Origin of the sequence: Nocardia callitridis, from assembly GCF_039543305.1 — a bacterium.
Classification (GTDB): Bacteria; Actinomycetota; Actinomycetes; order Mycobacteriales; family Mycobacteriaceae; genus Nocardia; species Nocardia callitridis.
Genome location: NZ_BAABJM010000003.1, coordinates 395,076 through 443,195 on the forward strand (window position 1 = coordinate 395,076; position 48,120 = coordinate 443,195).

The following is a 48,120-nucleotide window of genomic DNA, read 5'->3' on the forward strand; positions in this document are numbered from 1 at the left end:
CGCTGCCGTCGCAGCCGTCGTCTCGGCCCGCGCGTCGTCGGACGGCAGTGTCTGGTTGGTTGTCTCGCCACTCACCGCGCGGGTCCATCCCCATCGACGCCGCATGCCGAGAGCGACGTACGGGAGCTGGGGATGAGAAGACCTGACCGCGACACGTCCAACCTTGTACCACGCACGTGAAAGCCGGGTCCACTTCGCGCAAACTCCTGGTATCCCTGTCGACCGGTCGTTACGCGGCGCGGTCGTGGGCTCGGACTCGGCAGAGCTTTGCCGGCACGCGCCGAAGGATTCCGCCGCCACAGACCGGCGTCGTCGAGCCGTGGCCTTCGCTGCGGGTGGTGCCTGTCGGACTCGCGCTGCGGCATGGAACTTCAGGTAACCGTGCGGAACAGAAACATTGCCCGGTCTGATCGGCGCGGTTACCGTGGAGTAATGAGCACCGTTGCTTCCGGGGAGCTGGCGGCTCTCCCCGACGGGGTGGGTGGCAGCGCTACCGCGGAATTCGCATCATTGGCACGCGTTTTCGCGAGGACCTTCGGGCACCGCGGTACGGGCGGTGCGGGATTGACCATCCACCGGCACGGAATGCCGCTGGTCGACATCTGGACCGGCTCGACGGGCACCGAAGTGTGGCGGCGTGACACCGGTTCGATCGTCTTCTCCGCCACCAAGGGCATCACCGCTACGGTGATCCATCGCCTCGCCGATCGTGGACTGCTCGACTACTCCGCACCGGTCGCCGAGTACTGGCCGGAGTTCGCCGCAGCCGGCAAGGGCTCGATCACCGTGCGGCAGTTGATGACTCACCGTGCGGGACTGTCCGCACTCGGGCCACTGGTGCGCGCACCCGAAGAGCTGCTCGACGCTCGACTCATGCAAGAGCGGCTCGCCGCGGCGAAACCCGATCGCCTGCTGGGCCATCCGGCGTATCACGCGCTCACCTTCGGCTGGTTGATGGCGGGTTTGGCGCGCGCGGTCACCGGCCGTGACCTGCCCGAGTTGTTCCGCACCGAGGTGGCCGAGCCGCTGGGCATCGACGGCCTGCACCTCGGCGCCCCGCCACCGGAGTCTTCGACGGTGTTCGCGCCGTTGGTCGGCTCGGCGCTGCGGCAACTCGGAAACCCGATCAGCGCACAGCTGTTCGGGCGCGGGCACGCGGTGCCGGGCGCACTCGGCGCGGCGGTGCGTTGCCTGTTCGTTCCCGGCGTCGAGACGATTCTGGCCGGTGATCATCCGCCGATCCTCGCCGCGCAGATGGGTGCGGCGAGTGGCGTGTGCACGGCACCTGCGCTGGCCACGTTGTACAGCGCGCTCGCGGGCGACGGTAAGGTCGACGGCCGCGAGTATCTGCGACCACGCACCCTCGCCGCACTGCGCAAGGTAGAGACCTACCGTCTCGATCACGCGCTGTTCTACCTGCCCATGCTCTGGCACCTTGGTTACCACTCGTTACCGGTGCCCGGTGGTCGTGCCGGGTTCGGGCATATCGGACTCGGTGGGTCGTTCGGGTGGGCGGAGCCGCGCCTCGGACTCTCCGTCGGTTTCGTGCACAACCGATTGTCGGCGGGACAGCTCGGTTTCGACCAGACCCTCGCGTTCTGGTTGTTGCCGATGATCATGAACTGTCTACGCGGAGCGCGAGCCACCGACGTGGCGCGGCCTGCCGAGGCGGCCTGAACGGTCGCGGTCCCGAAAGGGCGGTACCGCGACCGTTCAGCCTGAATGTGTTGCGCCGCCGTCGATTCACACTCGAGTCGACCCGTCGACCATGACTCGCGTGCGACATCGGTGAGCGAGCCGCCCGTGCCCGAGCGCGGCGGCCGGTGGTCGACCCATGGACAGCCCCTGCGATTCGCGCCGTGACCACGTGACACGGGACCGTTCGAAGATGCGATTACGTCAGATATCGGTAGGCGGGTGACCCCGGCTCCAACTGCTCGCACTGGATCGGGGAAGTCGCCATTCGCGCCAACAGCGACCCCAGCGCGTCGGGCGCACCCAGTTCGATGCCGACCAGCGCCGCGCCGGTCTCCCGGTTGTTGCGCTTGACGTACTCGAACATGGTGACGTCGTCGTCGGGGCCGAGTACTTCGTCGAGGAAGCGGCGCAGCGCACCCGGCTCTTGCGGGAAGTCCACCAGGAAGTAGTGCTTCATCCCGCGATGCACCAGCGAGCGTTCGATGATCTCGCCGTAGCGCGACACGTCGTTGTTTCCGCCGGAGACCAGCAACACCACGGTCGAGCCCGGCGGCACCCCCACCTCGACCAGTGCGGCCGCCGCGAGCGCGCCCGCGGGTTCGGCGATGATGCCCTCGTTCTGATAGAGCTCGAGCATGGCCGTGCAGACCGCGCCCTCGTCCACCTGCATCATCCGGAAATCGCCTGTGCCGCCCTCGGATTCGGTGCTGATGAGCAGCGGCAACGAGCCGTGCGAGACGACCCGTCCACCGAACGAGGACACCGCGGCGAACGGCACATCGCCGATCCTGCGCACCGCGGCACCGTCGACGAAGGGGTCGACGCCGGGCAGCGTGACGGGCGCGCCCGCGACCAGCGCCGCAGTCATCGAGGCGGCGCCCGAGGGCTCGACGCCGAGGATCGCCGTGCGCGGCGAGCGCTCCCGCAGATAGGTACCGATACCGGCGAGACAACCGCCGCCGCCGACCGGCACCACCATGAGGTCGGGGGAGCCGCCGAGTTGTTCCAGGATTTCGGCGGCGATGGTGCCTTGACCGGCGACGGTGCGCGCATCGTCGAACGGAGGAACGATCGTCGCGCCGGTGCGCTCGACGTCGGCCGCGGCCGCCGCGGCCGCCGCATCGTAGGTCTCGCCGTCGGCGATCAACTCCACGAACTCGCCGCCGTGCGCCCTGATGCGGTCGCGCTTCTGCTTCGGGGTGGTGGCGGGTACGTAGATGCGGCCGTTGATGCCCATGCTGCGGCAGGCGAAGGCCACGCCCTGTGCGTGATTGCCCGCGCTCGCGGCCACGACGCCCGCCGCGCGTTCGGCCGCGGTGAGCTGGGTGACCAGGTTGTACGCGCCGCGCAGCTTGTAGGAACGCACCGCGGTGAGGTCCTCGCGCTTGAGGTAGACCTCCGCGCCGGTCAGGGTGGAGAGGCGTTCACTGCGCTGCAACGGGGTCGGCTCGATAATGTCGGAAATTCGCTTGGCGGCGGCATCGATCTCGGCCGCGTCGAGCGCGGGCCGGGAAGCGGATGGTGCGTCGAAGACATCAAGCGGATCGGACACCCCAGTTATCCAACCACCCGCCGCGCCGCGCGGACGCGGCGGGTGGTCGCCGGTGTGACGACTACCTCGGGGAGAGGACGAAGACAGGGATCTGCCGATCGGTTTTGGTTTGGTATTTGGCGTAGTCCGGCCACACCGCGACCGCACGCTCCCACCACTGCGCCTTCTCTTCGCCGAAGACCTCGCGCGCGGTGTAATCCGCGAGTTCGGTGCCGTCGCGCAGCTCGACGTGCGGTTCGGCCTTGATGTTGTGGTACCAGACCGGGTGTTTGGGTGCGCCACCCAGCGAGGCGACCACCGCGTACTCGCCGTTGTGCTCGACGCGCATGAGCGGAGTCTTGCGTAGCTTGCCGGTCTTGGCTCCCTTGGTGGTGAGCAGGATGATCGGCACGCCCTTGAGCGAGGCGTATTCGGTGCCGCCGGAGGCTTCGTATGCCTCGGCCTGTTCGCGGGACCAGTCGGAGGGACTGGGTTCGTACTCACCTGTCAGTGGCATACCTTCAGCAACGAACCGGAACCCGGCCGTTGTTCCCGGAAAGAAAGTTTCGGTGGACCAAACTTCCTCCTGCGACTACCCTGAATAGATGGCCGTCGTTCATCCCTCCGTCACCGACTCCTCGGGTGTGCGCGGGTCGTCGCGTGCGCACTCGATCGCGATCGCGGGCAGCGCGTGGCCGATGTTCAAGCTGGAGGCGCTGGTCGCGGGGATCGTCGTGTGCGCGGTACTCGGCTTGGTGACCGGGTCGGCCCAGGCGGCGGTACTCGTCGGCGCCACGGTGGCGATGGTGCGCTGGGTGCTCGGTAGGGCGCGGGCCCGAGTCGGCACTGCCCCGAGTGCGCGCGAGGTTCGGTCCGCCGCGCACTGAGCCAGCTGGCCCGTCGGTCCGCGAAAAGCGCTCGGCGCTGCGTGATTTCCCATTACCGTGTCGAATTGGCCTGCGGTAAGCGCGAATACTTCGGCGATTTGCCCATTCTTCGCCCCCGCGTTGGTGGGGTGGCACCGGTGGTCTGCTCGCAATTGAAGCAGCCGCCTTTCATTAACATTCCCGTGCGCGCGGCGATGATTCGAGTAGTCGAGTACTCGGGTTTCGACGGTGAATCCCACGGGAGGATGGGTCCATGAAACGCTTGGTGGTGTGCTGCGACGGCACATGGAAGGCCGAATCGAGCAGCGCCGTATCGAATATCATCAAGATCGCGCAAACCATCACGCCGCAGGCGACAGGGCCCGACGGTGCGGTGATCCACCAGTGGGTCAACTACGTGTCGGGGCCCGGCGCACGGGGGTTTCTCGCGGATCGGTTGATGGGCGGCGCGTTCGGCCTGGGGTTGGACGCGAACCTGTCCTCGGCGTATTGGCACCTGTCGCTGAATTGGGAACCCGGCGACGAAATCTATATCTTCGGATTCAGCCGCGGCGCATTCACCGCGCGCAGTCTGGCCGGACTCATCGCACGCATCGGCATCATGACCCCCGAGGCGATGATCGACGGAAAATACCCGGACGCCATGCGAATTCACCATCAGAAACCGCCCGCCGACGGGTCGACGCCGCCGGAATGGGTGGAGTTTCGTAGCCAGCACTGCCGGTACCCCGCGAAAATCGATTTCCTCGGTGTCTTCGACACAGTGGGCGCCCTCGGCGTTCCCGGACTGAGTTCGCTGCGCTACCGCTTCCACGACGTGAAACTCGGCTCCAATGTGTACTGCGCGCGTCAGGCGCTGGCCATCGATGAGCGTCGCCGCAACTTCGAACCCTGCCTGTGGCAGGTGCCGGTGGAACCGAACATCAAGTACCGCAGGGGATTCGACCGGGTCAAGCAGGTGTGGTTCGAGGGCGTGCACAGCGATATCGGTGGCGGTTACGCGGAATGCGGGCTCGCCGACATCACCCTGCACTGGATGGTCCGCGAGGCGGAATCGGTGGGCCTGTCCTTCGACAGGCAACGACTGGCGTGGTTGCGCGACAACTGCGCCGACGCGGGCGCCGACCACCTGCGCTGCCACGGGTCGCTCGGACCCGCCTATCGCGCCCTGAATCTGTTGCGCACGTTGCGCTCTCCGCGCAGCGAACGGTTCTATCTGGATTCCTGGCGGCGCCTGGAGGCCCCGAAGGACCGTGCGGTGCGGCTGGCTTCCTCGGTCCGCCACGGTAATCGGTATCGGCCCGACAACTTGGGCCGGTGGCGTACCGAACTCGGCGGCGGATTCCCCGAGGACATCATCGAGCCGGTCACCTCGACGAGCGTGCTCGACGAGGAACGCGGCGACGATCCCGTCGGGCTCGACGTGGTTGCCGACGTGGGCGTGCGCCGCGGCACAGCGACGGTCGAGCGGATCGGTGAACGCCGCGGCGACCGCGAGCGCAGGGCCGAGCGTCGATCGCCGACGCGCTCACCGCACCAGCAGCGCGACCGGCAGCCGGTCGAACAACGCCGCGAGCCGGATTCGACCACGCCACGACCGCCCGGTGAGTCGATCGGTCCACTCGCCATCGGGTAGCTCGATCGTCGTGTCACCCCACTCGGTTTCGGCGAGTCCGACACTGTGCCGGGTGACCGCGACGATCACCTCCGCTTGCTCACCCACCCGGCCGCGCGCATACGACACCAGCCGGTCGGCCTGTGTCCCCTCGGCGAACACCGGCAGATAGCTCCCGCCGACAAAGCACTCCGGTCGTTCCCTGCGCAGCCACAGCGCGTAGGCGACCACCCACATCTTCGCCGCACCGGTGGTGTCCAAAGCCGGTGTGCCGGTCAGCGATTGCAGTTGGCCCGCACGGGTGGCGAAATCGACAGGACGCCGATTGTCCGGGTCGACCAGCGAGTCCTCCCACAGCTCGCACCCCTGATAGATGTCGGGGATGCCGGGCCCGCACAGCTGAAGCAGCTTCTGCGCCAACGAATCCGACCAGGCGTGCGGGGCCAACTCGTGCACGAGATCACCCAGTTCGGAGCCGACGGGGCCGTCGATCACGGCGTCGAGCCAGGCGTGCACCGCCGACTCGAACTCGGCGCCCGGCTCCTCCCAGGACGACTTCGTGCCCGCCTCCCGAATCGCCTTCTCCGCGAACAGGTGCAGCCGGTCGCGCAGGCCGGGGACCGACGCGGCCGGACGCCCGTCGGCGGGCCACACCCCGAACATGTTCTGCAGCAAGAACAAGGTGGTCGCGCCGTCCGGTCCCGGCGTGCTCTCCTGCCAGGTCTCGACATGCTTGGCCCACGTGCTCGCCGCCTGCGAGAGCACGCCGATCCGCGCGCGCACGTCCTCGCCGCGTTTGGTGTCGTGGGTGGACAGGGTGGTCAGCGTCGCGGGCCAGCGTTGCGCGCGTTCGCTGTTGGCCAGATGGAACTCGTTGACCGAGTGGCCGAATCGTGCCGGATTGCCGCCGACCTCCTGCAACGACACCAGCCGTGCGGCGCGATAGAACATGGTGTCCTCGACCGCCTTCGCGGTCACCGCGCCGCAGACCTGGGCGAAGCGCACCGCGGCCGCGGCGTCCGCGGCCAGCGCGGTCACCAGGACCGCCAGCGGCGCGGTCAGCTCGCTGTTGCGCTTTTCCACCTCGGCGATCACGCCGGCGGTCATTCCGGCCAGCGGCGTGTAGTCGCCGCGGTAGACCGGCATGAAGGCGAGCACCTCGATGGTCGCGTTGGTCAACGCCAGCGTGTCGAAGCTCTCGGCGCGCGCGTCCTGCTTGATCGCGGCCACCAGCCGGCGCAACTCGGGTGCCAGGATGCTCTCCGCCACCGCGCGTTTGATCCGGTGCTCGGTCTCGCCGATCCAGGCGCGGTCGCTGCCGTGCCCGGCGATACGACGCGACAGATCCGTGAGCGTCTGCTCACCTTCGGGGTCGATCAGCACATTGCCGTAATCGGCCAGCGCCTCGTAACCGGTGGTCCCGTCGATCGGGAGGGTCGCGTCCAGCGGTTCCCGGTCGGCGAGAATCTTCTCCACCACCAACAGTCGCTTCGGTCCGATCAGTTGGCGCAGCCGAGTGAGATAGTCGGCGGGACAGGTCAATCCGTCGGGGTGATCGACCCGAACACCGTCGATCAGGTCGTGTTCACACCACGCCGCGAGTTCGCGGTGGGTGACCTCGAAGACCTCGGGGTCTTCCTGCCGGATCGCCGCGAGATCACTGATGGCGAAGAAACGACGGTAGGTGCACAACCCGGATTTCCAGCTCACCAGGCGGTAGTGCTGCTTGTCGTGGATGCGCAGCGCGTTATCACCCTCGGTGCCCGGTGCGATGGGGAACCGCAGCTCACGCAGGGCGAGCATGGGTTCGGCGCCGGTGCGGTCGACGGTGAGTGCCGCGGGGTCGTTCTCGTTGCGCAAGACCGGAAGCGCCAGGCGCCCGCCCGCGCCGTTGGACTTGCTCCAGTCGATATCGAAGTAGCGGCTGAACGCCGAGTCCTTCCCATGGCGCAGCACATCCCACCACCACGGATTCTGCTGCGGGTCGGCCACTGCCACGTGGTTGGGCACCAGATCGATGATCAAGCCCATGCCACGATTGCGCACCTGGTCCGACAACGCCTTGAGTCCGGTCGGTCCGCCGAGGCCGGGCGCGACGGTGCCGGGGTCGATCACGTCGTAGCCGTGCGTCGAGCCGCGTGCCGCGGTGAGGACGGGTGAGAGATACAGGTGCGAAATACCCAGCTGCTGGAGGTATTCCGCGATGGTGGTGGCGTCGGCGAAGGTCAACATGTCGGGTCGCAGCTGAAGCCGGTAGGTGCTGCGGATCGGGGTATCCCGGCGCCCGCGTCGCAGCGGGAGAGGATCGGTTCGGGGCTCGGTGGAATCGCGCGCGGTCATAGATCTTTCGGTCATACGGTGCTGCGGGGTGCGGAGGAAAGGACGAGCAGGCTGCGTGCTTCGACGGCGACCGTGGTCGCCGCCGGATACGTGGCCTCGCGCCGTCCGGTGGGCGCCGAGCTGTCCAGCGCCACCGACCATTCTGTGCCGTACTCGGTGCTCGGCACGGCGAAATCGATGGCTTCGTGGTGGGCGTTGAAACACAACAGGAACGAGTCGTCGGTGACCGGCTCGCCGCGGGGGCCCGGTTCGGCGATGGCGTCGCCGTTGAGATAGACCGTCAGCGATTTGCCGAAACCGCTGTCCCAGTCCGCTTCCGCCATCTCCGCGCCGCCGGGGGTGAACCAGGCGATATCGCGGGCGGCGTTGTCCTGTGCGCGGATCGGCCCGCCTTCGAGGAAGCGGCGGCGGCGAAAGATCGGGTGCGCGGTGCGCAGCGCGATGACGGTGCGGGTGAACGCGAGCAGGTCGGCGTTCTTGTGTGCCAGCGACCAATCCATCCAGGACACGGGGGAGTCCTGGCAGTAGACGTTGTTGTTGCCGCGCTGGGTGCGGCCGAACTCGTCGCCGTGCGCGAGCATCGGCACCCCCTGGCTCAGCAGCAGGGTGGCCAGTAGGTTGCGGCTCTGCCGGTCGCGCAGGGCAAGGATTTCGGCGTCGTCGGTGGGGCCTTCGACGCCGCAGTTCCACGACCGGTTCCAGTTCTCGCCGTCCTGGTTGTCCTCGCCGTTGTCCTGATTGTGTTTGTCGTTGTAGGACACCAGGTCACGCAGGGTGAAGCCGTCGTGCGCGGTGACGAAGTTGATGCTCGCGCTCGGCCTGCGACCGGTGGCCTCGTAGAGATCGGACGATCCGGTGAGCCGGGAAGCGAATTCGCCGAGCGTCGCGGGCTCGCCGCGCCAGTAGTCGCGCACGGTGTCGCGGAACTTGCCGTTCCACTCGGTCCACAGGCCGGGAAAGCTGCCGACCTGGTAGCCGCCCTCGCCGACATCCCACGGTTCGGCGATCAGCTTCACCTGACTGACCACCGGATCCTGTTGCACCAGATCGAAGAACGTCGAGAGGCGGTCGACGTCGTGCAGCTCGCGGGCCAGTGTCGCGGCGAGGTCGAAGCGGAATCCGTCGACGTGCATGTCCACCACCCAGTAGCGCAGCGAATCCATGATCAGTTGCAGGGTGTGTGGGTGGCGCACGTTCAGGCTGTTGCCGGTGCCGGTGTAATCCATGTAGTGCGTGGGGTCCTCGTCGACCAGCCGGTAGTAGGCGGCGTTGTCGATGCCGCGCAGGCCGAGGGTTGGTCCGAGGTGATTGCCCTCGGCGGTGTGGTTGTAGACGACATCGAGGATCACCTCGATGCCTTCGGCGTGCAGCGCGCGCACCATGGCCTTGAACTCGGTCACCGCGGCGCCCGCGCGGCCCGCGGCGGCGTATTCGTGATGCGGTGCGAGGTAGCCGACGCTGTTGTAGCCCCAGTAGTTGCGCAAACCCTGGTCGAGCAGGATGCGGTCGTGCAGGAACTGGTGCACCGGCATGAGTTCGATCGCGGTGATGCCGAGACTCTTCAGGTGCCCGATCACCGCGGGGTGCGCGATACCGGAGTAGGTGCCGCGCAGTTCCTCCGGCACGTCGGGATGGGTGGCGGTCATGCCTTTGACGTGCGCCTCGTAGATCACCGTCTCGTGGTAGGGGCGGTTCGGTGCGCGGTCGGCGGCCCAGTCGAAGAACGGGTTGATCACCACGCCGGTCATGGTGTGGCCGAGCGAGTCGAGGCCGTGGGTGTAGAGCGACGGGTCGTTGTCGAAGTCGCCCTCGAAGGCCTTGCCGTAGGGGTCGAGCAGTAGTTTGCTCGGGTCGCAGCGCTGGCCCCGGCCCGGATCGTAGGGGCCGTTTATCCGGAATCCGTAGCGCTGGCCCGGTTCGATCGAGGGCAGGTAGGCGTGCCAGACGTAGCCGTCGACCTCGTCGAGGGTGATCCTGGTTTCCGCGCCGTCCTCGGCGATCAGGCACAGCTGCACCGAATCGGCCACTTCGGAGAACACCGAGAAGTTCGTGCCGGCACCGTCGTAGGTGGCGCCGAGCGGATAGGCGGTCCCCGGCCAGACACCCAGCGGTGCCTGGCCGCCGGTGGTGTGGTCGGGCTTGGCCATGCAACGACAGTAGCGTCGGGCCGGTCAGGTGGTCGCGGGGCGGGGGACCGCCCACAGGTGGAGGTGGCGGCGGTGGTGTGGTCGACGCTGGTAACTTGAACGGCGTTCAAGTCCGTGCGCGGACGCCCCGATTCGATCGCCGAGGACCCGCGTTGGCACTCACCCAAGGCCAGATCACCGCCATCGACGCCGAGCACGTGTGGCACCCCTACGGCGGATTTCCCGCGACCACCGAATCGCTGGTCGTGGCAAGCGCTTCCGGCGTTCGCCTGACGCTGGCCGACGGGCGTGAACTCGTCGACGGCATGAGCTCGTGGTGGGCGGCCATCCACGGGTACCGGCATCCGGCGCTGGACGCCGCACTGGTCGAGCAGGCGCGACGGATGAGCCATGTGATGTTCGGCGGGCTCACCCACGAACCGGCGGCACGACTGTGTGAACTGCTCGTCGAGCTGACACCCTCCGGGTTGGACAAGGTGTTTCTCTGCGACTCCGGCTCGGTGTCGGTAGAGGTCGCCACCAAGATGTGCCTGCAGTATTGGCGCGCGCTCGGCCGACCCGAGAAGCGTCGGCTGCTCACCTGGCGCGGCGGATATCACGGCGACACCTTCACCCCGATGAGCGTGTGCGACCCCGACGGCGGTATGCACGCGCTGTGGACCGATGTGCTCGCCGAGCAACTGTTCGTGCCAGCGCCGCCGCGCGACTACCTGGCCGACTACGTGGCCGAACTGGAACACGCGATCGCGACGCACGCCGACGAACTCGCCGCGGTGATCGTGGAACCGGTGGTCCAGGGCGCGGGCGGGATGCGCTGGCACGATCCGCGCTACCTCGGCGATCTGCGCAGGCTGTGCGACGAACACGGTGTGCTGTTGATCTTCGACGAGATCGCCACCGGATTCGGCCGCACCGGAACGCTTTTCGCCGCCGAACCGGCCGGGGTAGGACCGGACGTGCTGTGCGTCGGCAAGGCGCTCACCGGCGGCTATCTCACCTTGGCCGCCGCACTGTGCACCGCGACGATCGCCGAGACGATCAGCGCGGGGCACGGTGGGTTGATGCACGGGCCCACGTTCATGGGCAACCCGCTGGCGTGCGCGGTCGGCGTGGCGTCGCTCGAATTGCTGCTGTCGCGGGATTGGCGCGGCGAGGTCGGCCGGATCGGCGCCGAGCTCACCGACGGGTTGGCCTCGGTCGGTGCGCTACCCGGCGTGGTGGAGGCGCGGGTGCTCGGCGCGATCGGCGTCGTCGAACTCGACCACCCGGTCGACATGTCGCTGGCCACCGCCGCGGCCACCGAGGCGGGTGCCTGGCTGCGCCCCTTCCGCAATCTGATCTACACGATGCCGCCGTTCATCAGTACCAGTGAAGACATCGCCGTGATCACCCGCGCGATGCGTGCCGCCGCGTCGGTGTGATCACACGATCCATGGCGGTGTGACGGCGTCGCCGGAGGTCGGGGTGCTCGCCTTCGCGTGCGGGCTGCCCGCGACGATGGCGGTGAATCCTTCGGTGCCGCCGTGAATCTGCCGCGTGCGCTCGGCGGGCAGGACCACGGTATCGCCTGCCGCGGCGACGAGATCGGTGCCGTCGAGTTCGATACGCAGGTGGCCGCCGAGGACGGTCCAGATCTGGTCGGCGTCGATCGCGTGGACGGGACCTGTGGCGTGCGCGGCTACTTCGACGTGCCAGACCGAGATCGGCGCGCCACCCTGGCTGGGGGAGGCCAGTGTGGTCATGACCCCGCCGGGGGTTTCGGTGCGGCGTGCTTCGGTGTGTCGGATGACGGTCATGTGGGAGCGCTCCTAAGATAGACAACAACGTTGTCTAAATAGTCAATGAGGTTGTCTACTATGTCAAGTGATTCCGGCGGCTACGAGCTGCCGCTGCGCATGTTGCTCGGGTTTCGCGTGGTCATCGACGAGGTGCACGCGGAACTGGCCGCGCACGGGCACCCCGAATTGCGGCCCCTGCACGGATTCGTCTTCCAGGTCATCGGTCGCGCGGGGGGCGGGGGGTGTGGCGCCGCCGATCTCGGCCGCGCGCTGGGGGTTTCGAAACAGGCCGCGGGTAAGCACATCGAAACGCTGGAGCGGTGGGGATATCTGCGGCGCGGTCACGACCCGGAGGACGGCCGTCGCAAGGTCTACACGCTGACCGAGCGTGCCGACGACGTGCTGACCCGCTCGGCACGGGCCTTCGACCGTATCCACGCGCGCTGGGCTGAGGTGCTCGGCCGCGATCGGCTGACGGCACTGGAGCACGACTTGCGCGCGGTGACTCCGGCGGAGGTGTTCCGCTTCGATATGCCGAATTGGTTCGGCGGTCAGTGATTCGGCGGATCAGTGACGTCGGCGGCGCGGTGATTTTTCGGCGCGTTGGCTCTGCGGTCGGCCGACAGGCGCTCGGTTCCGATCGTCACCACGACCTAGCGGGGGTGCATCGGCGAACTCGACACCGGGCAACCGTGGGAAGACCCAGGAAACCGACTTCCGGTGATTCGCGACGCGAGGAACTCAGCCCGGCCCTGGGCGGTCGCTGTCGGACAGTATCTCCCACACGCGGAACACGCAGTGGAAATCGTCGGACCAGCCGCGAACGATCAGCAGATAGGTATCGCCGTCGCGCAACAGGATGCGGCGGCCCCGGATTTTCGGGTACTCGGGGGTGAACGTCGGTAGGAGCGCGGCCAACTTGGTCATGGCCTGTTCGCGACTACCCACCACCTCTGCGAGAACACGGGGTGACCAGCGCTTGCTTTCGCTCGAACCGGTTGTTTCCTCTACGACTATCGCCCACCGCGGCATGCTGCCGACTTCCTCCCCGGAGATGCCCAGCCACCGCACGCACGATGACGCCCACCAAAGATGCCCACACGGTAGCAGCTGGGATCGACATTGTGTTTCGGACGCAGCGGCCGCTATATCTTGAACGGTGTTCAAGTATGCTGCTGGGCTGTGACTACCGATCCACTGATCTGGTTGGACGAGCGCGCCGCCGACCGCGAGCTGTCCGGATTGCGTCGTCGGCTCAGGCCGCGCGACCCGCACCCCCCGACCATCGACCTCGCCTCCAACGACTACCTCGGCCTGGTGCGCCACCCCGAGGTGGTCGAGGCCGCGGTGGCGGCCCTCCGCCGTTGGGGCGCTGGCGCGACCGGATCGCGGCTGGTCACCGGGACCACGGCCGAGCATGAACTGCTGGAGCGTGAACTCGCCGAATTCGTGGGCGCCGAAGCGGGATTGGTATTCGCCTCCGGTTACGCGGCCAACCTGGGTGTGGTCACGGCATTGGCCGGGCGCGGGTCGCTGGTGGTCTCCGACGCGGGCAGCCACGCCTCACTGGTCGACGCGTGCAGACTCTCGCGCGCACGGGTCGCGATTACCGCGCACCGCGACGTGGACGCCGTGGCGCGCGCGCTGGCCACGCGCACCGAGGAACGCGCGCTCGTGCTCACCGACTCGGTGTTCAGCGCCGACGGTGATCTGGCACCGCTGGCCGCGCTGCACCGGGTCGCCAGGCACCACGGTGCGGTACTCGTCGTCGACGAGGCGCACGGGCTCGGCGTGCGTGGCGCGGGCGGTCGCGGGCTCGTGCACGAAACCGGGCTCGCCGGCGCGCCGGACGTGGTGATCACGGCGACGCTGTCCAAGTCGCTCGCCACGCAGGGCGGTGCGGTGCTGGCGGGTGCGCGGGTGCGCGCGCACCTGATCGACGCGGCGCGCACCTTCATCTTCGATACCGGCCTCGCGCCCGCCGCCGTCGGTGCCGCGCGGGCGGCCCTGCGGGTACTGCGTCGCGAACCCGAACGTGCGGACCGGGTGCTCGCGCGCGCGGCCGACCTCGCGCGGATCGCCGACGTGCCGGTGCCGGAATCGGCGGTGGTCCCGGTGATTCTCGGCGATGCGCGAGTGTCCTACGAGGCCGCGCTGGAGTGCCGCGCGCGGGGCGTGGAGGTCGGTTGCTTCCGCCCGCCCTCGGTGCCCGAGGGGACCTCTCGGCTACGGCTCACCGCGCGTGCCGATCTGAGCGTCGACGATCTGGCCGTGATCGGCCAGGTACTCACCGAGGTACTGGCGCGAGCACGCGGTCGCGAGACGGTCTCGGCATGAGCGTCTTGCTGGTTACGGGCACCTCGACCGATGTGGGCAAGACGGTGGTCACCGCGGCGCTGGCCGCGCTGGCCGCGCGCGCGGGGGCATCGGTGGCGGTGTGCAAGCCGGGGCAGACCGGGGTGGCGCCGGGTGAGCCGGGCGACCTCGCGGAGGTCGAACGGCTCAGCGGTGTGCGGCGCACCGTCGAACTGGCGCGCTACCCCGACCCGCTCGCGCCCGACACCGCCGCCCGACGTGCCGGACTGCCGGAACTCACCCTCGCCGATACCGTCGCCGCGGTCGACCTGCTCGGCGACGCCGATCTCACCCTGGTCGAAGGGGCGGGCGGAGTGCTGGTTCGGCTCGGCGATTTCACCCTGCTCGACCTCGCGCGCGAGCTGCGTGCCGAGGTGCTCGTGGTGGCCTCGGCCGAACTCGGAACCCTCAATCACACCGAATTGACCACGCGCGCACTGCGATCAGAAGGCGTACGATGCGCGGGCCTGGTGATCGGCTCGTGGCCGTCGAGCCCGAGCCTTGCCGCCGAATGCAATCGGGTCGACCTGCCGCGCGTCACCGGTGTCGACCTCGTCGGGTCGATTCCCGAACGCAGCGGCGCCCTCGACCGCGCCGCGTTCACGGCGGCCGCGCCCGAGTGGTTCGTCCCGTCCTGGTCGCCGATCCGTGCATCGATCGGTTCGGCGACGTCGTCCGATGGGCGAAGTGCGCGAAACGAGACCCGCGGCGAGGTCGTGTCGGCCTAGGCTCGCCGCATGGCCGTGACTCGCGTCGATCGGCACATCCGGGCGCCGCGCGCGACGGTGTACCGGTTGCTGCTGGACCCGATCGCTGTCGCGCAGTGGATGGTGCCCACCGGAATGACCAGTGTGGTGCACGAATTCGAGGCTCGGGCGGGCGGTGGCTTCCGCATCTCGCTCACCTACGACGCGCCGACCGAGGCCGGGAAGACCACCGCGCGCACCGACACCTCGCACGGGCACTTCGCGCGGCTGGTGCCCGATCAGCTGGTGGTGCAGGTCGTCGAGTTCGAGACCGCCGACCCCGCTCTCGCCGGCCAGCAAACAATCACCTACACCCTCGAGGACGCCGATGGCGGCACGCTGCTGCGCGGGGTGCACGAGGATCTCCCCGACGGCGTGCCTCCCGAAGACAACGAACTCGGATGGCGCATCTCACTCGATCAGCTGGCAAACTTGGCCGAGGTCGGTCGGATCGAGTGACCAATACCCGGCCGGGGCGCCGGTTCGGTGTCTTCTCACGGCCTCTGGATGTGAGTCAGCCGCTGGGGTTTTCGGACCTATCGCCGATCTGGTTACTTTTCAGCGAATGACACTCGATGTCGCTGTTGCCTACAGTGGAGGCAATGGCGCCGATGGATTATCGGCACCCGTCCACAGTGTCGGATTGGGACGATGCGCGACGCAGGGCTCGGCTGCGCGAGACGCGGTTCGGTCAGGGCTGGCGGACGCTGCACCGCACCAGGAAGGCTGTGCTCCGGGTCGCCGTACTACTGCTGGCCGGACTTGTGCTGTTCGGCCAGTACTGGCGCCATGACATCCTGCCCGAGCAGGCCAGGCTCGCGCGGACCGAACCGGCCATCCTGCCGGTCGCCCCGCCCGTCGCACCGGCGGATTGGGACACCGTCGTCGTCGACATGGTCGGTCTCGGCGGGCTCGATGCCAGCGACACCGCGGCGGCGTTGCCTTCGCTGCGCCGGATGGGTGTGGTGTGGGCGATTCGCTACGACAATCAAGGTATCGACACCAAGGTGATCGCGGACCTCATCATTCGTGCCGCCGAGCTGTCGGGACTGCGAAACGTGGTGCTGGTCGGGCACAGTATGGGCGGGGTGATCGCGCTGGAGGTCGCCAAACACATTCACCTGCACAGTGATCGGCGACTGGTGGGCGTGGTACTCGACTGCACCCCGGTAGACCTGAACGCCGTGCGATCGGAGAGCCGAAGCCGCGGCGAGGAGATGCTGCGGTGGGCAGGATGGTTGCCCGGCGCGCGCGAGAGCCGCACACTGCGGGCACTCGTGGAAACCTACGCCAGGCGCGACCAGTTCGTCGACAAGAGCGAACCCCTGCCGGGCGTCCGCTTCGACGCGCTGCGCAAGACAGTGCAGCAGGTACTGCGGGAGAAGATCTTCTCCCGCGACGCCGCGAGCAACGGCCTGATCGAGGCGCAGTTCACCGCGATCGTGGCGGGTGGTGCGGTCGGTGACCTGCGCGCGCTCGCCGAGGGAGTCGACGGAAAGCCGCGCCCCGCCATCGTTTTCGTGCGACCACACGACGCCGCACGCGACCGTGTTGTCGACGACGTGTACTCGCATCGTGTGTTGATCGAGCAGTCCGGCGGGATCGAGGGCACCCTGTCGGTGGTGCTGTCGCGGCATACCGAGCACGCCAATCCGCTGCAACGTCCGCAGGCCTACAACACGATTATCGGCCAACAGGTGGTGCCGTTCATCCAGCAGTTCCAAAAGCAGGTGCGTGCCACCGGCACCGCGGCGGCACCGCAGGCCCCCTCGGTGCGTGCGCCGAGGTGAGCGGGTTGGCCTCACGCTGACACAAAGGGTGGTCGCGACGCCACGGGCTTGCTTCACTGTCGGGTGTCCACCGCTGTCGCGAACAGCTCCGCCACCACGGCGATTCGGCACCGGCCGCGTCGAGCCGAGGCGTGGTCCGCGCGTCGAATCCTGCCCGCACCACCGTGACGAAAGACGAGTCGTATGCCTACACCTCGCCAATTGAGCCTCAATGCCTTCATCTATCCGGCCGGGCACCACGAGGCGGCGTGGCGGCACCCCGAGAGCAGGCCCGAGCGCATCTACGACGTCACCTACTACCAGGAGATCGCGCGCACCGCCGAAGCCGCCAAATTCGACGGCGTGTTCTTCGCCGACGGTCCCGCGTTGCGCACGAATATTCGCCACAATGTCGCGCCGGGCTTGGAGCCGATCACCCTGCTGACCGCGATGGCCACGGCGACAACCCATCTCGGCTTGATCGCGACGGCCTCCACCACCTATTACGAGCCGTACAACCTGGCGCGACTGTTCTCCAGTCTCGACCACATCTCCGGCGGACGGGCCGGCTGGAACATCGTCACCACGGGAACCAGTCTCGCGGCCGCCAACTTCGGGCTCGAGGCGCATCCCGAGCACGCCCAGCGTTACGCGCGGGCGCGCGAATTCGTGGACGCGGTGCTGGCCCTGTGGAACAGCTGGGAGGACGACGCGATCCTGCTCGATCGCGCGGCGGGAATCTACGCCGATCCGGACAAGATCCATCCGATCGATTTCGTCGGCGAACATCTGCGGGTGCGCGGGCCCTTCAACGCGGCGCGCACCCCCCAGGGCCACCCGGTGCTGGTGCAGGCGGGCGCCTCCAACGAGGGTCGCGGTTTCGCGGGCAAGTACGCGGAGGCGATCTTCACCGCGCATCAGCAGCTGTCGGACGCGCAGGCGTTCTACGCCGACATCAAGTCGCGCGCACGGCAATTCGGCCGCGACCCGGAGCACGTGAAGATCCTGCCAGGAATCAGCCCGTTCATCGCCGACACCGAGGAGGGCGCGCTGCGCCTGCAACGGGAGTTCAACGAACTCACCGTGCCGGAATACGGTCTCATTCAGCTCGAGGACATCGCGGGCAAGAGCCTGCGACACCTGCCGCTGGACGAGGTGATCCCCACGGAGCTGTTCGCCGACGCGGGCGAGGTCACCGACAACGCCAAGAGCAGGCTCCAGGTGGTCGCCGGGATCGTGCAGCGCGAACGTCCGACCGTGCGGCAACTCCTGCACCGGCTCGCGGGCGCTCGGGGGCACCGGGTGTTCGCCGGTACGCCCGAACAGGTGGCCGACACGATCGAGGAGTGGTTCAGCAACGGTGCCGCCGACGGCTTCAACGTGATGCCGCCGTACTACCCCGGCGGGTTGGCGGTGTTCACCGAGACGGTGGTGCCGATCCTGCGTGCGCGCGGCCTGTTCCGCACCGAGTACACCGGGACCACCTTGCGCGACCACCTCGGATTGCCCCGTCCTGCAGGACGATTCGCACCGGGGTCCGCGCTCGTCGGGTAGGTCGGCGTCGCTGCCATGGAGTGTGCCCCCGATTACGGCGATGTAGCCCGTGATACCGAAGACGATCAGGCGCAGTAGGCCGGTGTGCGGTCCGAGGGTGCGCACCCGCGAGCGGGGCCTCCGACAGTCCACGCAGCACTCGGCCGAGCCGACGCTGATGGATGAACACCATGAGCAGCGCGGCGGCCACCAAGAAGGCGAGCACGACGTAGTACCACGCCGCGTCGCCCGGTCTCGGCATCGGCAGTCCGGTGCCGGTTGTGCCGAAGAACCAGCTCTTCTCGTAGAGCCGGTTGGTGGTCAGCGTTGGTGGATGCCTCGCGCAGGGTGTGCGCTGGTCGGGTAATCAGCGCTGGTGCACACCCAACCGGTGCTGGATGCCCGCGATGAACAGTCGCAGACCGAAATCGAAGCGCGCGGTGGCATCGATGGTGTCCGCGAGCGGTGAGGCGTCTTCGGTGAGGGCGCCGACCGAGTCCATCTGGATGCGGGACTGTTCGTCGACGGTCTGGCCGAGGATGTAGTGCAGCAAGGTGAATGCCGCGAGTTCGGCCTCGGGTCGCGGCATGCCCGCGCGCAGTGCCGCGGCCACCATGCGTTCGCGGCCCTTGCTGGTGGTGAGCCGCGAAGCGTAGGTCGCGGAGACCAATTCGGCGCCGTCGCGGTAGGCGAGCAGACTGTCGCGTAGGCGGTGGGCGAGTTCGTCGAGTTGATCGGCCCAGTCCTCGGTGGCGACCTGGTCTTCCATCGGGGCGAGGATGCGGTCGGCGACGGCACCGAGCAGTGCCTGTTTGTTGGGGAAGTGCCAGTACAGCGCGCCGGGCTGGACCCGGAGCGAGCCCGCGAGCTTGCGCATGGTCAGGTCGGCGAGACCGTATTCGTCGAGAATCGCGATGGCACCGTCGATCACGTCGGTTCGATGTAATTGCACCCTGATTCCCTTCCGGTCATGTGTTGACTCTACTGTCGCCGCTACCCTAGCTTGAACACCGTTCAAGTTGGGTGGCCACCTCGGCCGAACGAAGGGATTCGTGCAGTGACCCAGACCCCCGTCGACACCGACATCCTCGCCGTGGCCCGCGAACGCGTGCTCGACAGCGGCGAAGGACTCACCACAGAGCAGACCCTCGCGGTGCTTCGCCTCGGCGACGACCGGCTGGAGGAACTGCTCGCGCTGGCCCACGACGTCCGCATGCGGTGGTGCGGTCCCGAGGTCGAGGTAGAGGGCATCATCAGCCTGAAAACCGGTGGCTGCCCGGAGGATTGCCACTTCTGCTCGCAATCGGGTCTGTTCGAATCGCCGGTGCGCGCCGCGTGGCTGGACATTCCCAGTCTGGTGGAGGCCGCCAAGCAAACCGCGAAAACCGGTGCCACCGAATTCTGCATCGTCGCCGCCGTGCGCGGACCCGACGCGCGACTGATGGCGCAGGTCGCCGCCGGTGTCGAGGCGATCCGCAACGAGGTGGACATTCAGGTCGCCTGCTCGCTGGGCATGCTGAACCAGGAACAGGTCGACCAACTCGCGGCGATGGGGGTGCACCGTTACAACCACAACCTGGAAACCGCGCGCTCGCACTTCCCGAACGTCGTGACCACGCACAGCTGGGAGGAGCGCTTCGAGACGCTGCGGATGGTGCGTGCGGCGGGCATGGAGGTGTGCTGCGGCGGCATCCTCGGCATGGGTGAAACCCTGGAGCAGCGCGCCGAATTCGCCACCGACCTGGCCGCCCTGAGCCCCGACGAGGTGCCGCTGAACTTCCTCAACCCGCGTCCCGGCACCCCCTTCGGCGACCTCGAAGTGTTGCCCGCCGCCGACGCGCTGCGTGCGGTCGCCGCGTTCCGACTCGCGCTGCCGCGCACGATCCTGCGCTTCGCGGGCGGCAGGGAGATCACCCTCGGTGACCTCGGTGCCAAACAGGGCATCCTCGGCGGCATCAACGCGGTCATCGTCGGCAACTACCTGACCACCCTCGGTCGACCCGCGGAATCCGACCTCGATCTGCTGGGCGAGTTGAGCATGCCGATCAAAGCGCTCAACGAAACACTCTGAGCCGACGGGGCATGGGTGCCGTCAGTACTGTGACAGGAATGAACGAGCGCTACAACCCGTTCACCGGGAGCCTGGTCGAGGCCGATCTCGACGCCCCGGTGCCCGCCGCGGCCGCGTTGGGGCTGGAGCCGCCGCGCTATTGCGAGCAGTGCGGTCGCAGGATGATCGTGCAGGTCAGTCCGGATGGTTGGTGGGCGAAGTGCTCGCGGCACGGGGTCATCGACGCGAAGAGTCTGGAGCGTCGCTGATGGTAGGCCAGCAGGTTCGTCGCAACGCCGCGGTCGCCGAATTGCGCGCCGGCGTGTTGGTCGCGGTCGCCGTGGTGGTGGTCAGTGCTCTGCTCGGCGTGGTCTGGGGCCGGCTGGTGCCCGGCGAGCAATTGTTGGTGGTCGAGCCGGGACGCGGCAGTGTGCTCACCGGCGAAAGCGCGCACGAATTCGACGCGGTGGCGATATTCGCGTGCTTCGGCGCGGCGCTGGGAGTGTTGTCGGCGTTCGCGGCGTGGCGGTGGCGTTCGGCGCGCGGGCCGTTGCTCCAAGTGGGTTTGTTGCTCGGTTCCCTGCTCGGCGCGTTCGTGATGGCGCGTCTGGGTGAACAGGTCGCCGCGTGGCAGTACCCGAGGCCGCACAATCCGCCGGTCGGTCAGATCGTCACCTTGCCGGTGGAAATGGGTAGTTGGCTGGCGCTGATCGTGCAGCCGTTGTTCGCCTCGCTGGTGGTGATGTTCCTGGCCGCGTTGAACTCCTCGGACGATCTCGGCGTCGGCCCGCGCCCCGGTCCCGGATTCGAAGGCGCCGCAGCCGGATTCGAGGCGCCCGCCACGTACTCGGGTGCTCGGGCTGCGAATTCGGCCTCGGTGGCATACGGTGGGGGCGAACCGGCCGGGGAGGCCGGTTCCGGTTCGTCGTCGTCGGAGTCTCGTCCCGGCCGCTGACACTTCGCTCGAACCGCGGCAGGGGGACGGCGCGGTGCGTTTCGCGTGCGAACGCACTCCGAGCGATAGCTGGGCGAACAAGGTGTGGCCCGGCTGTTTCGGGGGTATTCGTAGACTGCGCGAGTAGCAGGAGGATGGCAGTGCCTTTCGTCGGTCGGGGTCCGGTGGTCGAGGAGATCGACGCACAGTTCTGGCGGGTGGTCGAGCCGCTCGAGTATCACGGTGAGACCGAGAGTTTCGAGATTCCCGCGGGGTTCCGCACCGATTTCGCCTCGGTGCCACGGCCTTTCGTGTGGTTGGTGCCGACGTATGGCGTCTACACCAAAGCCGCGATCCTGCACGACTATCTGCGCAGCTCGAAGGTGGTGAGCGAGGCCGACGGCGACGGGTTGTTCCGCCGCTGCCTGCGCGAATGCGGTGTCTCCATGCCGCAGCGTTGGATGATGTGGACCGCGGTGCGACTGTCGAGCCACCTGCGCGGCGCGAGCCCGGCCGCGCTGGCGGTGTTCACCCTCACCGCGGTGCTTTCAGTGATCTATCTGTTCGTCCCCGCGATCGTCATCTCGGTGTACCTGGCGCTGTTCTGGCTGGTGGAGTTCGCGTTCTGGTTACCTCAGCGCCTGCTGCGCCGCACGAACGCGGAGGTGCCCAAGCCCCAGGTGAAGTCGGCCTGACCGGGGTGCGGCGACCGACGCTCGTCGTTGTCAGCGGCCCGCCGGGCAGCGGGAAGACCACGCTGGCCCACGCTGTGGCGCACGTTATCGGCTGTCCCGCGTTGTGCCGCGACGAGATCAAAGAGGGCATGGTGCACGCCACGCCGGGATGTGCTCCCGGACCGTCGGACGCGCTGAACCTGGCGGCCACATCCACGTTCTTCGAGGCCGTGGGATTACTGCTGCGCGGCGGTGTCACCGTGGTCGCGGAGGCGGCTTTCCAGGATCGGTTATGGCGGAAGGGCTTGGCGCCGTTGCGTCAGGTGGCCGAGCCGCGCGTCGTGCACTGCGTGGTCGATGGCGACCTCGCCGCGCAGCGAATCCGCCAGCGGCGCAAGGACAATCCGTTGCGTCGAGCACATTCGGCACCGGACACCGAGCCGTGGCCGCCGACACGGTTCCAGCGCGTCGAGTGGGACGTGCCCTCGTTCGAGGTCGACACCACCGACGGTTACGCCCCGTCGCTCGAAGAGCTTGTTGCTTTCGTGCAAAAGCATTGATCTGCAATAGAATTCGGTATCTCTGTGCCGAACGGCACCGCGTTGACCTCGCGGCCGCCGTCGATATCTGTGCATCGTCCAGCACGGATATTCAGTGGACGTGTCGACTGCGCGCGGTTACGGTGCGTGACCGGAACAGTCGAGCCTGCGGAAGGAGTCCGGGGTGAACAAGCGCGAACCACTGCCGGATCCGCAGGAGAAGGCAAGTGAGCGAGCCGATTTGGTGGCCTGGCGGCGACGGGACGCCCTGCGGCGTGGCAATGCCGCACAGCCGCTGGCGAACAAGCGGCGGTATCGGCGGGGGAGTAAGCACAAGAATCGGACGTTGGACGCCTGAGCACCCGCATTTCGTGCTGAATAGGATTGTCGGACAACCTACTTCCCGCTTTGCTCAAGCGCGGGGGCGCAGGGCGGCGAATTCGTCGGTGACGCGTAAGCCGGACTCGGTGAAGCGGTAGACGGCGGCGGGGCGGCCGCCGGTGCGGCCGGGGGTGGCGGTGGCGCCGGTGGGGGTGATGACTTTGCGGCGGGTGAGGACGCGTTGCAGGTTGGTGGTGTCGACGTCGTAACCGAGTGCGGCACAGTAGATGTCGCGTAGTACCGAGAGGGTGAAGCGCTCCGGGGCGAGCGCGAAGGCGATATTGGTGTAGCTGAGTTTCGCGGCCAGGCGGGTGCGGGCGTGGTCGACGACGGTGCGGTGATCGAAGGACATGACCGGCAGGTCGGAGACGGGGTGCCACGCGGTGTCGTCGGGCAGCTGTGGGTCGGCGGTCAGCGGTACCAGGCCGAGATAGGCCGAGGCGATGCGGCGGGGACTCGGTACACGATCGGGTGCGCTGAATACCGCGAGTTGCTCGAGGTGGGCCAACTCCCGCACGTCGACTTTTTCGGCGAGCTGGCGGCGCGCGGAGGTGTCGAGGTCCTCGTCGTCGCGTAAACGGCCGCCGGGCAGCGACCACGTTCCCGCCTGTGGGTCGAGGGCGCGCTCCCAGAGCAGTACCGACAGTTCGGTATGCCGACCAGACCGATCACCCTCCCTTGATCCATGGGCAACGCCCTGACCTGCGCTAGCTCTGGCTGGAAACTGTCGAACCTGGAACACGGCGGTGAGGGATTCGTGGACGGTGCTACTATGGGACACGTTTTCGATTATAAGTCGAAAACCTGGTTTGATGCGAATCGGCGGCGTGACCGCCTCGCATGGAGAAGGGAGCCATCATGGCGACGACTGGTGCGAAACTCGCGCCTCCGCTGATGGGGCAGGTGACCGACGGGCCGCATGGGTTCACCGGAGTACAGGCGACACCGGAGTGGGCCGAACAGGTGCGCCGCTTGGCGCGTCAGCGCAACGCGACCATCCTCGCGCACAATTACCAGCTGCCGGAGATCCAGGACGTGGCCGACCACGTGGGCGACTCCCTGGCACTGTCGCGCATCGCGGCCGAGGCGCCCGAGGAAACGATCGTCTTCTGCGGCGTGCACTTCATGGCCGAGACCGCCAAGATTCTGAGTCCGGCCAAAACGGTGCTCATTCCCGACCAACGCGCCGGGTGCTCGCTCGCCGACTCCATCACCGCCGAAGAGCTGCGGGCATGGAAGGCCGACTACCCGAACGCGATGGTGGTGTCGTATGTGAACACCACGGCCGAGGTGAAGGCACTCACCGACATCTGCTGCACCTCCTCGAACGCCGTCGACGTGGTGGCCTCGATCGACCCCGAGCGCGAGGTGCTCTTTCTGCCGGACCAATTCCTCGGCGCGCACGTCAAACGCGTCACCGGCCGGGAGAACCTGCACATCTGGGCCGGCGAATGCCACGTACACGCGGGCATCAACGGTGACGAGCTCACCGAGCAGGCGCGCACCCACCCGGACGCGGAACTGTTCGTGCACCCCGAATGTGGTTGCGCCACTTCGGCTCTGTACCTCGCGGGCGAGGGATCCTTCCCCGCCGACCGGGTGCACATCCTGTCCACCGGCGGCATGATCGACGCGGCCAAGGCGGCCAAGTCCACCCAGGTCCTCGTCGCCACCGAGGTCGGCATGCTGCACCAGTTGCGCAAGGCCGCACCCGATGTCGACTTCCAGGCCGTCAACGATCGCGCCTCGTGCAAGTACATGAAGATGATCACCCCGGCCGCACTGCTTCGCTGCCTGGTCGAGGGGCGCGACGAAGTACACGTCGACCCCGAAACCGCCGCGCTCGGCCGCAATTCGGTGCAACGGATGATCGCCATCGGCAACTCGGGTGGTGGTGAATGAGCGTCATCGGCGCCGTTGCCCTGCGACGTGCGGCCGCTTTCACCTCGCGAACCGGTGCGGGTCGATGACCTCGCCCTCGATCGAGTGGGAGGCCGCCGCCGATCTGGTGGTGGTCGGCGGCGGTGTCGCCGGGTTGACAGCGACGCGCGCGGCATCGACGCGTGGGCTGCGCGTTCTCACGCTCAGCAAAGGCGGGCCCGCCGACACGGCGACGCAATACGCCCAGGGCGGCATCGCTGTGGTTGCGCCGCACAAAGATTCGGTGCGATTGCATGTGCGTGACACGATCACGGCGGGTGTGGGACTGTGTGACGAGAACGCGGTGCGATCCATCGTCGAGGGCGGTCGGGCGGCGGTCGCGGCATTGACCGATCTGGGTGCGGTCTTCGACCTCGGCCGCGACGGTGGGGTCTCGCGCACCAGGGAAGGTGGGCACAGCACCCGGCGGATCATTCACGCGGGCGGCGACGCCACCGGGGCCGAGGTGCAGCGTGCGCTGAACGCGGCGGGTATGCCGGTGGTCTTCGGCGCGGCCGTCCACGAGGTCGTCACCGGGCCCCGTGGGGTGTGCGGGGTGATCGTGTTGTCCGACAAAGGGTTCGGTGTGGTGCATGCGCCCTCGGTGCTGTTGGCCACCGGTGGTTGCGGTCAGCTGTACGCGTTGAGCACGAACCCCGAGGGGGCGACTGCCGACGGTATCGCCCTGGCGCTGCGGGCGGGTGCGAGCGTCGCGGATCTCGAGTTTCTCCAATTCCATCCGACCGTGCTGTACACGGCGGGCGGGCTCGGGCGAAGGCCCCTGGTGAGCGAGGCGGTGCGCGGAGAAGGGGCGGTGCTCGTGGACGTAGCAGGCCGTTCGGTGACCGAGGGGGTGCACCCGCTGGGTGATCTCGCGCCGCGCGACGTGGTGTCGCGGGCGATCGCCGAACGCATGCGCCTGTCCGGCGCCGAGCACGTCTACCTCGACGCCCGAGCCATCGACGGTTTCGCGCAGCGCTTCCCGACGATCACCGCTTCGTGCGCGGACGTCGGGATCGATCCGCGCACCGAACTGATTCCGGTGGCGCCCGCGGCGCACTACCAGTGCGGGGGCGTGCTCACCGATCCGCACGGACGTACCACCGTCGCCGGTCTGTACGCGGCGGGCGAGGTTGCCCGCACCGGATTGCACGGCGCGAATCGCCTGGCCTCCAACAGTTTGTTGGAGGGTCTCGTGGTCGGCGAACGCGCGGGTATCGCGGCCGCCGAACGACTCGACATCACCGCGCGCGTCACCGAAATACCCGGCACCGACCTCGAATACGCGGATCGCGAGGTGGTGCAACGCCTGCTCACCACGCACGCTTCCGTCGTGCGTACGGGTGCGGGGTTGCACGAGGCGAGCGAACTTCTCACCGCCGCGATCACTCGGCGTGAACTCGGGAAACATTGGGGTCTCGCAGGAGACCGCGATCTCACGAATGGTGCGGAGCCCGTGAATGATCGCGACCACGTGCACGGTGGTGGCCTTGCGAGTGGTGGCGGTTTCGCGAACGGCGGCGCCCCCACAGGGGGAGTTCGTGCCACGGGGCGCCGCAGCCATTCGGAAGTTGCCGCCGCACTGGAAGATCGGGCGCTCACCCTTGCCGCAGGCGCCCTCCTGTCAGCCGCACTGGCCCGCACCGAGAGCAGAGGTTGCCACACGCGATCGGATCATCCCGGCCCTGATGACGCTCTGCGCCACAGCATTCCGATTCGCCTCGACGCTGATGGTCGTCCGCGGCCGGTGACTCGGGTGTCCGCATGAGTACGAGATCGTTGCCCGCGCGCGTACAACTCGATATCCGGCAGTTCGGGTGCTCGATTGCCGGATTGCCACGACACCGAGTGCGCCGGATGGCGCACTCGCCGAAATGATTAGGAGCGCACCGATGGTGCTCGAGCCCACCCTCGATCGCGACGAGACGCTGCGGATCATCCGCACCGCACTCGATGAAGACCTGCGCTACGGCCCGGATGTGACGACCGCGGCGACCGTGCCACTGGACACCAGGGTGCGGGCGACCGTGGCCGCACGCCAGCCGGGTGTCGTCGCGGGGCTCGATGTGGGTCTGCTGGTTCTGGACGAAGTGATCGGTGCCGACAATTACGAGGTCACCGAGCGAGTAGCCGACGGAACACCCGTGGCGGCAGGGCAATCCGCACTCACCCTCGTCGCCCCGACACGCGGTCTGTTGACGGCCGAACGCACCATGCTCAACCTGGTCTGCCACCTCTCCGGGATCGCCACCACCACCGCCGCCTGGGTCGCCGAGGTCGAGGGAACCGGCTGCGCGATCCGGGACAGCCGCAAAACCCTGCCCGGCCTGCGCGCTCTCCAGAAGTACGCGGTGCGGCTCGGCGGCGGTGTGAACCACAGGATGGGCCTCGGCGACGCCGCGTTGATCAAGGACAACCACGTGGCCGCCGCCGGATCCGCCGTCGCCGCCCTGCGCGCGGTCCGCGAAGCCGCCCCCGATATCGACTGCGAGGTCGAGGTGGACAGCCTCGAACAACTCGACGAGATCCTCGGCGAGAACGTGGAACTCGTGCTGCTCGACAACTTCCCCCTGTGGCAGACCCAAGCCGCGGTCCAACGGAGGAACACGAAGTCGCCGAACACGAAACTCGAGTCCTCGGGTTCATTGACCCTGGACGTAGCGGCCGACTACGCCCGCACCGGCGTCGACTACCTCGCCGTCGGCGCGCTGACCCACTCGGTCCGCGTCCTGGACCTCGGTCTGGATTTATAGATCACCAGGACTCATCGGCGTCCACGCTTGCCGATCGCCGCACCCATGTCCCGCTGACGTTTATTCGGTGGTGAGTTCGCGTTCTAGGGGGGTGCGGAAGCGGGGGGTGGGGCGGAGGGTGTCGTACCAGGTTGTGGTGCGGTGGATTTCGGCTTCGAGCAAGGCTCGGGTGTCGGTGCCCACGTCTTCTAGGAGGCGGTAGGCGATTTCGCCGTTCTTGCGTTGGGCCCAGCCGCCGATGATGCGGCCGTCGGACCAGATAGTGGGGCCGATATTGCCGTTGCGGTCGAATAGCGCCTCGGCGTGTGGGCCCAGGTACCAGTGTCGGGATTTCCAGCCCATCGGGGTGGGGTCGAGGGCTGGTAGGAGGGCTACCCAAGGGGCCGGGGGCGCGACGGGGGCCAGATCGTCGGCGAGGAGAAGGCCCGTGTTGCCGTTGAGATCGACTTCGACCACCTCGAGTTGCGCCAGTGCCTTGCGCACTTCGGTCTGGGTCCAGCCGGTCCACCAGGCGAGGTCGGTGACGGGTGCGGGGCCGAACGCGTACAGCCAGCGGCGGACCAACTCGGCACGTGCGGTCGCGGCAGGTAGCTGCGGAACTCCTTCCGGCAGCCAGGTTTCGACCGGGGACCAGGTGTATTGGCTGCTGGTCCAGCTGCCGTTCGGGCGACCGCGCACGATATGACCCGCGCAACCCAGCGTCACCAGCACCCAGGTGGTGATGTTGGTCGGCTTCGAATACGCCTTGCCCGGCGCGGTATCCACCTGCGTGCGCAGCCGTGGTACCCGCTTGCTCAGCTGGGCTCCGGTCGCCGCACCCATGTCCAGTAGCGCGGCGTGGGTCTCCGCCTCGACCTCGGCGAACCAGCCGATCGGATCGTCGCCGCCGACCCCGGCCTTCTCCAGATATTTGCTGTAGGCGCGACGTTGCTTGTGCGCCAACGCATCCGCACACGCGGCTTGCAATACCGGCAGGACTTCCCGCGGTGTCACGAACATGGTGCGGCGCATGGCCAGCAGGCGCACCACCGTCCTGTCGTCGTAGAGCGCCCGCTCCACGTCCGAGGGCGTGAGGGCCGTGCTGCGTGCGTTCACCGACACGAACACCGTCGCCGGGTCGGTCGCGTGCAGGGCAAGCACGGATCCCGCGATGTCGCGCACATCGTCACAGCGGTGCTCCGCCGCGAGGCGGTGCCGTATGCCGAGCCGCGCCCGCCGCTCGGCAACATCTATGGCGCGCATCGCCGAGTCCCCTCCTCATGTCTCGCGCCGAACTCGCTGCTATCGAGAGGCTTTCGCCACCGCGTGCCGCGAGGGGTTCGGCGCAGTCGGCGTTCCGGAACGCCCGTCGGAGTTCCGGAACGGTTGCTGTCGACGCGAGCCTAACGGCGCCTACCGACAACAATCGCTCGGTGCGCGGGATTCGGGATCGGGTGGTTCGACCCGTGGTCGGCCAAGCCGCGGCATGACACCTACAGCATCGCCGATCAGGCCGATATCCACGAGACGTTGCTCCGCGAGCAGGGCATCACCCGCTATCACATTCTGTCCCACGATTACGGCGATACCGTCGCTCAGTACTGAACCCGCTGCGTCTGATCCGCGTCCGACTCGGGGAGGCAGAAGCCGAGGGCCTGTGCCCCTGGCAACGTGGCCGGTGTGCTCGGTTCGATTACCGCTGTCGGCGTCGTCGTCGACCGAACGGGTGGCAGTTGTCGCGCTGAATCATCCGGTGCGTGGTCGGACGACCCGTCGCGGTCGATTGGCCCGACGCGATCGCGGAACGGTCTCGAGCAATGCCGTGAGTTGGGATCGTTGCTCGGCGACCGCACGCGTCGACACCACGCCGTTGCACAGCGCATCCACCCAATCCGTTGTTGCCGAGCGCACCCTGGCCAACACGTCGGACAGAGCGGCCAGGGTCGCGGTCGGGTCGTCGGCCGCCATGACCCCGACCCGCTTACTGTCGCGCGGGATTACCGGTGCGCGGCGGCGACCGTGGGACCACACGAGGCATGGGCTCGACGCGATCGCGCGACGGTCTCGACCCGCTTACTGTTGCGCGGGATCATCGGCGCACGGTCGCGACCGTGGGACCATGCAGAGCATGAGGCGGGCGGAGCTGATACTGACGGCATGCGGTGCGCTGCTGAGCGTGTTCGTGACGACGCTTGCGGCACCGGTGGTCTCGGCGCGACCGGATTGCGGCACTCAGGTGGCGACGGTGCCGGTGACGCTCACCGTCGACGGTGAGGCGGCGACGGGGCTGGTCTACGAGCCCTACCGATGCGAGCCGGGTGACCTACCGCCGCGCGACCTCGTGGTCTCGGTGCACGGGCACGACAGTTCGGCGGCCTCGAACGCGGAGTACCAGATCTCGATCGCGCGCCGCACCGAGACACCGATTCTCGCGATGGACCTGCGCTCGGCCACGGGCACCTGGCGCACCGGCGAGTGGAATCTGTGGGCGGGCTGGCGCGATGTCGTCGAGGCGACCCGGTGGTACCGCGGCGAACACCCGGAGATCGCGAAGACGGTGCTGTGGGGCGGCAGTCAGGGTGGCATCGTGAGCGGGCTCGCCGCCGCCTACGCGCCGGACGGGCTGTTCGACTACTGGGTCGACAACTACGGGCCCGCAGACGATTTCACCAGCTGGTTGGCGGGCGCGCAGGCCGATCCCGCACTGCCGACGCAGATCGAGCGGGACGCGGGCGGCTGCACGCCGCTCGAATGTCCTCTGGCCTATGCCGAGCGCTCGCCCGCACTGCTGGCCGACCGGATACACGTGCGCAGAACGTTTCTGGTGCACGGCACCGGCGACGCCGTGGTGCCGTATGTGACGAGCCTGGAGATGCGCGCCGCCCTGGCCGCGGCGGGTCGACCGGTGTCGATGTACACGATCGTCAGCGGCACCGATCTCCAAGGCGCGGTGGTGCCGGGCGATCACAGCATCGGCCCGGCCTACTTCGAAGGCGGGTGCGTGGTCGAACGATTGCTCGACGACAGCGAGCCGCTCGACGGTCCTGACAAGGACTACTTCGTTGACGTCGCGCGCGGAGTGCGCACAGCGCCACCCGCGCCGCCGAACGCGAAATGCGCGGCCTGATTCGCCCTGTTTTTGCGACTGCCACACTGGCGCAGACACCCCGAGCCCACCAGCACACCTATCTCACGAAGATTTCGACGCGACCGCACGGTGCGGGAACAGCAGCGAGCGGGTGGTACGAATGGCGGACAACCAACACCATCCGACGACCAACACAGGGGTGCGCATGAGCGAATCGATCGACTCCGCCTACCACTGGGAAGGCGGCGAACTGGATCTGGACGCCTACCTGGCGAGGATCGGCTTTTCCGGAGCCCGCACACCGACATTGGCGAACCTGCGCGAGTTGGTCTACGGCCACACCACGACCTTCCCCTTCGAAAATCTGGATATCATGCTCGGCCGCGGCATCGAGCTGGATCTGAAGACACTGCAGGACAAGATGGTTCGACAACGCCGGGGTGGCTACTGCTACGAGAACATCGGCCTGTTCGCCGCCGCACTGGAACGCTTCGGTTACGACGTCACCGGTCTGGCCGGTCAGGTCGTGATGTCGACCGAGTTGCTGTTGCGTCCGAGGACCCACGCGTTACTGCACGTACGCGCCGACGACGACGATCGTGCGTGGCTCTGCGACGTCGGTTTCGGTGGTGGGCCGCCCGGACCGATCGAATTGGTCGCCGATTCCGGCGAATTCGCGATCGAGCGCTGGCGCTACCGCCTGGAGCGCACCCGAGGTCGGCTCGACTCCGAGCTGTGGTTGTTGCACCAGTTCGGGCGCGACGGGTGGGTGATCCGGCACCGCTTCACCTTGGACCCGAACTATCGGACCGACTACCGCGTAGGCAATCACTTCGTGTCCACCTCGCCGAGGTCGCCGTTCACGACCCGCCCATTCGTGCAGCGGTTCCGGCCCGAGGCACACCACACCCTGGACGACACCACCTGGACCATCGAACGTCCGGACGGTACCGGCGAGACCCACGAACTCGCCCTGGACGAATTGCCGCGCGTGCTCACCGAAGTCTTCGATATCGACCTGTCCGAAGCTGACGCCGCCGTACTGGTTACCGCGCCGTGGCGACGACGATGACCGGCTGGAGCGGGCGCGCGGGTTCACCCCGTGGTGGGCGCTAGCCGTTATGGTCGGCGAGTGCGTACCCGTCGAAATCGCCTCGCCCTGTTCACCGCACCGGTGTTGGTGCTCGCGGCCTGCTCGTCCGGGCCCGACCAACCGGACTCGGTGGCCGGTGCATTCGCCGACGCGCTCAATCGCGACGATCTCGCGGCGGCCGCCGCGCTCACCGACGACCCCGCCGCGGCGAACGCGACACTCGGCGCGCTCTACGACGGGCTCGGCAAGGAAGCGACCTTCGAAGTTCGCTCCACCGACAAAGACACCTTCACCCTGGCCGCTACCTGGAAGTTCGGTGCGGAGGGGAAATCGGGGGAGTGGGCGTACACGACCACCGGCACCGCCGCCGAGGGTGACGACGGGTGGAAGATCGCCTGGAACCCGACCACGCTCGCGCCGGGCCTGGATACCGGCCCGCTGACCTACAGCCCGGTCTATCCGACACCGGCCCGCGTGCTGGACGCTTCGGGCGGCGACCTGATGACCGAACAGGAGGTGACCCTGGTGAACGTTGCCGAGGGTGCCGACACCGCGGCACTGGCCGCCCTGCTCGGCCCCATCGTCGACGACATCACCGAGGCCTCGCTGCGCCAGGATCTGGCCGCCGCCCAAGGCAAACCGGTCACCGCGCTCGCCCTGCGCGAGCAGGATCTCGCACCGATTCGTGCGCGGCTCGACGGCATGTCCGGCGTGACGCTCGCCCCGCAGAACCGCCTGCTGACCACCGACAAGGCGCTGGCTTCCCCTGCGCTGTCCGGCCTGACCGAGTTGTGGCAGCAGGACAGGGACGCGCACGCGGGCTGGGCGGTGCGCGCACAAACCGCCGAGGGCACCGAGCGCGTAGCCGGCGCCGACCCGACACCCACCACCGACCTCGCGACCACCCTGGACATCGACACGCAGAACGCGGCCGAGGCCGCCCTCGACTCGATCCCGCAACCCGCGGCGATCGTCGCGTTGCGGCCCTCCAACGGTGCGGTGGTGGCCGTGGCGCAGAACGAACCCGCCGACGGGCAAGGCCCGATCGCGCTCACCGGGTTGTATCCGCCCGGGTCGACCTTCAAGACCGTCACCGCGTCGGCCGCGCTGCAGACCGGGGCGGTCACTCCCGACACGGTGTTGCCGTGCCCGGGCAGCGCCGACATCGAGGGCAGGCGGATTCCCAACGACGACAACTTCGACCTGGGTGCGGTGCCGCTGCACGCGGCGTTCGCGCATTCCTGCAACACCACGATGGGCGCGCTCGGGGTGAAATTGCCGCCCGATGGCCTCACCAAGGCAGCGGCGCAATTGGGACTCGGCGTCGACTACATCACGCCGGGTTTGACCACCGTGACCGGGAAGGTTCCGGCCGCCGACACTCCGGCGCAGCGGGTGGAGTCGGCGATCGGGCAGGGCGAGGTGACGGCGTCGCCGTTCGGGATGGCACTGGTCGCCGCCTCGGTCGCGCATGGCCGACCACCGGCCCCGATGCTGGTCCTCGGCCAACAAGGCGTCGCGGACAGCACGCAGGAGCCGCTACCGCAACCGGTGGCCGACCAGCTGAAATCGATGATGCGCGAGACGATTACCTCGGGTACGGCGACGCAGTTGAACGACATTCCAGGGCTGCTCGGCAAGACCGGAACGGCCGAATACATCGATGACGAACACGCGCACGGCTGGTTCGTCGGTATCGACGGTGACCTGGCCTTCGCGGTGTTCATCAGCGACGCGGGCAGCTCGACGCCCGCGGTGGACGCGGCGGGCAGGATGTTGCGCGCGCGACGCTGACCGCGTGCCGAGCCTCGACGACGCACGGCTCGGCCGCCTCCCGCCGCCGTGTGGGCGCCGAGTCCATCGCCGCAAGCGGGCTCTGACGGGGAGTGCTGTTCTGCGGCCAGCTACACTCGTGCCGAGCCACAACAGTGGTCAATATGCGGCATGTCACGATTTCGAGAAGGTTCGGAGTAGGCGCCATCGATACCGGTCAGTTGATCGCGGAGCATTACCGCCTGGTCGAGCGGATTGGTAGCGGCGGCACAGGTGTCGTCTGGCGTGCCATCGACGAGCGTCTCCAACGTTCGGTGGCGGTCAAGCAGATTCACATTCAGCCGAGCTTGCCCGAGGTCGACCGCGATGTGATGCGGCAGCGGGCGATTCGCGAGGCGCGCAACGCCGCCCGGTTCCAGCATCCGAACGCGATCGTCGTCTTCGACATCACCGAACACGACGGTGATCCGTGTCTGGTGATGGAGTACCTGAAATCGAAGAGCCTCGCCGCCGTGATCGGCGAAGAGGGCACGCTGCCGCTGACCCAGGTGGCGCGGATCGGTGAGCAGGTCGCCTCCGCGTTGATCTCCGCGCATCAGGCGGGCATCGTGCACCGCGACGTGAAGCCGGGCAATATCCTGCTCGACGAGTTCGGCACCGTGAAGATCACCGATTTCGGTATTTCCCGTGCCACCGGTGACGCCACCCTCACCGAGACCGGCCTGATCTGCGGCACGGCCGCCTATCTCGCGCCGGAGGTGGCCAGGGGCGCTGATCCCACCCCCGCCGCCGACGTTTTCGCGTTGGGCGCCACCCTGTTCCACGCGCTGGAAGGCGAGCCGCCCTACGGCGCGAGCGCCAACCCGTTGGCCGTGTTGTACGCCGCCGCCAACGGTCAGGTGAAGCAGCCCCGGCACGCGGGTCCTGCCACGGACTTCCTGCTCGACCTGTTGAGCCCGGAGCCGGAGGATCGGCCTGGCATGCGCGCCTCGCGCGACCAGCTCGCCGCCTTCGCCGATTCCGGTCCTGCCACGGTCGCGGCCGGATTCGTGCCGGCCAGTGAGGCTTTCGCGCGGGTGCGGGCGGGTGAGCCGGAATCGGCGACCCGTTCGCTGCGGCCTTCCGCCGGCGGTGGCTTCGTCAGCACCGATCCGCAACCACGTCCCGCGCCGAGGCGCCCCGCGCCCCACCACAACACGGCTTCGCATCGTCGGCAGGGCGCGCAGAATCCGAGGACGGCGACGCACGCGGCGCCGCCGCCACCCACGCGCACGTCCGCGCAGCCGAGGCGGGAATACGACGAGGGTTCGGGCAGTCGGAATCGTTCCGTGCTGATCGGCGCCTCGGTCGGCGCCGTCATCGGCGTGATCGTCGTGGTGTGGGTGATCGTGGCGGCCATGCAGGGCTCCTCGAACTCCGGTACCGACGCCTCCGGCGCGAACGCGTCGGCGAGCGCGTCGGCGCAGCCGGGTGGCAGTACGTCGGCCGCGGTTCCCGAGGCGGGCAAGACCGAGGGCGTCGGGAAGGCCGACGTGTCGGAGTCGGTCCAGCAAGTGGTCGACTTCTACAACAACCTCACCAGCGAGGGCTACTCCGCCGCATGGCAGCAGTTGACGCCCGCCGCGCAGCAGGTCTACGGCAGCCAGCAGGATTTCCAGTCGTACTGGTCGGAAAACCCGGTGACCGGGTGGAACACCGCCACCACACCGAGTAACGCCGCCGATTCGAGCGGCGCGGTTCGGGTGAACGTGGCCAGCGTGACCTACGGCGATCGGGAGAAGTCGATGTCGTTCCGCCTGATCGACACGGGCAAGGGCGCGCCATTGATCGACTCCGACACCCGCTGACCGCAGACCCCACCACCTCGATAACCGCTGGCGTCGGCCCATTAGGCTGGTAGCGGCAACTTTCCCGTTGTCGACCCCGCCGAACACACGGCCAGTCGAAAAGAAGGACCGACACCACATGACATCCCGCCTCGAGCTCGCCCGCGTTGATCTGCGCGGTCGCACTCCTTCCGTTGCCGAGCTGCGCTCCGCGCTGCCGCGCGGGGGAGTCGACGTCGACTCGGTGCTGCATCATGTGCGGCCGGTGGTCGAGGCGATCCGCGAACGTGGCGTCGCGGCGGCACTGGAGTACGGCCAACGCTTCGACAACGTCACCCCGGCGACCGTGCGGGTGCCGGAATCGGAACTGGAAACCGCGCTGGCACAGCTGGATCCGGCCGTGCGCGCGGCGCTGGAGGAATCCATCGCCAGGGCGCGCAAGGTGCACGCCGATCAGCGTCGCACCGACACCACCACCGAGGTGGTGGCGGGCGGCACCGTCACCGAGCGGTGGGTGCCGGTGGAGCGCGTCGGGCTGTATGTGCCAGGCGGAAATGCGGTCTATCCGTCCAGCGTCGTGATGAACGTCGTGCCCGCGCAGACCGCGGGCGTGGGCTCGTTGGTCGTCGCGTCCCCACCGCAGGAACAATTCGGCGGCCTGCCGCACCCCACCGTGCTGGCGGCCGCCCGGCTGCTGGGCGTCGACGAGGTGTGGGCGGTCGGCGGCGCGCAGGGCATCGCGTTGCTGTCCTACGGTGGCGTCGACACCGACGGCACCGAGATCGAGCCGGTCGACCTGATCACCGGACCCGGCAATATCTATGTGACCGCGGCCAAGCGGCTGTGCCGCGGCCTGGTGGGCATCGATGCCGAGGCGGGGCCCACCGAGATCGCGATCCTGGCCGACGCGAGCGCCGACCCCGTGCATGTCGCGGCCGACCTGATCAGCCAGGCCGAGCACGACGTGCTCGCCGCCAGCGTGCTCGTCACCGACAGCGCCGAGTTGGCCGACGCCGTCGACACCGCGTTGACCGCACAGATGGCTGTGGTCCGGCACGCCGAGCGGGTGTCGGAGGCGTTGCGCGGCAAGCAATCCGGCACCGTTCTCGTCGACGACATCGCGCAGGGCCTGCGGGTGGTGAACGCCTACGCCGCCGAGCACTTGGAGATTCAGACCGCCGACGCCTCGACCGTCGCGGCCGAGGTGCGCAGTGCGGGCGCGGTGTTCGTCGGCCCGTACGCGCCGGTGAGTCTCGGCGATTACTGTGCGGGCTCAAACCACGTCCTGCCGACAGCAGGGTGTGCGCGGCACTCCTCGGGGCTCAGTGTGCAGACGTTTCTGCGCGGCATCCACGTGGTGGAGTACTCCGAGACGGCGTTGAAGGATGTGGCCGGTCACGTGGTGGCGCTGGCCGAAGCCGAGGACCTGCCCGCGCACGGGCAGGCCGTGCGCGCGCGTTTCGAGGCGCTGTCATGAGTGGATCGACACCGCTACCCGGCGCGGCCATCAGCCTCGACGACCTGCCGCTGCGGGCGAACTTGCGCGGCAAGAAGCCTTACGGCGCACCACAGTTGACCGTTCCGGTGCAGTTGAACACCAACGAGAACCCGCACGCGCCCAGTCGGGCGCTCATCGACGACGTCGCCGAATCCATTCGGGTCGCCGCCGCCGAACTCCACCGTTACCCCGACCGCGACGCGGTGGACCTACGCGCCGACCTTGCCGCCTACCTGCGCGAGCAGACCGGCGTCGCGGTGGGCGTCGAAAACGTGTGGGCGGCCAATGGTTCCAACGAGGTCCTGCAACAGTTGTTGCAGGCGTTCGGCGGAACCGGCCGCAGCGCACTGGGATTCGTGCCGTCGTATTCGATGCACCCGATCATCTCCGAGAGCATCGATACCGAGTGGATCGAGGCCGACCGTGCCGAGGACTTCTCCCTCGACATCGACCGTGCCCGCGCCGTCATCGCCGAGCGCGCACCGGATGTGTTGTTCGTGACCAGCCCGAACAACCCCACGGGACACAGCATTCCGTTGGCCGAGCTGGCACTGCTGATCGACGCGGCGCCGGGCATCGTGGTGGTCGACGAGGCCTACGCCGAATTCTCGGCGCACAAGAGCGCGCTCACGTTGATCGACACCTTCCCCACGAAACTCGTGGTGACCAGGACGATGAGCAAGGCGTTCGCGTTCGCGGGTGGTCGGCTCGGGTATCTGGTCGCCGCGCCCGCGGTGATCGAGGCGATGCTGCTGGTGCGGTTGCCGTATCACCTGTCGGTGGTCACCCAGGCCGCGGCGCGTGCCGCCTTGCGCCACGCCGAGGAGACCCTCGGCAGTGTCCACGAACTGGCCGCGCAACGCGATCGCGTGGCGAAGCGGTTGCGCGACATGGGGTTCGAGGTGGTACCCAGTGACGCCAACTTCCTGCTGTTCGGCCGGTTCGCCGACGCGGCCGCCAGTTGGCAGCGCTACCTGGACGACGGGGTGCTGATCCGTGATCTGCGCATCCCCGGTTACCTGCGTGCCTCGATCGGTCTCGCCGCGGAGAACGACGAGTTCCTGCGGGTGAGCCGCACGCTGGTCGACACCGATCTGGTCGAGAAACGAGCAGCGCGGTGAACGTATCGAGGCAACAACCGACGACGAGCGAGCGAGGCGGACGATGAGCAGGACCGCACGCGTGGAGCGGGCCACCAAGGAATCCGACATTGTCGTCGAGCTGGATCTCGACGGGTCGGGCAAGACCGACATCAGCACGGGCGTCCCGTTCTACGACCACATGTTGACCGCGCTCGGCGCGCACGCGGGTTTCGACCTGACCGTGCGGGCCAGCGGCGATATCGAGATCGAAGCGCACCACACCGTCGAGGACACCGCCATCGTGTTCGGGCAGGCGCTCGGGCAGGCGCTGGGCGACAAGGTCGGTATCCGCCGCTTCGGTGACGCGTTCATCCCGATGGACGAGACCTTGGCGCATGCCGCGGTGGACGTCTCTGGTCGGCCGTACTGCGTGCACACCGGCGAACCGGATCACCTGCTGCACACGGTGATCCCCGGCTCCCCGGTCGCGGGCCGTTCGGCGCCGGGCGCACCGTATTCGACCGTGCTCAACCGGCACGTGTTCGAGTCCATCGCGATGAACGCGCGCATCGCCCTGCACGTCCGGGTGCTCTACGGCCGCGACCAACATCACATCACCGAGGCCGAATTCAAAGCTGTCGCACGGGCTTTGCGTGCCGCGGTGGAACTCGACCCGAGGGTCAGTGGTGTCCCGTCCACGAAGGGGACGCTGTGAGTGCGAAATCGGTGGTCCTGCTGGACTACGGTTCGGGCAATCTGCATTCGGCCGAGCGCGCGTTGGTGCGCGCGGGTGCCTCGGTGGAGGTGACGGCGGATCCGCGCATTGCCTTGGCCGCGGACGGCATGGTGGTACCGGGTGTCGGCGCGTTCGCCGCCTGCATGGCGGGACTGCGCGCGGTGCGCGGGGAACGGTTGATCGGTCAGCGACTGGCCGGTGGTCGTCCCGTGCTCGGGATCTGTGTCGGCATGCAGATCCTGTTCGAGCGGGGTGTGGAGTTCGGGGTGGAGACCGAGGGCTGCGCCGAATGGCCCGGTGTCGTCGAGCGGCTGGCCGCGCCGGTACTGCCGCACATGGGCTGGAACACGGTCACACCTGCCGAGAACAGCACCCTGTTCGCCGGGATGGACCCCGAGACCCGCTTCTATTTCGTCCACACCTACGCGGCGCAGAGCTGGGATCTTCCGCCGAGTGATCACCTGGCCTCGCCCCGGCTCACCTGGTCCGAGCATGGGAAGCCGTTCCTCGCCGCGGTGGAGAACGGGGTGCTGGCGGCGACGCAGTTCCACCCAGAGAAATCCGGGGACGCGGGCGCGCAGCTGCTGCGTAACTGGGTGGGTTCGCTCTAGTCGAGCGCGCGGCGCACGGTGATCGCCGACGGCCCGATCACCGTGCGCGCGTGGCGTTTCAGTGTGAATCCACGTTGCTGGCCAGCCAACGCCCGTCCACGTTGTCCACCGTGACCGTCATCGACATCGTCGCCGGTGTCGGTTGGTTCCCGGTCTCGTCGCTGACGACGGTGCGTGCGACCTCCACGGCGACCTTGGCCTGATTGGCGTCGCCGGAGAGCACGTCGCACTGCACCGAATCCGCGGCCGAACGCGCGTGCGCGGCCTGCGCGCTGGACTCGATGCCCGCGTGGTACTGCTCGAATTCGGAGCGGAATTCACCGGTGGTGACCGTCAGCATCCGGCCGACGTGTTCGCTGAAGCGGTCGAAATCGTAGGTGCCCGCGACATCGCCGAAGTCGCAGGCGGCTTGGCGGGCCGCGTCGGGTGGGTCGGCGGCGGCGAGCGGAGCGGTGATCAGGCTCGCGGCGCCGATTCCGGTGGAAAGCAGAGCAATGGCAACAAGTTTCGATCGTGGCATGCAGATCCAATGGGTCGAGAGTGATGGTCGGCGAGCGCGGTCGCCGAGCCAGACCCTACCGCCGCGAGGTGAGCTGGACAGGTTCGGGTCAGTCACAATTCGGCAGCGGTGCTGCGGCTTTCGGTGTGGGCGCGGCGCCCGCGCGCATCGGTTGTCGACCGTCGGCCGCGCGATGATCTCGGTCCGCCGCATCGGCCGCGACCTCTGGCGCCGACCGTTGACGCGACATCAGCGCAGGCCGAAGGCGGGCCGTGCGGGACCGACCACTAAGCTGCCCCCGTGAGTCTTGTGCTGCTACCCGCCGTCGACGTCGCCAACGGAGAGGCCGTGCGCCTCGTGCAAGGAGAGGCGGGCAGCGAGACCAACTACGGTTCGCCCCGCGACGCCGCGCTGGCCTGGCAGGAGGCGGGGGCCGAATGGGTGCATCTGGTCGACCTGGACGCCGCCTTCGGGCGCGGTGACAACCGTGAACTGCTCGCGGGAGTGGTCGGCGAACTCGACGTCAAGGTCGAGCTGTCCGGTGGCATCCGCGACGACGACACCCTGGGCGCCGCGTTGGCTACCGGCTGCGCGCGGGTGAATCTCGGCACCGCGGCGCTGGAAGACCCCACCTGGTGCGCCAAGGCCATCGCCCGCCACGGCGATCGCATCGCAGTCGGGCTCGACGTGCGCATCGTCGACGGCGAGCACCGGTTGCGCGGGCGCGGCTGGGTGAGCGACGGCGGCGATCTCTGGGAGGTGCTCGAGCGCCTCGAGCGCGACGGCTGCACGCGTTACGTCGTCACCGACGTCACCAAGGACGGCACGCTCACCGGGCCCAATCTCGACCTGCTCGTCGGCGTCGCGGGAGCCACCGATGCCCCGGTCATCGCGTCGGGTGGCGTTTCGACGCTGGCCGACCTGAGCGCGATCGCCGAACTGGTCCCCGACGGTGTCGAAGGCGCGATCGTCGGGAAGGCGCTCTACGCGGGCCGGTTCACGCTGCCCGAAGCTTTGGCCGCGGTGCGATGAGCCCACAGTCGCGCACCACCGAGGAATTGAACGCGCTGTTGGCGGTGGCCGCGACGATCCTCGACGGGGTCAGCGCACGCTTCACCGAGGGCATCGGCTCACCCAGTGCGGTCGTCAAGGGGCACAACGATTTCGCCACCGAGTTGGACCTGGAACTCGAGCGTACGGTCTCCGAGCAGTTGCGCGAACGCACCGGAATCGCCGTGCACGGTGAGGAATTCGGCGGCCCGCAACTCACATCGGGGACGGCGTGGGTGCTCGATCCGATCGACGGAACATTCAATTACTCTGCGGGGCACCCACTTTCGGGCATGCTGCTGGCCCTGGTGCAAGACGGTGAGCCGGTACTCGGGCTCACCTGGCTGCCGCCGCTCGGCCAGCGTTACGCCGCGGTGGCCGACGGCCCCCTGCTGCTCAACGGAAAGCCGATGTCGCCGCTGGCACCCAAGGCGCTCGCGGATTCGATGATCGGCTTCGGCGCGTTCAATGTCGACTCGCACGGTCACATCCCCGGCCAGTTCCGGTTCGATCTACTCGGCCCGCTCAGCCGCCTGTCCTCGCGCGTGCGGATGCACGGTTCCACCGGCATCGACCTCGCGTTCGCCGCCTCGGGTGTGCTCGGCGGCGCGGTGGTATTCGGCCACCACCCCTGGGACAACGCGGCCGGTGTCGCGCTGGTGCGCGCCGCGGGCGGCGTGGTCACCGACATCGCCGGTACGCCGTGGACGATCACCTCGGATTCGGTGCTCGCCGCCGCGCCCGGTGTACACGCGGAACTGGTGGACATGATCAGCGCGGTCGCCGACCCGATCGCCGACAACGAAGGAGCCCCGCGATGACGGTGGCGGTGCGGGTGATCCCGTGTCTCGACGTCGACGCCGGCCGTGTGGTCAAAGGCGTGAACTTCCAGAACCTGCGCGACGCGGGCGATCCCGTCGCCCTGGCCGCCGCCTACGACGCGCAAGGCGCCGACGAGCTCACCTTCCTCGACGTCACGGCCTCCACGGGTGATCGAGGAACCATGCTGGACGTCGTCACCAGGACGGCCGAACAGATCTTCATCCCGCTCACCGTCGGCGGTGGTGTGCGCACCGTCGACGACGTCGATCGGCTGTTGCGTGCCGGCGCGGACAAGGTTTCGGTGAACACCGCTGCCATCGCCCGCCCCGAGGTGCTGCGCGAGATGTCGCAGCGGTTCGGGTCGCAGTGCATCGTCTTGTCGGTCGACGCGCGCACAGTCCCCGACGGCGAGCCCGATACCCCGAGCGGGTGGGAGGTCACCACACACGGCGGCAAGCGTGGCACCGGTATCGACGCGGTCGAATGGGCCACGCGCGGAGCGGAACTCGGCGTCGGGGAGATCCTGCTGAACTCGATGGACGCCGACGGCACCAAGGTGGGTTTCGATCTGCCCATGATCCGCGCCGTGCGCGCCGCGGTGGACGTGCCGGTGATCGCCAGCGGTGGAGCGGGCACAGCGCAACATTTCGCGCCAGCGGTACACGCCGGTGCCGACGCCGTGCTCGCCGCCAGCGTGTTCCACTTCGGTGATCTGACGATCGGCCAGGTGAAGGATTCGATGCGCGCCGAGCGCATCACCGTGCGCTGAGTGTCGCCGCCGCGACCACGGGTGCTCGCGAATTCGCGTTGCCGGGAAGCGATTCCGGGCCGCACGGGTTGTCTACTCACATGACCATCGGAATCGCTCTCGGACCGTCCGCGCTCGACACCGCCAACGCGGTAGACACCGCCGTCGGTCTCGCACGCAAGATCGCCGACGCCGGGCTGGACTCGGTCTGGTTCGGGCAGCAGTTCGCGACCGATTCGTTGCTGGTGTCGACGGTCGTCGGCAGGGAAGTGCCCGGTCTGGAGGTCGGCACCTCGGCGATTCCGATCAGCGCGCGCCATCCGCTGCTGATCGCCGGTCAGGCGCAGACCGCGCAAGCCGCCACCCACGGCCGGTTCACCCTCGGCCTGGGACTGGGTGCCGCCGCGTTCACCCAGCCGGTCTTCGGGGTGCCGTTCGAACGTCCGGTCGCGCGGCTGCGCGAGTTTCTCACCGTCCTGCGCTCGATCCTGGATACCGGCGCGGTCGATTTCCACGGGGAGACCGTCACCGCGTCGAGCACCTTGCCGGTGCGAGTGTCCGGCGCCGAACCGACGTTGCCGATCCTGGTCGCGGCGATGGGACCGCAGGCACTGCGCGTGACGGGTGAGCTCGCCGACGGCACGCTGCCGTTCCTGATCGGCCCGAAGGCGCTCGCCGAAGACGTGGTCGCGCCGCTGACCAAGGCCGCGGAGCGAGCGGGCAGGCCGAGGCCGAGGGTCGCGGTGATGGTTCCCGGTGTGGTCACCGCGGACCTGGCGGGTGGGCGCGCGGCCGCCGCCGAAGCGACCGCCTTCTACGACGACATCCCGTCCTACCAGCGGGTGGTCGAGCGCTCGGGTGTCTCGCGTGCCGCCGACCTGGTCGTGGTCGGGGACGAATCGGTCATCGCCGCCCGGGTCGCCGAGTACTTCGAGGCCGGAGCCACCGATGTGCTGTTCGCGCAAACCGACCTCACCACCGAGCAGGACCAATGGCGCACCTGGCAGGTCCTCGGCGAGCTGTCGGGCCCGTCGGCCTGACCTGTTATAACGGTGTCATGACTACCGACACCACCCCGCTCGACCCCGCCGTCGCCGCCCGGCTCAAACGCAACGACGCCGGGTTGGTCTGCGCCGTCGCGCAGGAGCGGGACACGGGTGCGGTGTTGATGGTCGCGTGGATGGACGACGAGGCGCTGGCGCGGACGCTGAAAACCCGTCGGGGAACCTACTATTCACGGTCGCGTCAGCAGTACTGGGTCAAGGGCGAGACCTCGGGGCACACCCAGTTCGTGCACGAGGTGCGGTTGGACTGCGACGGTGACACGGTGCTGCTCGTGGTCGACCAAGAAGGCGCTGCGTGCCACACCGGTACGCACACATGCTTCGACACCGATGTGTTGTTGGCCCCCAGTTCGTGAATGTTCGGCCTGAACAAGTGCGCCGCTGGCATCGAGGACGTGGTTGATGTCGCGACCGTGGGGTTTCGGTCGGAGTGTTGTGGTGGTCTTGGGGTCGGTGCAGCCGACGTTCGCACTCGGTTGTGTCCTGGAGGTGTTCGGCACCCGGCGCACGGGACTGCCGCAGCATGACGAGTTCGACGGTTGCACCCAGGAACCCGATCGTGTCCGGGTGGTGTTGTGACTGTGGGGTGGGGCCGCAGCGGCGCGGTGGTGATCGTGCCCAGGTGATGTCGCGATCGTCCGGCTGGGCCGACAACGTCAAGCGGCAGGTTCAGGACCGGCGTTGTTTCGATGGCGCGGTAGTGGAGGTCGGCCCAAAGTGGTGTGGCTGTGCCGATTTCGAGATGCGCCGTCGAGGCTCGATACCGAACTGTGCGGTGGGCGCTCGAACAGCCTTGTGTCGGCGGTGAGTTCGGCTCAGACGGGCCGGTGGTCGTTGTCCGGGTCCTCGGTGTCGGTCGCAGCACGCTCGCCGCTGTCGGCGGTGACCTCGGGGCTCGGCGGGCGGCCGAGACCGTCGGCGAGTTGGAGTGCGAGAACCTCGGTGAGCTCGGCCAGCAGGCCCTTCTGGTCGGTGGTCAATCCGTCGAAGACCAGGTGTCGCACGGCATCCAGATAGCCGGGGGCGGCCTCCACGACCTTGTGGTATCCGTCGTCGGTGAGGACCGCGTGCACGCCTCGTCGGCCGGTGGTCACCGAGCGTCGCGCCCAGCCCATGCGCTCCAGCTTCGAGACGACATGCGAAAGCCGGGATAGCGATGCATTTGCCTTCTGTGCGAGCTCACTCATCTGTAGTCGGTGCCCCGGCTCCTCGGACAGCAACGTGAGTACCCAGTATTCGAAATGTGTAACCCCGGACTCGCGTTGGAGTTGGGTATCCAGGGCGCCGGGTAGGCGAGTCATCAGCGCGACGATCGCGCGCCACGCTCGCTGTTCTACGGGATCGAGCCACTTCGTCACTGTGTGCCTTCTTTCAAGCCAAGTGACGTGGGTTGTTCGGTAAGCCTAACGATTAATGAGAAGCATCTTCACAGTCACCCGCAGTGCTGAGTTTGCCACGACTTCGCTCGAACCTCATAAACGGCCAGGTTCGGATGGTCGCGCTCAGGCGTTTCGGTGGCGTCCCGTGGTGGTGTCGGTCGCGGTGTCCTGCACACCGGAGCCGCGCGTTCCTCGGCGGCGCCACCAGCGCGTGAGCGTCAAACCCACGGCGCCGAGGAAGAGCACCAGGGCGATGATCGCGCCGGTGATGCCGGCGCCGCGGAAGGCGGGGCCGTCGACATCGAGGATGCGCTCACCCGCGTGGGCGGCATTGCTGCCGCCGAGCACGATCGTCAGCGTCAACAGGTTGGGCACGGCGAGCAGCAACGCGAGGATCACCGAGGCGCCAGCGACGAACTTCCCGCCCTTGCGCCGCCACATCGTCACGGCCAGCAGCAACAGCAACAGGGAAGCGAGCGTGAGCAATCCGCCGAAGAACAACCCCCAACCGATGCCCTTGGCGAAGCTGCCGCCCACCAGGCTCGCGATGCGCTGGGCCCACCAGCGCGGCAGGAACGCCGCGAGGATGAAGTAGGCGACCACGAGCACGACGATCAGCGCGAGTACGCCGATGAGCCGTGGTCGCCACCTCGCCCACGTGGACTTCTCCAGAGCCGGTTGCCCGTCGCGTGTCGTCATGGCTGTCAGACTAGGCCGACATACCGCGCGAATCGTGCCACCGAAGCGGTGTTTCGGGCCGTTCGCGCCGATGTCGGCGCCATGGTGGGCGCGTGCGCCCTATTTCGTCCGTGCTCGCAGGAATTTCAGCGCCTCGTCGGCGTGCACGGCGGCACGGAATTCGCCGCTGATCACGGCGCCGATCGTGCGATCGGGCTCGATGACGAACGTCTGGCGCTTCACCGGCGCCAGCTTGCCGAGCAGCCCGCGCTTGACGCCGAACTGTGCGGCAACGACGCCCTCGGGGTCCGACAGCAGTGGGTAGCCGAGATTCTGCTTGGTCGCGAAACCGGCCTGGGTGTCCACCGAGTCGGCGCTGATGCCGACGCAGCTGGCGCCGAGCGCGGCGAATTCGGCGCTCAGGTCACGGAAGTGGCAGGCCTCGGCGGTGCACACCGGGGTGTTGGCGGCGGGGTAGAAGAACAACACCACCGGTCCCTCGGCGAGCAGGGAATCGAGGGAACGGGTGGTGCCGGATTGATCGGCGAGCTCGAACTGTGGTGCTTGCTGTCCTGTCTGCATGCGTCTCAGTATTGTCGCGGTCCGGATTTTCCGCCGTGTGGCCTCGGGTGGGGTGCGCCGACGAGGGCACCGAAGCGACCTGGGAGAATGGCCGCATGCCAGGCGCGTCCACCTCTACCACGACCCGCGACCAATTCCATCAGCTGGCGGCCGAGCACCGCGTGGTGCCGGTGACCCGAAAAGTGTTGGCCGACTCCGAGACCCCACTGTCGGCCTACCGCAAGCTGGCGGCGGATCGAGCGGGAACCTTTCTCTTCGAATCGGCCGAGAACGGCCGGTCCTGGTCGCGCTGGTCGTTCATCGGCGCGGGCAGTCCCTCGGCGTTGACCGTCGTCGACGGTGCGGCCGCGTGGCTCGGTACGACACCGGTGGGCGCCCCCTCGGGCGGCGATCCGCTGGCCGCCCTGCACGAGACCCTCGAACTGCTGCGCACCGAGCGGGTGGCCGGATTGCCGCCGTTGACCGGTGGCATGGTCGGCTACCTCGGCTACGACGCGGTGCGCAGAATGGAACGGCTGCCCGAACTCACCACCGACGACCTGCACGTGCCGGAAATGGTGATGCTGCTGGCCACCGACCTCGCCGCGTTCGACCATCACGAGGGCGCGATCACTCTCATCGCCAACGCGGTGAACTGGAACGGGACCGACGAACGCGTAGACGAGGCCTACGACGACGCGGTCGCCAGGCTGGACCGGATGACCGAGGCGCTGGCGACACCGGCCGCGTCGACGGTGTCGGTGTTCGACCGGCCCGAACCGAACTTCCGGCGTCAACGCACCAGCGACGAGCACTGCGCGGGAGTGCGCAAGGTGGTCGAGCAGATCGAGGCCGGTGAGGCGTTCCAGGTGGTGCTGTCGCAGCGCTTCGAAATGGATTACGCGGGCTCGCCGATCGACCTGTATCGGATGCTGCGCGCCTCCAACCCCAGTCCGTACATGTATCTGCTGCACGTTCCCGACAGCGAGGGCAACACGGCGTTCTCCATTGTCGGCTCCAGTCCGGAATCGCTGGTGACGGTGAAAGACGGTATGGCGACGACGCATCCGATCGCGGGCACGCGCTGGCGCGGCGCGACGGAGGAAGACGACCTGCTGCTGGAGAAGGACCTGCTGGTCGACGAGAAGGAGAACGCCGAACATCTGATGCTCGTCGATCTCGGCCGCAACGACCTCGGCAGGGTGTGTGAGCCCGGCACGGTGCGCGTGTCGGAGTACCGCCACATCGAGCGCTACAGCCATGTGATGCATCTGGTGTCGACGGTGTCGGGCCGGTTGGCCGCTGGGCACGCGGCGCTCGACGCCGTGCGCGCCTGTTTCCCGGCCGGAACGTTGTCCGGGGCGCCGAAGGTGCGGGCGATGGAGTTGATCGAGGAGTTGGAGCTGACCCGGCGCGGGGTCTACGGCGGTGTCGTCGGCTATCTCGACTTCGCCGGTGACGCGGACACCGCGATCGCGATTCGGACCGCGCTGATCAAGGGCGCGACGGCCTACGTGCAGGCCGGTGGCGGCATCGTCGCCGATTCCGAACCCGAATACGAGGACACCGAGTCGCGCAACAAGGCGATGGCGGTGCTGAAGGCGATCGCCGCCGCCGAGACCATGCGGGCATATAGCGCGCCCGCCGATGTCGGTGGTGCGGTGTGAGTGGCGCCGAGCCCGGCGCACCCCGACCGGAGACGGAGTCCGACGCGGCGAACGCCGGTGTGCTCGCGGGGACCGGAGCGGACGGCCAGGTGAATAACACGGCGGGCGAGGAGTCAGCGTCCACGAAGCGCGGGGATATCCCGTCACCGGAAATCTCTGAGGCACCGAGAAGCGCTGCGTTGTCGGAGGGCGCTGCGTTGTCGGAGGGCGCTGCGTTGTCGGAGGGCGCTGCGTTGTCGGAGGGCGCTGCGTTGTCGGAGGGCGCTGCGTTGTCGGAGGGCGCTGCGTTGTCGGAGGGCGCTGCGTCGTCGGAGGG

The 48,120-nt window shown here is 68.1% G+C and carries 49 protein-coding genes (1 of these 49 cut by a window edge); 34 read left to right on the forward strand and 15 right to left on the reverse strand.

The window, feature by feature from the left end; all coding sequences use genetic code 11:
* Positions 1 to 75 carry the 5' portion of an acyltransferase family protein gene (locus ABEA50_RS19480; RefSeq protein ID WP_345496979.1) on the reverse strand. Its footprint begins 2,058 nt before the window's first position, so 75 of the gene's 2,133 nt are visible here — the first part of the coding sequence; its start codon is at positions 73 to 75; the stop codon falls past the left edge of the window.
* Positions 76 to 432: 357 nt separating this feature from the next.
* Between ABEA50_RS19480 and ABEA50_RS19485 the strand changes: the two genes are divergently transcribed.
* The gene (locus tag ABEA50_RS19485) at positions 433 to 1,677 is read left to right on the forward strand and encodes a serine hydrolase domain-containing protein (RefSeq protein ID WP_345496980.1); all 1,245 of its coding nucleotides are present in this window, start codon (positions 433 to 435) and stop codon (positions 1,675 to 1,677) included.
* 217 nt (positions 1,678 to 1,894) lie between these two features.
* Here ABEA50_RS19485 and ilvA read toward each other — a convergent pair whose 3' ends face one another.
* Together ilvA and ABEA50_RS19495 are read right to left on the reverse strand one after the other, a co-directional pair.
* A complete protein-coding gene (ilvA, locus tag ABEA50_RS19490; protein WP_345496981.1) occupies positions 1,895 to 3,250 on the reverse strand; it encodes a threonine ammonia-lyase IlvA in 1,356 nt (451 codons plus the stop codon).
* A 61-nt stretch (positions 3,251 to 3,311) separates the two neighbouring features.
* The gene (locus tag ABEA50_RS19495; protein ID WP_345496982.1) at positions 3,312 to 3,746 is read right to left on the reverse strand and encodes a nitroreductase family deazaflavin-dependent oxidoreductase; all 435 of its coding nucleotides are present in this window, start codon (positions 3,744 to 3,746) and stop codon (positions 3,312 to 3,314) included.
* Positions 3,747 to 3,834: 88 nt separating this feature from the next.
* Here ABEA50_RS19495 and ABEA50_RS19500 point away from each other — a divergent pair, with 88 nt between their 5' ends.
* On the forward strand, positions 3,835 to 4,116 hold the full coding sequence (locus ABEA50_RS19500) for a hypothetical protein (RefSeq protein WP_345496983.1): 282 nt from the start codon (positions 3,835 to 3,837) through the stop codon (positions 4,114 to 4,116).
* Between the two features lie 253 nt (positions 4,117 to 4,369).
* The gene (locus ABEA50_RS19505) at positions 4,370 to 5,752 is read left to right on the forward strand and encodes a DUF2235 domain-containing protein (RefSeq protein WP_345496984.1); all 1,383 of its coding nucleotides are present in this window, start codon (positions 4,370 to 4,372) and stop codon (positions 5,750 to 5,752) included.
* Here the strand turns inward: ABEA50_RS19505 and treY are convergent.
* Both treY and glgX read right to left on the reverse strand, forming a co-directional pair.
* On the reverse strand, positions 5,645 to 8,071 hold the full coding sequence (treY, locus tag ABEA50_RS19510) for a malto-oligosyltrehalose synthase (RefSeq protein ID WP_345496985.1): 2,427 nt from the start codon (positions 8,069 to 8,071) through the stop codon (positions 5,645 to 5,647). The genes ABEA50_RS19505 and treY overlap by 108 nt on opposite strands.
* An 11-nt stretch (positions 8,072 to 8,082) precedes the next feature.
* Positions 8,083 to 10,218, reverse strand: a complete 2,136-nt coding sequence (glgX, locus tag ABEA50_RS19515) for a glycogen debranching protein GlgX (RefSeq protein WP_345496986.1) — start codon at positions 10,216 to 10,218, stop codon at positions 8,083 to 8,085.
* Between the two features lie 152 nt (positions 10,219 to 10,370).
* Between glgX and ABEA50_RS19520 the strand changes: the two genes are divergently transcribed.
* Positions 10,371 to 11,639, forward strand: coding sequence for an adenosylmethionine--8-amino-7-oxononanoate transaminase (locus ABEA50_RS19520; RefSeq protein WP_345496987.1), 1,269 nt, complete (start codon positions 10,371 to 10,373; stop codon positions 11,637 to 11,639).
* Here ABEA50_RS19520 and ABEA50_RS19525 read toward each other — a convergent pair whose 3' ends face one another.
* Positions 11,640 to 12,014 carry a cupin domain-containing protein gene (locus ABEA50_RS19525; RefSeq protein WP_345496988.1) on the reverse strand — a complete coding sequence of 125 codons (375 nt, stop codon included), beginning with the start codon at positions 12,012 to 12,014 and terminating at the stop codon, positions 11,640 to 11,642. It lies immediately after the preceding gene.
* A gap of 60 nt (positions 12,015 to 12,074) precedes the next feature.
* On the opposite strand from ABEA50_RS19525, the gene ABEA50_RS19530 reads away from it, so the two are divergent.
* Positions 12,075 to 12,554: a MarR family winged helix-turn-helix transcriptional regulator gene (locus tag ABEA50_RS19530; RefSeq protein ID WP_345496989.1), complete on the forward strand. Its 480-nt coding sequence runs from the start codon at positions 12,075 to 12,077 to the stop codon at positions 12,552 to 12,554.
* Positions 12,555 to 12,737: 183 nt separating this feature from the next.
* Here the strand turns inward: ABEA50_RS19530 and ABEA50_RS19535 are convergent, their stop codons facing one another.
* The gene (locus ABEA50_RS19535) at positions 12,738 to 12,923 is read right to left on the reverse strand and encodes a hypothetical protein (protein WP_345496990.1); all 186 of its coding nucleotides are present in this window, start codon (positions 12,921 to 12,923) and stop codon (positions 12,738 to 12,740) included.
* A gap of 255 nt (positions 12,924 to 13,178) precedes the next feature.
* Between ABEA50_RS19535 and ABEA50_RS19540 the strand changes: the two genes are divergently transcribed.
* The 5 genes from ABEA50_RS19540 to ABEA50_RS19560 all read left to right on the forward strand — a co-directional run bounded on the left by ABEA50_RS19540 (position 13,179) and on the right by ABEA50_RS19560 (position 18,420).
* Entirely contained in the window at positions 13,179 to 14,333 is a 1,155-nt protein-coding gene (locus ABEA50_RS19540) for an 8-amino-7-oxononanoate synthase (RefSeq protein WP_345496991.1), read from the forward strand.
* Entirely contained in the window at positions 14,330 to 15,079 is a 750-nt protein-coding gene (bioD, locus tag ABEA50_RS19545) for a dethiobiotin synthase (protein ID WP_345496992.1), read from the forward strand. Before ABEA50_RS19540 ends, bioD begins: the two co-directional genes overlap by 4 nt.
* Positions 15,080 to 15,088: 9 nt before the next feature.
* A complete protein-coding gene (locus tag ABEA50_RS19550; protein ID WP_345496993.1) occupies positions 15,089 to 15,556 on the forward strand; it encodes an SRPBCC family protein in 468 nt (155 codons plus the stop codon).
* A 143-nt stretch (positions 15,557 to 15,699) separates the two neighbouring features.
* Positions 15,700 to 16,887, forward strand: a complete 1,188-nt coding sequence (locus ABEA50_RS19555) for an alpha/beta hydrolase (protein ID WP_345496994.1) — start codon at positions 15,700 to 15,702, stop codon at positions 16,885 to 16,887.
* A 183-nt stretch (positions 16,888 to 17,070) separates the two neighbouring features.
* Entirely contained in the window at positions 17,071 to 18,420 is a 1,350-nt protein-coding gene (locus tag ABEA50_RS19560) for an LLM class flavin-dependent oxidoreductase (protein ID WP_345496995.1), read from the forward strand.
* A 346-nt stretch (positions 18,421 to 18,766) separates the two neighbouring features.
* Here the strand turns inward: ABEA50_RS19560 and ABEA50_RS19565 are convergent, their stop codons facing one another.
* Positions 18,767 to 19,351, reverse strand: a complete 585-nt coding sequence (locus ABEA50_RS19565) for a TetR/AcrR family transcriptional regulator C-terminal domain-containing protein (RefSeq protein ID WP_345496996.1) — start codon at positions 19,349 to 19,351, stop codon at positions 18,767 to 18,769.
* A gap of 105 nt (positions 19,352 to 19,456) precedes the next feature.
* Here ABEA50_RS19565 and bioB point away from each other — a divergent pair, with 105 nt between their 5' ends.
* The 6 genes from bioB to ABEA50_RS19595 all read left to right on the forward strand — a co-directional run bounded on the left by bioB (position 19,457) and on the right by ABEA50_RS19595 (position 22,954).
* Complete coding sequence (gene bioB / locus ABEA50_RS19570) at positions 19,457 to 20,470, forward strand: biotin synthase BioB (RefSeq protein ID WP_345496997.1); 1,014 nt, start codon at positions 19,457 to 19,459, stop codon at positions 20,468 to 20,470.
* A 38-nt stretch (positions 20,471 to 20,508) separates the two neighbouring features.
* Positions 20,509 to 20,718 (forward strand): biotin synthase auxiliary protein BsaP, encoded by a 210-nt coding sequence (gene bsaP / locus ABEA50_RS19575; protein ID WP_345496998.1) that lies wholly within the window; start codon positions 20,509 to 20,511, stop codon positions 20,716 to 20,718.
* On the forward strand, positions 20,718 to 21,404 hold the full coding sequence (locus tag ABEA50_RS19580; protein ID WP_345496999.1) for a DUF2567 domain-containing protein: 687 nt from the start codon (positions 20,718 to 20,720) through the stop codon (positions 21,402 to 21,404). Before bsaP ends, ABEA50_RS19580 begins: the two co-directional genes overlap by 1 nt.
* 134 nt (positions 21,405 to 21,538) lie before the next feature.
* A complete protein-coding gene (locus ABEA50_RS19585; RefSeq protein ID WP_345497000.1) occupies positions 21,539 to 22,078 on the forward strand; it encodes a DUF1353 domain-containing protein in 540 nt (179 codons plus the stop codon).
* Positions 22,079 to 22,083: 5 nt separating this feature from the next.
* On the forward strand, positions 22,084 to 22,617 hold the full coding sequence (locus tag ABEA50_RS19590; RefSeq protein WP_345497001.1) for an AAA family ATPase: 534 nt from the start codon (positions 22,084 to 22,086) through the stop codon (positions 22,615 to 22,617).
* Between the two features lie 163 nt (positions 22,618 to 22,780).
* Complete coding sequence (locus ABEA50_RS19595) at positions 22,781 to 22,954, forward strand: hypothetical protein (RefSeq protein WP_345497002.1); 174 nt, start codon at positions 22,781 to 22,783, stop codon at positions 22,952 to 22,954.
* Between the two features lie 54 nt (positions 22,955 to 23,008).
* On the opposite strand, the gene ABEA50_RS19600 is transcribed toward ABEA50_RS19595, so the two are convergent.
* On the reverse strand, positions 23,009 to 23,758 hold the full coding sequence (locus ABEA50_RS19600) for an NUDIX hydrolase (RefSeq protein ID WP_345497003.1): 750 nt from the start codon (positions 23,756 to 23,758) through the stop codon (positions 23,009 to 23,011).
* 77 nt (positions 23,759 to 23,835) lie between these two features.
* Between ABEA50_RS19600 and nadA the strand changes: the two genes are divergently transcribed.
* From nadA to nadC, 3 genes are all read left to right on the forward strand, one after another.
* On the forward strand, positions 23,836 to 24,879 hold the full coding sequence (gene nadA, locus ABEA50_RS19605; RefSeq protein WP_345497004.1) for a quinolinate synthase NadA: 1,044 nt from the start codon (positions 23,836 to 23,838) through the stop codon (positions 24,877 to 24,879).
* 64 nt (positions 24,880 to 24,943) lie between these two features.
* On the forward strand, positions 24,944 to 26,665 hold the full coding sequence (locus ABEA50_RS19610) for an L-aspartate oxidase (RefSeq protein ID WP_345497005.1): 1,722 nt from the start codon (positions 24,944 to 24,946) through the stop codon (positions 26,663 to 26,665).
* 124 nt (positions 26,666 to 26,789) lie between these two features.
* A complete protein-coding gene (nadC, locus tag ABEA50_RS19615; protein WP_345497006.1) occupies positions 26,790 to 27,650 on the forward strand; it encodes a carboxylating nicotinate-nucleotide diphosphorylase in 861 nt (286 codons plus the stop codon).
* A gap of 60 nt (positions 27,651 to 27,710) precedes the next feature.
* On the opposite strand, the gene ABEA50_RS19620 is transcribed toward nadC, so the two are convergent.
* Positions 27,711 to 28,892 carry a winged helix DNA-binding domain-containing protein gene (locus tag ABEA50_RS19620; RefSeq protein WP_345497007.1) on the reverse strand — a complete coding sequence of 394 codons (1,182 nt, stop codon included), beginning with the start codon at positions 28,890 to 28,892 and terminating at the stop codon, positions 27,711 to 27,713.
* Positions 28,893 to 29,375: 483 nt separating this feature from the next.
* Positions 29,376 to 29,597: a hypothetical protein gene (locus tag ABEA50_RS19625; protein WP_345497008.1), complete on the reverse strand. Its 222-nt coding sequence runs from the start codon at positions 29,595 to 29,597 to the stop codon at positions 29,376 to 29,378.
* 160 nt (positions 29,598 to 29,757) lie between these two features.
* Here ABEA50_RS19625 and ABEA50_RS19630 point away from each other — a divergent pair, with 160 nt between their 5' ends.
* The 8 genes from ABEA50_RS19630 (at position 29,758) to hisH (ending at position 39,336) form a co-directional block, all read left to right on the forward strand.
* Positions 29,758 to 30,756, forward strand: coding sequence for an alpha/beta hydrolase family protein (locus ABEA50_RS19630; protein WP_345497009.1), 999 nt, complete (start codon positions 29,758 to 29,760; stop codon positions 30,754 to 30,756).
* A gap of 166 nt (positions 30,757 to 30,922) precedes the next feature.
* Complete coding sequence (locus tag ABEA50_RS19635; protein ID WP_345497010.1) at positions 30,923 to 31,789, forward strand: arylamine N-acetyltransferase family protein; 867 nt, start codon at positions 30,923 to 30,925, stop codon at positions 31,787 to 31,789.
* Positions 31,790 to 31,849: 60 nt separating this feature from the next.
* On the forward strand, positions 31,850 to 33,604 hold the full coding sequence (locus ABEA50_RS19640) for a penicillin-binding transpeptidase domain-containing protein (RefSeq protein WP_345497011.1): 1,755 nt from the start codon (positions 31,850 to 31,852) through the stop codon (positions 33,602 to 33,604).
* 143 nt (positions 33,605 to 33,747) lie between these two features.
* Positions 33,748 to 35,430: a serine/threonine-protein kinase gene (locus ABEA50_RS19645; protein ID WP_345497012.1), complete on the forward strand. Its 1,683-nt coding sequence runs from the start codon at positions 33,748 to 33,750 to the stop codon at positions 35,428 to 35,430.
* Positions 35,431 to 35,548: 118 nt separating this feature from the next.
* A complete protein-coding gene (hisD, locus tag ABEA50_RS19650; protein ID WP_345497013.1) occupies positions 35,549 to 36,886 on the forward strand; it encodes a histidinol dehydrogenase in 1,338 nt (445 codons plus the stop codon).
* Entirely contained in the window at positions 36,883 to 38,028 is a 1,146-nt protein-coding gene (locus tag ABEA50_RS19655; RefSeq protein WP_345497014.1) for a histidinol-phosphate transaminase, read from the forward strand. The genes hisD and ABEA50_RS19655 overlap by 4 nt, the downstream gene beginning before the upstream one ends.
* Positions 38,029 to 38,071: 43 nt before the next feature.
* Complete coding sequence (gene hisB / locus ABEA50_RS19660) at positions 38,072 to 38,704, forward strand: imidazoleglycerol-phosphate dehydratase HisB (RefSeq protein ID WP_345497015.1); 633 nt, start codon at positions 38,072 to 38,074, stop codon at positions 38,702 to 38,704.
* Positions 38,701 to 39,336 carry an imidazole glycerol phosphate synthase subunit HisH gene (gene hisH, locus ABEA50_RS19665; RefSeq protein ID WP_345497016.1) on the forward strand — a complete coding sequence of 212 codons (636 nt, stop codon included), beginning with the start codon at positions 38,701 to 38,703 and terminating at the stop codon, positions 39,334 to 39,336. Before hisB ends, hisH begins: the two co-directional genes overlap by 4 nt.
* 58 nt (positions 39,337 to 39,394) lie before the next feature.
* Here the strand turns inward: hisH and ABEA50_RS19670 are convergent, their stop codons facing one another.
* Complete coding sequence (locus ABEA50_RS19670) at positions 39,395 to 39,856, reverse strand: hypothetical protein (protein ID WP_345497017.1); 462 nt, start codon at positions 39,854 to 39,856, stop codon at positions 39,395 to 39,397.
* A gap of 279 nt (positions 39,857 to 40,135) precedes the next feature.
* Here ABEA50_RS19670 and priA point away from each other — a divergent pair, with 279 nt between their 5' ends.
* The 5 genes from priA (at position 40,136) to hisI (ending at position 43,875) form a co-directional block, all read left to right on the forward strand.
* Entirely contained in the window at positions 40,136 to 40,867 is a 732-nt protein-coding gene (priA, locus tag ABEA50_RS19675; RefSeq protein ID WP_345497018.1) for a bifunctional 1-(5-phosphoribosyl)-5-((5-phosphoribosylamino)methylideneamino)imidazole-4-carboxamide isomerase/phosphoribosylanthranilate isomerase PriA, read from the forward strand.
* Positions 40,864 to 41,706 carry an inositol monophosphatase family protein gene (locus tag ABEA50_RS19680; RefSeq protein ID WP_345497019.1) on the forward strand — a complete coding sequence of 281 codons (843 nt, stop codon included), beginning with the start codon at positions 40,864 to 40,866 and terminating at the stop codon, positions 41,704 to 41,706. The genes priA and ABEA50_RS19680 overlap by 4 nt, the downstream gene beginning before the upstream one ends.
* Positions 41,703 to 42,476: an imidazole glycerol phosphate synthase subunit HisF gene (gene hisF, locus ABEA50_RS19685; protein ID WP_345497020.1), complete on the forward strand. Its 774-nt coding sequence runs from the start codon at positions 41,703 to 41,705 to the stop codon at positions 42,474 to 42,476. The genes ABEA50_RS19680 and hisF overlap by 4 nt, the downstream gene beginning before the upstream one ends.
* A gap of 80 nt (positions 42,477 to 42,556) precedes the next feature.
* Positions 42,557 to 43,495 (forward strand): TIGR03564 family F420-dependent LLM class oxidoreductase, encoded by a 939-nt coding sequence (locus tag ABEA50_RS19690; RefSeq protein ID WP_345497021.1) that lies wholly within the window; start codon positions 42,557 to 42,559, stop codon positions 43,493 to 43,495.
* 17 nt (positions 43,496 to 43,512) lie between these two features.
* Entirely contained in the window at positions 43,513 to 43,875 is a 363-nt protein-coding gene (gene hisI, locus ABEA50_RS19695) for a phosphoribosyl-AMP cyclohydrolase (RefSeq protein ID WP_345497022.1), read from the forward strand.
* A 459-nt stretch (positions 43,876 to 44,334) separates the two neighbouring features.
* Here hisI and ABEA50_RS19700 read toward each other — a convergent pair whose 3' ends face one another.
* From ABEA50_RS19700 to ABEA50_RS19710, 3 genes are all read right to left on the reverse strand, one after another.
* On the reverse strand, positions 44,335 to 44,820 hold the full coding sequence (locus tag ABEA50_RS19700; protein WP_345497157.1) for a MarR family winged helix-turn-helix transcriptional regulator: 486 nt from the start codon (positions 44,818 to 44,820) through the stop codon (positions 44,335 to 44,337).
* Between the two features lie 201 nt (positions 44,821 to 45,021).
* Positions 45,022 to 45,597, reverse strand: coding sequence for a permease (locus ABEA50_RS19705; RefSeq protein WP_345497023.1), 576 nt, complete (start codon positions 45,595 to 45,597; stop codon positions 45,022 to 45,024).
* 99 nt (positions 45,598 to 45,696) lie between these two features.
* A complete protein-coding gene (locus ABEA50_RS19710; RefSeq protein ID WP_345497024.1) occupies positions 45,697 to 46,158 on the reverse strand; it encodes a peroxiredoxin in 462 nt (153 codons plus the stop codon).
* Positions 46,159 to 46,253: 95 nt separating this feature from the next.
* Between ABEA50_RS19710 and ABEA50_RS19715 the strand changes: the two genes are divergently transcribed.
* Both ABEA50_RS19715 and ABEA50_RS19720 read left to right on the forward strand, forming a co-directional pair.
* Positions 46,254 to 47,804 carry an anthranilate synthase component I gene (locus ABEA50_RS19715; protein ID WP_345497025.1) on the forward strand — a complete coding sequence of 517 codons (1,551 nt, stop codon included), beginning with the start codon at positions 46,254 to 46,256 and terminating at the stop codon, positions 47,802 to 47,804.
* Positions 47,801 to 48,120 (forward strand): hypothetical protein (locus tag ABEA50_RS19720; protein WP_345497026.1); only part of this gene is annotated, 320 nt, incomplete at its 3' end. The genes ABEA50_RS19715 and ABEA50_RS19720, both read left to right, overlap by 4 nt.

Excerpts from the sequence above, each read along its gene's own strand:
- ABEA50_RS19700 (WP_345497157.1), bottom strand. The coding sequence starts at position 44,820 with ATGACTCGCCTACCCGGCGCCCTGGATACCCAACTCCAACGCGAGTCC.
- bsaP (WP_345496998.1), top strand. The coding sequence starts at position 20,509 with ATGAACGAGCGCTACAACCCGTTCACCGGGAGCCTGGTCGAGGCCGAT.
- ABEA50_RS19580 (WP_345496999.1), top strand. The coding sequence starts at position 20,718 with ATGGTAGGCCAGCAGGTTCGTCGCAACGCCGCGGTCGCCGAATTGCGC.
- hisB (WP_345497015.1), top strand. The coding sequence starts at position 38,072 with ATGAGCAGGACCGCACGCGTGGAGCGGGCCACCAAGGAATCCGACATT.
- hisF (WP_345497020.1), top strand. The coding sequence starts at position 41,703 with ATGACGGTGGCGGTGCGGGTGATCCCGTGTCTCGACGTCGACGCCGGC.
- ABEA50_RS19485 (WP_345496980.1), top strand. The coding sequence starts at position 433 with ATGAGCACCGTTGCTTCCGGGGAGCTGGCGGCTCTCCCCGACGGGGTG.
- glgX (WP_345496986.1), bottom strand. The coding sequence starts at position 10,218 with ATGGCCAAGCCCGACCACACCACCGGCGGCCAGGCACCGCTGGGTGTC.
- ABEA50_RS19535 (WP_345496990.1), bottom strand. The coding sequence starts at position 12,923 with ATGACCAAGTTGGCCGCGCTCCTACCGACGTTCACCCCCGAGTACCCG.
- ABEA50_RS19525 (WP_345496988.1), bottom strand. The coding sequence starts at position 12,014 with ATGACCGTCATCCGACACACCGAAGCACGCCGCACCGAAACCCCCGGC.
- ABEA50_RS19495 (WP_345496982.1), bottom strand. The coding sequence starts at position 3,746 with ATGCCACTGACAGGTGAGTACGAACCCAGTCCCTCCGACTGGTCCCGC.
- ABEA50_RS19670 (WP_345497017.1), bottom strand. The coding sequence starts at position 39,856 with ATGCCACGATCGAAACTTGTTGCCATTGCTCTGCTTTCCACCGGAATC.
- ABEA50_RS19655 (WP_345497014.1), top strand. The coding sequence starts at position 36,883 with ATGAGTGGATCGACACCGCTACCCGGCGCGGCCATCAGCCTCGACGAC.
- ABEA50_RS19635 (WP_345497010.1), top strand. The coding sequence starts at position 30,923 with ATGAGCGAATCGATCGACTCCGCCTACCACTGGGAAGGCGGCGAACTG.
- ABEA50_RS19550 (WP_345496993.1), top strand. The coding sequence starts at position 15,089 with ATGGCCGTGACTCGCGTCGATCGGCACATCCGGGCGCCGCGCGCGACG.
- ABEA50_RS19625 (WP_345497008.1), bottom strand. The coding sequence starts at position 29,597 with ATGGCGGCCGACGACCCGACCGCGACCCTGGCCGCTCTGTCCGACGTG.
- hisD (WP_345497013.1), top strand. The coding sequence starts at position 35,549 with ATGACATCCCGCCTCGAGCTCGCCCGCGTTGATCTGCGCGGTCGCACT.
- ABEA50_RS19610 (WP_345497005.1), top strand. The coding sequence starts at position 24,944 with ATGACCTCGCCCTCGATCGAGTGGGAGGCCGCCGCCGATCTGGTGGTG.
- ABEA50_RS19560 (WP_345496995.1), top strand. The coding sequence starts at position 17,071 with ATGCCTACACCTCGCCAATTGAGCCTCAATGCCTTCATCTATCCGGCC.
- ABEA50_RS19705 (WP_345497023.1), bottom strand. The coding sequence starts at position 45,597 with ATGACGACACGCGACGGGCAACCGGCTCTGGAGAAGTCCACGTGGGCG.
- nadA (WP_345497004.1), top strand. The coding sequence starts at position 23,836 with ATGGCGACGACTGGTGCGAAACTCGCGCCTCCGCTGATGGGGCAGGTG.
- hisI (WP_345497022.1), top strand. The coding sequence starts at position 43,513 with ATGACTACCGACACCACCCCGCTCGACCCCGCCGTCGCCGCCCGGCTC.
- nadC (WP_345497006.1), top strand. The coding sequence starts at position 26,790 with ATGGTGCTCGAGCCCACCCTCGATCGCGACGAGACGCTGCGGATCATC.
- ABEA50_RS19680 (WP_345497019.1), top strand. The coding sequence starts at position 40,864 with ATGAGCCCACAGTCGCGCACCACCGAGGAATTGAACGCGCTGTTGGCG.
- ABEA50_RS19710 (WP_345497024.1), bottom strand. The coding sequence starts at position 46,158 with ATGCAGACAGGACAGCAAGCACCACAGTTCGAGCTCGCCGATCAATCC.
- ABEA50_RS19715 (WP_345497025.1), top strand. The coding sequence starts at position 46,254 with ATGCCAGGCGCGTCCACCTCTACCACGACCCGCGACCAATTCCATCAG.
- ABEA50_RS19620 (WP_345497007.1), bottom strand. The coding sequence starts at position 28,892 with ATGCGCGCCATAGATGTTGCCGAGCGGCGGGCGCGGCTCGGCATACGG.
- ABEA50_RS19505 (WP_345496984.1), top strand. The coding sequence starts at position 4,370 with ATGAAACGCTTGGTGGTGTGCTGCGACGGCACATGGAAGGCCGAATCG.
- ABEA50_RS19530 (WP_345496989.1), top strand. The coding sequence starts at position 12,075 with ATGTCAAGTGATTCCGGCGGCTACGAGCTGCCGCTGCGCATGTTGCTC.
- ABEA50_RS19630 (WP_345497009.1), top strand. The coding sequence starts at position 29,758 with ATGAGGCGGGCGGAGCTGATACTGACGGCATGCGGTGCGCTGCTGAGC.
- ABEA50_RS19500 (WP_345496983.1), top strand. The coding sequence starts at position 3,835 with ATGGCCGTCGTTCATCCCTCCGTCACCGACTCCTCGGGTGTGCGCGGG.
- bioD (WP_345496992.1), top strand. The coding sequence starts at position 14,330 with ATGAGCGTCTTGCTGGTTACGGGCACCTCGACCGATGTGGGCAAGACG.
- ABEA50_RS19690 (WP_345497021.1), top strand. The coding sequence starts at position 42,557 with ATGACCATCGGAATCGCTCTCGGACCGTCCGCGCTCGACACCGCCAAC.
- treY (WP_345496985.1), bottom strand. The coding sequence starts at position 8,071 with ATGACCGCGCGCGATTCCACCGAGCCCCGAACCGATCCTCTCCCGCTG.
- ABEA50_RS19585 (WP_345497000.1), top strand. The coding sequence starts at position 21,539 with ATGGCAGTGCCTTTCGTCGGTCGGGGTCCGGTGGTCGAGGAGATCGAC.
- ABEA50_RS19645 (WP_345497012.1), top strand. The coding sequence starts at position 33,748 with ATGCGGCATGTCACGATTTCGAGAAGGTTCGGAGTAGGCGCCATCGAT.
- ABEA50_RS19555 (WP_345496994.1), top strand. The coding sequence starts at position 15,700 with ATGGCGCCGATGGATTATCGGCACCCGTCCACAGTGTCGGATTGGGAC.